Consider the following 57,671-nt stretch of genomic DNA (forward strand, 5'->3'; position numbering starts at 1 on the left):
AGCACACGCAGGATTTCGGCCTTGTTGTCGGCTGTGCGCAGCACGACGACGGAAAGACCCATTTCCGGACGGTCCTCGGCGACGACGTTCTGCATCATCACGCATTGTTCGGATGTAGCACCGGCGGGCGTATCGCAGATGATCGACCACGCCCCATGCGTTGACTTCACCGTGCCGCTTGGCTGCGCGGCATTGGCCAGGCCGGCACCGGACAAGCCTATTGCGGCGGCAACAAAGATGACCTTCGCCAAGGTTCTCGAAAGCCAAGGGTTCATGACGGCTCCATTGCGAATCACGGCACTTTAAGCCGCACTAAACCCAAGTAAAGGACGAGACCCCGGCGATCTGCCCCGACACAGGCGACAATGCGCTTTTCAGTGCCAATTTCGCCCTAATTGCGACGGCTCCGCACGCCGCGCGGCTCATTCTACCCGGATGCCGCTCTGGTGATTCGCGGCGAGCCGTCACCGCACGAAGCCAGCGCCGCACTTGCGCGCAAAAATGCCGCACGGGTTCCGGCGCTCCTTTCTTGCGGAGGCAAATAGAGTATGGTTTGAACCAGCCTTGAATTGTCCGGGATTCCCGTCCCGGCCATTGTTCGACATTCTTGCGGTCCGATCGCGAGGAACTGGGAGATGACGAGGGCGATGAAAAAATTCCTGGCAACCGCCAAAATCGTAGCTAGTGCCGCCGCCGCGTTGTTTGCCGCTGCATCCGCTCATGCAGCCCAGCCCCAACCTTGGGAAACCAGTTTTCAGCCTCCGGCGACCGACATTATGCGGCAGATCGAGTGGTTCGGGAACTACTCGTTCGCGTTCATCATTGTGATCACCGCCTTGGTGCTTTTCCTGATTGCCTACTGCATTTTGCGGTTCCGGGCGAGCGTCAACCCGACGCCGTCGCGCACCAGCCACAACACGCTGATCGAGGTCATCTGGACTGTCGGTCCCGTCGTCATCCTGCTCTGTCTCGCCATTCCCTCGTTCCAGCTGCTGACCGCGCAATACACGCCGCCGGAAGAAGCCAAGCTGACCGTCAAGGCGACCGGCAATCAGTGGAACTGGGACTACGAATACCAGGTCGACAACACGCTTTCCTTTAATTCCGCGATCCTTCAGGATGCTGACAGGGCTGCTGCCGGCAAGGAAGATCGCGCCGCGTATCCGCGCCTGCTCGCCGTCGACAATGAGATGGTGGTGCCGGTCAGCACCATGACCCGCGTGCTGGTGACGGCGACCGACGTCATTCACGCCTTTGCCATGCCGTCCTTCGGCATCAAGACCGACGCGGTGCCGGGCCGCATCAACGAGGTCTGGTTCAAGGCCGACAAGGAAGGCCTCTATTACGGCCAGTGCTCGGAACTCTGCGGTAAGGACCACGCCTTCATGCCGATCGCCATTCGCGTCGTCTCCGATGCACAATACAAGACCTGGCTGGCGGCAGCCAAAACCGACCTTCCCGGCGCCAACAAGGCGCTGATGGCCGAGGTCGATGGCACGAACAAGGTAGCGGCCGCCGGCAATTGATGCCGCGACCAGAAAAGATTCAGGGAACGGAGCCGACCATGGCGCACGCTGCAGCTCACGACGACCACGACCACAAGCCGTATCATGGCTGGGTCCGGTGGGTGTATTCGACCAACCACAAGGACATCGGTACGCTTTATCTGATCTTCGCGATCATGGCGGGCTGCATCGGTGGCGCCTTGTCGGTCGTCATGCGCATGGAATTGCAGGAGCCGGGCATCCAGATATTCACTGGCCTGGCGCAGATGGTCTACGGCATGAATGGCGACGCCGCCATCGACGGGGGCAAGAGCATGTACAATGCTTTCACCACCGCGCATGCGCTGATCATGATCTTCTTCATGGTGATGCCGGCGCTGATCGGCGGCTTTGCCAACTGGATGGTGCCGATCATGATCGGCGCGCCGGATATGGCCTTCCCGCGCATGAACAACGTCTCGTTCTGGCTGCTGCCGCCGGCTTTCATCCTGCTGATTTTCTCGGCCTTCGTCCCGAGTGCGCCCGGCGCCTACGGCGTCGGCGGCGGCTGGACGCTTTATCCGCCATTGTCGACATCGGGCCAGCCCGGACCGGCCATGGACCTGGCGATCCTGTCAATCCACATCGCCGGCGCCTCCTCGATTCTTGGCGCCATCAACTTCATCACCACCATCTTCAACATGCGCGCGCCCGGCATGACCATGCACAAGATGCCGCTTTTCGCCTGGTCTGTGCTGATTACCGCCTTCCTGCTGCTTCTGTCGCTTCCGGTGCTGGCCGGCGGCATCACCATGCTGTTGACCGACCGCAATTTCGGCACCACCTTCTTCGCCCCGGACGGTGGCGGCGATCCGATCCTGTTCCAGCACCTGTTCTGGTTCTTCGGCCATCCGGAGGTCTACATTCTGATCCTGCCGGGTTTCGGTATCATCAGCCATATCATCTCGACCTTTTCGAGGAAGCCGGTGTTCGGCTATCTCGGCATGGCCTATGCGATGGTAGCCATCGGCGCGGTGGGCTTCATCGTCTGGGCCCACCACATGTACACGACGGGCCTATCGCTCGACACCCAGCGCTATTTCGTCTTCGCCACCATGGTCATCGCGGTGCCGACGGGTGTGAAGATCTTCTCGTGGATCGCCACTATGTGGGGCGGGTCGATTTCGCTCAAGACCCCGATGCTGTGGGCGATCGGCTTCATCTTCCTGTTCACTGTTGGCGGCGTCACCGGCGTGCAGCTGGCCAATGCCGGCCTCGACCGCCCGCTGCACGACACCTATTTCGTGGTCGCGCACTTCCACTACGTGCTGTCGCTGGGCGCGGTCTTCGCGATCTTCGCCGGCTGGTACTACTGGTTCCCGAAAATGACCGGCTACATGTATTCGCCGGTGATCGCGAACACCCACTTCTGGGTCACTTTTGTCGGCGTCAACCTGGTCTTTTTCCCGCAGCACTTCCTCGGCCTTTCCGGTATGCCGCGTCGCTATATCGACTATCCGGATGCCTTCGCCGGCTGGAACATGGTGTCGTCCTACGGCTCGTACATCTCGGCTATCGGCGTCGTCATCTTCCTGTTCGGCGTCTTCGAGGCGTTCCAGAAGAAGCGGGTCGCCGGCGCCAATCCTTGGGGCGAGGGTGCGACCACGCTGGAATGGCAGCTGCCTTCGCCGCCGCCGTTCCACCAGTGGGAACAGTTGCCGAAGATCAAGTAGGCGGTTGCCTCCTTTAATACGGAGCCGCCGGCCGACCGGCGGTTTTGGCCAACGGAATGATGGACTTTAAGTACGCATGGCCCTTGCCGAAGACAGACTGATTGACGAGCCGGGCTTCCGCATGTCGGAAGCGACGGCGGGCGATTTCTTCGCCCTGCTGAAGCCGCGCGTCATGTCGCTGGTGGTGTTCACTGCGTTTGTCGGCATGGTCGCCGCTCCGGTGACCATCAATCCGCTGCTGGCGGTGATCGCGATCCTAGCTATTGCCATCGGCGCCGGCGCCTCCGGTGCGCTCAACATGTGGTATGACGCAGACATCGATGCGGTGATGACGCGCACCGCCGGCCGTCCCGTGCCGGCCGGCCGTATCCGGCCAGGCGAGGCATTGAGTTTCGGGCTGGTGCTGTCGGTTCTGTCGGTGATGACGCTCGGCGTGCTGGTCAACTGGTTGGCAGCATCGCTTCTGGCCTTCACCATCTTTTTCTATGCCGTCATCTATACGATGTGGCTGAAGCGCTGGACGCCGCAGAACATCGTCATCGGCGGGGCTGCCGGTGCCATTCCGCCGGTCATAGGCTGGGCGGCGGTAACCGGATCGGTCAGCCTCGAAAGCTTGGTGCTGTTCCTGGTCATCTTCCTGTGGACGCCGCCACATTTCTGGGCGCTCGCGCTGTTCAAGTCGGAGGACTACGCCAAGGCAGGCATTCCGATGATGCCGAATGTCGCCGGCCAGGCCTCGACCAGACGCCAGATCTTTGCCTATGCGCTGGTCCTCGCGCCGGTTGGCGTGCTGCCCTGGGTTCTCGGGTTCACCACGCCGGTCTATGGCATCGTTGCATTGCTGCTCGGCGCCGGCTTCGTCTGGTATGCGTGGAGGGTGCTGCAAATGGCCGATGACGACCGGGCGATGAAGCCGGCCAAGGCCTTGTTCGGCTATTCGCTGCTCTATCTCTTCGCCATCTTCGCCGCCTACCTTGGCGATTGTGTCGTCGCGCGCGCGCTGACCATTGGTGGAGCATGAGCATGGCCGAAAAGAAGCTTGAACTGGTCACGTTGACCGAACGTCAGCAGAAGGCCCGCCGCAATCGCTCGGCCGCAATCGGTTTCGCGCTGGCGGCGCTGGTCGTCATATTCTACGTCGCGACCATCGTGAAATTTGGTCACAGTTTCCCCGGCTCGATGTGAGCTCACAATGACCAGGCAAACAGTCACCGATCCTAAGAAGAAGAATACGAACCGTGTCGTCGCCGGCGTCTGCATCGCGTTCTTCGGCGGCATGATCGGCATGGCCTACGCCGCGGTGCCGCTCTACGCGATGTTCTGCCAGGCGACAGGCTACGGCGGCACCGTCAAACGGGCGACCCAGCAATATGCCGATCGGGTGCTCGATCGCGACATCACCATCCGCTTCGACGCCAACACCGCCGGCGTTCCCTGGCAATTCCAGCCGGTCGCCCGCTCGATCACCATCAAGATCGGCGAAACCGCCGAGGCGCATTTCAGCGCGACCAACAAATTCAACCGTCCCATCACTGGACGCGCCACCTTCAACGTGCAGCCGGAACTGGCCGGACCTTACTTCAACAAGGTCGAGTGTTTCTGCTTCACCGACACGACGCTGAAGCCGGGCGAGACACTGGACATGCCGGTCGTCTTCTATGTCGATCCCGACATCGTCAACGCGCCGGAATTGAAGGATCTGACGACGATTACCCTGTCCTACACGATGTTCCCGGTCGACAAGACCAAGCCGGTCGCATCATCGGTGCCGGCCGACGGCCGCCGCAACAAGATTTCAGATACCGAAGCAAGCCTCGGGGGTTGATATGGCAGACGCACACGCAAAACCACAACATGACTACCACCTCGTCGACCCGAGCCCGTGGCCGTTCCTGGGCTCCGTCGGGGCGCTGGTGACCGCGTTCGGCGGCGTCTGTTACATGCAATACCTCAAGGGCGGCGATTTCCCGATCTTCGGTTTCAATGTCGCCAATCCATGGCTGTTCTTCATCGGCCTGCTGATCGTCATCTACACGATGTTCGCCTGGTGGTCGGATACGATCAAGGAGGCGCATGAGGGACACCACACCCGTGTCGTGTCGCTGCATCTGCGCTACGGCATGATCATGTTCATCGCCTCCGAGGTGATGTTCTTCGTCGCCTGGTTCTGGGCCTTCTTCGACGCCAGCCTGTTTCCGGGCGAGGTCCATCAATACGCCCGTACCGCCTTCACCGGCGGCGTCTGGCCGCCCAAGGGCCTCGAAGTTCTCGACCCCTTCCATCTGCCGCTCTACAACACCGTCATCCTGCTTCTGTCGGGTACCACGGTGACCTGGGCGCACCACTCGCTCATCCACGGCGACCGCAAGGGCCTGATCAATGGGTTGGTGCTGACCGTCGGCCTCGGCATGCTGTTCACCATGGTGCAGGCCTACGAGTACATGCACGCGCCGTTCGGCTTCAGGGATTCGATCTACGGCGCCACCTTCTTCATGGCGACCGGCTTCCATGGTTTCCACGTCATCATCGGCACGATCTTCCTGTTGGTCTGCCTGATCCGCGCCATAAAGGGCGACTTCACGCCCAAGCAGCATTTCGGCTTCGAGGCCGCCGCCTGGTACTGGCACTTCGTGGACGTGGTGTGGCTGTTCCTGTTTGCCTCGATCTACGTCTGGGCATCGAACGGCGCGATGATCGAACCGCACTGAGATCGAACTGAGGAAATCGACAAGGCGGCTGCGGCGACGTGGCCGCCTTATCTTTTGCGGCAAATGCTCCTAGGATGATCCCATGAGCGACGACAAGGCGATCTGGCCACCAATCGATCCGATCTCGGCCGGCTTGCATGGCCGCTGCCCCCGCTGTGGCGAGGGCAAGCTGTTCTCCGGGTTCCTCACGGTCGGCAATCGCTGCACCAATTGCGGCCTCGATTATTCTTTCGCCGATGCTGGTGACGGGCCGGCGGTGTTCGTTATCCTGATCATCGGCTTCATCGTCGTCGGCCTGGCGTTGTGGATGGAGGTGACGCTCAATCCACCGCTTTGGCTGCATCTGCTGCTGTGGATTCCGCTGACGCTGGTGCTTTGCCTGGCGGCGCTCCGGCTGATCAAGGGCGTGCTGCTGACGCTGCAATACCGCAACAAGGCGGCCGAGGGCCGGCTGGACCGCGGCGAATGAGCGAGGCATCAGGTTCGGTGGCCGGCCGGTCGCGGCCCAAGCGCGCATTGGCGCTCGGCCTGGGTATCGTCGTGTTTTTGATCCTGCTGGCGCTCGGCACCTGGCAGGTTCAGCGCCTGCACTGGAAAGAGGGCCTTCTCCAGACGATCGACCAGCGTACGCATTCGGCGCCTGTACCATTGGCCGAGGTCGAAAAGCGGTTTGCTGCCACCGGCGACGTGGACTACACGCCGGTGATGGTGACCGGCACTTTCCTGCATCAAGACGAGCGGCATTTCCTCGCCACCTGGGAAGGCCAGTCCGGTTTCGACGTTTTCACGCCGCTGCAGCTCGACGATGGCCGTTTCGTGCTGATCAACCGCGGCTTCGTGCCCTACGATTTCAAGGATCCAGCCAAGCGGCCGCAGGGGCAGGTAACGGGCAAAGTGACGGTGACGGGGCTCGCCCGCAACCCGCTGCCGGCCAAGCCCTCGATGATGCTTCCCGACAATGACCCGCAGAAGAACATCTTCTACTGGAAGGACCGTGACGCGATGGCCTCGAGCGCCGGCCTGCCGACAGGTGCGGCGCTGGTGCCGATCTTCATCGATGCGAACGCCACGCCCAACCCCGGCGGGCTGCCGGTTGGCGGTGTCACCGTCATCGACCTGCCGAACAGCCATCTGCAATATGCGATAACCTGGTACGGCCTTGCCGCCGCCCTTGCCGGCGTCCTGATCTCCTGGCTCCGCCGCCCGGCGAAAGACCAATGATCGCCGCCACTACCCTTGACAGGGCAGGGCCGCGCACCTCATTTCGCGCCTTGAGCTCAGAAGTCATAGTCCGATCAACCGGCCCACAATCAGCGTAAGATGCAATCATGCTTCACACAAAGCCGCCGCTGACCATCCGGCTCTGCCAGCCCCGCGGTTTCTGTGCGGGCGTTGACCGTGCCATCCAGATCGTCGTGCTGGCGCTGAAGAAATACGGCGCGCCGGTCTATGTCCGCCACGAGATCGTGCACAACCGCTACGTCGTCGAAGGGCTGCAAAGCCTCGGCGCGGTGTTCATCGAGGAGCTCTCCGAGATCCCGCCCGAGCATCGCCAGAGCCCGGTCGTCTTTTCGGCGCATGGCGTGCCGAAATCGGTGCCGGCCGACGCCCAGTCCCGCAACCTGTTCTATCTCGATGCGACTTGCCCGCTGGTCTCGAAAGTCCACAAGCAGGCGATGCGCCATCAGCGGCTTGGCCGCCACGTGCTCTTGATCGGCCATGCCGGGCATCCGGAGGTGATCGGCACAATGGGCCAGTTGCCGGACGGCGCGGTAACTCTGATCGAGACCGAGGCCGACGCCGCAAGCTTCGTGCCCGCAGACCCACAAGCGCTCGGCTTCGTCACCCAGACGACGCTGTCGGTCGAGGATACCGCCGGTATCATCCGCGCCCTGCAGCAGCGTTTTCCCGAGCTGCACGCGCCGGCGGCGGAATCGATCTGTTATGCCACCACCAATCGCCAGGAAGCGGTCAAGGAAACAGCGGCCGGCGCCGATCTCTTCCTGGTTGTCGGCGCACCTAACTCGTCCAACTCGCGGCGCCTGGTCGAAGTGGCCGAGCGCGCCGGCGCCTCGATGTCGCTTCTCGTGCAGCGCGCCTCCGAAATTCCGTGGAATGAGATTGCCGGCATTTCGACGCTCGGCCTGTCGGCGGGCGCCTCGGCGCCGGAGATCATCGTCGACGAGATCGTCGATGCGTTCAGGCAGCGCTTCGACGTGACCATCGAGCTGGCCGTGACGGCGACGGAGACGGAGGACTTTCCGGTGATGCGGGTGTTGCGCGATGTCGAACTGACGGCTGCCGACATGGCCTTCGTCAACGGGGCCGCGTAGCAACGATGGCGGTTTACACCGACGTCAACGAGGGCGAGCTCGGCGCATTCCTCAGGAACTATCCGGTCGGCGACCTCTTGTCCTACAAGGGCATCGCCGAAGGCACCGAAAACTCGAATTTTCTGCTGCACACCAGCAGCGGCTCCTACATCCTGACGCTTTACGAGAAGCGCGTCGACAAGGCTGACCTGCCGTTCTTTCTCGGCCTCATGGCCCACCTCGCCAGAAAGGGCATCTCGTGTCCGCTCCCGGTCACCGCACATGATGGCGGCGTGATCGGAACACTTGCCGGCCGGCCGGCGGTCATCATCACCTTTCTCGAAGGCCTGTCGCTGCGGCGGCCGACGGCTGCACATTGCGGCGAGGTCGGCAAGGCGCTGGCGGCACTGCATCTCGCCGGCGCGGATTTTCCGATGACCCGCCCCAACGCCCTTGCCATCGATGGCTGGCGCAAGCTGTGGAATGCCGCCCGCGCCCGCGCCGACGAGGTCGAGCCGGGACTGGCGGCCGAGGTCGATGCCGATTTCGCCGATTTCGAGCGGAACTGGCCGAACGGTCTGCCGCAAGGCATCATCCATGCTGATCTTTTCCCGGACAATGTGTTTTTCCTCGGCGAGAAACTGTCCGGGCTGATCGACTTCTATTTCGCCTGCAACGACCTCTATGCCTATGACGTTGCCACGTGCCTGAACGCCTGGTGCTTCGAGAAGGATTTTTCCTTCAATCTGACCAAGGGCACGGCGCTGCTTGCCGGCTACCAAAGCGTGCGGCCGTTGAGCAGTGACGAGAAAGCTGCGCTGCCGATGCTGGCGCGCGGTTCGGCGCTGCGCTTCATGCTGACCCGGCTCTACGACTGGCTGACGGTCCCGGACGGCGGCCTGGTGATGAAACGCGACCCGACCGAGTATATCCGCCGGATGCGCTTCCACCGGGCGATCAACTCTCCTTCCGAATATGGACTGACATGACCAAGCGCGTTGAAATCTTCACCGATGGTGCCTGTTCGGGCAATCCCGGGCCTGGCGGCTGGGGCGCAATCCTGCGCTTCAACGGCGCAATCAAGGAGCTCCATGGTGGCGAGGCTCTGACCACCAACAACCGCATGGAGTTGTTGGCGGCCATCTCGGCGCTCAATGCGCTCAAGGAGCCTTGCGTCGTCGATCTTTATACCGACAGCAACTACGTCAAGGACGGCATTTTCGGCTGGATCGACGGCTGGAAGCGCAACGGCTGGAAGACGGCCGCCAGGCAGCCGGTGAAGAATGCCGAGCTGTGGCAGCAGCTCGACGCTGCGCGCAACCGCCACCAGGTCACCTGGCATTGGGTCAAGGGCCACGCCGGCCATCCCGAGAACGAGCGCGCCGACGAATTGGCGCGGCTCGGCATGGCGCCATTCAAGACGAAGTCGGCGAAACCCGTGCTCGCGTCCGTGCCGCCGGAGGAAGGCACCCACTCCAGGCAATCGGCGGCCAAGAAGGTTCGGCGCTCGACCCAGAGTTATTGATCCGGTTGAACTGGCGTGTCAGCGGATCAGAAGGGCGGTGCCGAACAGTCCGATGGCAAACACCGTATGCGACACAAGATTGAGGGCGCGGACCTGCATCGGATTGGGCCGCTTCGAAGCGGCCCAGCCGGCGCCCATGCCGGGCGCCAGCAGAAACCACCCGGCGCCGACGGTGACGATGCCGAGCATAAAAGCCGGCAGGAAGGTCGGCGCGGTGAGCCAGGCCGTTCCGGCCAGCACGACCAGTATGACGCCGTAGACGATGCCGACAGCATAATGAAAGGCCCAGCCAAGTACTGATTCATGCGGGTAGGGCGAGGCCTCGCCTATGTCGTCATGGAAGACCTTGCCTTCCCTGAGATGCCAGACCCAGCGGCCGACCAGCCCCCAGTTCGGCCGCGGCTGAGCAAACGCCTTGTTCAGGAAAATCGCCCAGACATCCATAAGCGCGGTTGCGCCGATGCCGATCGCGACGCTGCGCCAGACGATGTCAGACATAATCGAGGTCCCCAGAAGCAAGCAGTCCCGAAGGGCCGACGCATGGTCCCGAAAAACCGGGTCGGCTTTCGGAAGGATCATGCGCCGATGCAAAAGTCAGCGTCCTTTGGACGTTGAGCGCTCGAAGGCGCCCTTTGCCGTGCCTGGCCTAGGCTGTCGCCAGGACGGAAAGCTGTCCGAGAATGTGAGCCGCACCGGATTCGTCGACGCCGGGCTTTGTCTCGACATTGAATGCGGTGACCTTGCCGTCATCGACGATCATCGAAAAACGCTTCGAGCGTAGCCCCATGCCGCCGCTGGAGAGGTCGGCGTCGAGGCCGACGGATTTGGCGAAATCGCCATTGCCATCGGCAAGATAAAGGATTTTGCCTTCACCGCCGCTGAAGCGGGCCCAGGCCCCCATAACGTGAACATCGTTGACCGAGACAACGGCGATAGTGTCGACGCCGCGCGCCAGGATGGCGTCGTAATTGTCCAGGTAGCCGGGCAGATGATTGTTGCTGCAGGTCGGCGTGAAGGCGCCTGGAACGCCAAACAGCACGACCTTCTTTCCTGAGAATAGCTCGCCCGTCGTTATCGGCTTTGCACCGTCGGCGGTCATTGTCTTGAAGGTCGCATCGGGCAGTTTGTCGCCAACGGAGATCGTCATGATGGTCCTCGCTTGGAAATGGAAGGGAGTGTCCTTGCGATAGCGAATTAAGGCGCGCCCGGCAACCGTCCAGACGTTGGCATCACGGGAATGGCAACAGGCCTTCGACCGCGCCTGCGGCACTTGTCAGTGTGTAGTGCAGGCCGCCATCGGTTGGCGTTGTCGACGGCCTGTCGAGGATCGGCACAGTAAAGATCAGCTTGCCATCCTTTTCGCTGCGTGCCGGGGCACCGAACATGTAGTCGCGTTCGCCGGCAACGAAGAAGTCGGCGCCCTCGGGGCTGCCCGGAAAGCTCGCTTCGACAATCAGCGTTTCGTGGTCGCCCGGCAGTACGTTTATGCCGAAATCGGGCGTTGCCGTGGCGGGCAGGGTGGCAAGGCCTGCCTTGACCAGTGCCGCGTCCTCGGCGTTGTCCGGATCGGCGCCGGGATCGACGGTCAGCCTTGTCTGCACCGGGATGCAGATGGTTTCGCAGATGCCGAGGAAAATGTCCGCATCGATGACGGCCGGCTGGCCGGGCGCGGCAAGCGTGAACGTCACCGGCAACGAAACGGGGTGGTCGTAGCCGGCCCATTTGCCGTAGCCGTCGTCGTGGCGCTGCGGCGGCGGAAACGAAAGCGTCGCGTCGGCAATGTTGGTGCTGGCCGAGACGTCGATCTGTGGCGGCACGCCCGCATCGCCCGGATCGCGCCAATAGGTCTTCCAGCCGGGCTTCAGCGCAATGTCGAGGACGCCCTGGAGACGCCCGGCCTCATCGGCCTTGCCGCTCGTCACCAGCCGCACCCTGCCGCCTTCGCTGTTGTACCAGGCCGATGAGGAGGCTGAGGCGGGGAGGCCGGTCGCCGATCCAATGGCTACGCCAAGCAGCAGGATTTTCAAGCTTTGCATGGCAATGATTTGATCGTCTGTTGATGGCCGCACAATGATTTCATGACGCCGCCGGCATCATATTTGCGTGACCTTCGATTTACGAGCCTGATCAAATCGGGCGCCGCCCATCTTTTCGACGCCCCGGAAACGCGTTACGCTGTGGCCATGGATTTGTTGCGCCATAAAAGGACGGCCGCAGGACCCGGCTTTCTCGACGATCAGTTCCTGATTGCCATGCCCGGCATGAAGGATGACCGCTTCACGCGCTCTGTCATCTACATTTGCGCGCACAGCGACGAAGGCGCGATGGGGCTGATCATCAACCAGACGCAGCAGATGCTGTTTCCGGACCTGCTCGTGCAACTCGGCATCATGAACGAGCTGGAGGCAATTCGCCTGCCGCCACCGGCGCGCGACTTCGTCGTGCGCAATGGCGGACCGGTGGATCGTAGCCGCGGCTTCGTTCTGCATTCGGGCGACTACCGGGTGGAATCCTCGCTCGCCGTGTCCGACGATGTCTGTCTGACCGCGACCGTCGACATATTGCGCGCCATCTCCTCCGGCCGGGGACCCCGGCGGGCTCTGATGGCGCTTGGCTATGCCGGCTGGGGTGCGGGCCAGCTTGAAAACGAGATCGTCGAGAATGGCTGGCTGACTTGCCCGGCAAGTGCCGAGCTTCTGTTCGACGCCGACATCGATCGCAAATATGACCGGATCCTCGCCTCGATCGGCATTGATCTCGCGCATCTCAGCCTGGCTGCCGGTCACGCCTGAACCTCATTACGTCCTGAAACTTGTCACGCTTGGGTCAACGGATACTGTTCCTTCAGCGTCTTCAGCACCTGGTCGCCCGGCATCGGCGCGCCGAACATGAAGCTCTGCACGTACTCGCAGCCCATCTGCCGCAACTCCAGCGCATCGCTCTCGTCCGAAATGCCTTCGGCGACAACCGACAGGCCGAGTTCATGCGCCATATTGACCATGGATTTGAGCAGCACCGCACGTTTCGGCGTCGCGTCGTCGACGAAGCTCTTGTCGATCTTGATGGTGTCGAATGGAAAGCGCGTCAGATAGGCCAGCGATGAATAGCCGGTGCCGAAATCATCCAGCGACAGGCCGATGCCAAGCTGCTTCAGCTTGGTCAGCACATGGGCGGTCTGCTCGGGATTGTCCATCACCAGCGATTCGGTGAGTTCGAGCCGGAAGCAGCGCGGTTTCAGGTTGGCTCGCGCGATCACCGAGCGGACGTCGCTGACCAGGTCGCGGCGGATGAGCTGACGGCTGGACAGATTGACCGAGACCGACAGCGGCGCATCGCCGATCTGCTTTTGCCATCCCGCCAGGTCTTCGGCAGCCTGTTGCATGGCGAACAGCCCAAGCTGCACGATCAGGCCGCAGTTTTCGGCGACCGGAATGAAATCAGCCGGCGGGATCATGCCGCGACGCGGATGGTCCCAGCGCAGCAGCGCTTCGAAGCCTGCGACGCTGCCGTCCTCCAGCCGCACGATCGGCTGGTAGGCAAGCGTGAATTCGCGTCGTTCGATGGCGCGGCGCAGATCGGACTCGAACTGCAGCCGGTCGGTGCCGACGGTGCGGAAGGCGGGACGGAATGGCTCGATCCGGTCGCCGCCGAAGCGCTTGGCCTGATGCATGGCAAGCTCGGCATCCTTGACCATGTCCTCGGCTGAGGTCTGCGTGGCGGTCCAGGTGATCAGCCCGATCGAGGCGGTCAGCACGATCTCGCGCTTAGCGAAGGTGATCGGGTTGTTGATGGCGTGCTTGATGGCATCGGCAATGCCCGCGATGCGAGCCGGATCCTGCTCCGACAAAAGCATCAGCGCGAACTGGTCGCCGGCAAAGCGCGACAGCGAATCCTTCGGCTTGAGCAGCCGGTGCAGCCGCCGCGCGATGGTCAAAAGGATGGTATCGCCGGCCGAGATGCCGAGCCCGTCATTGACCTGCTTGAAGCGGTCGATGTCGATGACGAAGACGGTCGGGCGCACCTTCTCTTCGGTGCGGGCGATCGAAATGATCGCCTCCAGCCGGTTCATGAACAACTCGCGGTTGGGCAGGCCGGTGAGATTGTCATGTACGGCGTCATGCAGCAGCCGTTCCTCGGACTTCTTCTGCTCCGTCACGTCGACCATGGTGCCGACGCAGCGGATGACCTCGCCGTCCGAGCCGATCACCGGCCGGGCGCGCAGCGAAAACCAGTGATAGTGCCCGTCGGCGCCGCGCAGGCGGAAGTTTTGCGACACCCGGCCGCGCCGGTGCTCGAGCACCACGTCGAGCGTCGTGCGAAACGTGTCGCGGTCGTCGGCATGCAGCACCGGCAGCCAGTTGCGGGCGGGCCCGCCGAGACTGTTGGGGGCAAGGCCGAGCTGAATGCTGACGTCGGGACGAGTGACGACGCGGTCGCGCAGCACGTCCCAGTCCCACACGGTATCGCCCGATCCGGCAACCGCCAGCGCCTGGCGCTCGAGATCGGAGAACAGGCCCTGATGCAGGGCGCCGCCGGCAAAAGCGTGCTGCATCACCGTGAAGCCGATCAGCAGGATGATGAGGATCAGCCCGCCGCCCAGCGCCGGCTGGGCGATATCGTTGTCCAGCATGCCGGTGATCGCCATCCACGATCCGCATAGCCACAGCAGAACCATCACCCAACTGGGCACCAGCATGATGGCGCGGTCGTAACCGCGGATACCGAGGAAGATGATCAGGCCGAGCCCGGTCAGCGCGGTGGCGGCGAAGGACAGCCTGGCAATGCCAGCGGCAACCGCCGGATCGATGATGGCGACACCGGCGATCAGCACCAGCCCGAGAATCCAGACCAGCGCGCCGTAGCTGAAATGGCCGTGCCACCGGTTGAGATTGAGATAGGCAAACAGGAACACCACGAAGGTCGCCGCGAGCGCCACCTCCGTTCCGGCGCGCCACATCTGCTCATTGCCCGGTGAGATCTCTATGATCTTGTTGAGAAAGCCGAAATCGACGCAGATATAGGCAAGCACCGCCCAGGCTAGGGCCGCCGTTGCCGGGAACATCGAGGTCCCCTTGACGACGAAAAGGATGGTCAGGAACAGCGCCAGCAGGCCGGCAATGCCGATGACGATGCCACGAAACAGCGTGTAGGAATTGACCGAATCCTTATAGGATTCAGGGTCCCACAGATAGACCTGCGGCAGCTTGGGCGAGGCAAGCTCGGCGATGAAGGTAATCACCGTTCCCGGGTTCAGCGTGACCCGGAAGACGTCGGCGTCGGGGCTGGTCTGGCGGTCGAGCGCAAAGCCTTCGCTGGGCGTGATCGCGGCGATACGGGTCGAGCCGAGATCCGGCCAGAACAGGCCGGAATTTACCAGCCGGAAATGCGGTGCGACAATCAGCCTGTCGAGCTGCTGGTCGGTGGTATTGGCCAGCGCGAACACCGCCCAGTCACCGCTCGAGCGCGCATCATTTGCCTCGACCTCGATGCGCCGCACGATGCCGTCCGGGCCTGGCGCGGTCGACACCTGAAAATTCTCGCCCTGGTTCCGGTAGATCAAGACGGCCCCCGAAAGATCGAGCGCAACGTCGTCGCGGGCGATCTTGATCGGTTCTACGGCAAAGGCCGAGGACGCCGCGCAGAGCGTGACGATTGCCGCCAGCATAAAGGCAAGCAGCGACCCCTTGCGCAGAAAATTCGTCAAAATCAGCCCTTTGTTCCAACGCCCGGCGGATCGTCCGCGATTCGGGCGTATAGGTAATGGTCCTGCCAGATGCCGTTGATCCTGAGATAGGATCGTAGCAGTCCTTCGCGCCGGAATCCGGCTTTTTCAAGCACGCGGATCGACCGGGCGTTGTCGGGAATACAGGCAGCTTCGATCCGGTGCAATCGCAGCGTTTCGAAGGCGAAACGCGTCACCACTCTTACGGCATCGGTCATCAGGCCGCGTCCGCTGAAGCGCTCGCCGATCCAGTAGCCGATATGGCCGCTTTGGGCGACCCCGTGGCGGATATTGCCGAGGGTGATACCGCCGGCCAGCTTGCCGCTGCTTTTCTCGAAGATGAAGAAGGCGATCGCCGTCCCCTGCGCGTAGTCCTCGCGGTAGCGCCCGATACGATGCCGCCACGCCGTGCGGTCGAGTTCGTCAGGGGTCCATCGCGGCTCCCACGGCTCAAGGAAGGCGCGGCTTTCACTGCGCAGCACCGACCACTCGCGATAGTCGTTGGTCAGCGGTACGCGCAGCGTGACAAGCTCGCCCTTCAGTGCCGGCAGGTCGCGGCGAAAGAAAGGGAGCGCGAACACGACGCTCGAGTAGGCTTAGACGGCGAGCTTGCGGGCAGTGGTCTGCGTGCCCGAAAGCGAATCGAGGATCGCCTCATAGGGCGCGAGCGTACCCACCGGCCCGACGGCTGTAAGCGTCGGCTTGGTCGAAAAAAGCCGCGACGACAGGTCCGTCAGCCGCTCGACCGTCAGCGCCGACAGCCGCTCCATCAACTCTTCCTTGGCTATCGGCCTGCCGAACAGAAGCAACTGCCTGGCGATCTGCGAGGCGCGGCTGGCCGGGCTCTCGGCCGACATGATCAGCCCGGCGCGGTACTGCGCACGCGCCCGGTCGAGCTCCTCCTGCAGGATGTTTTCACCGGCCTTTTGCAGCTCGTCGATGATCACAGGCACCAGCTCGGCAATATCGCTTTGTCCGGTCGCCGCATGGACCCCGAAGACGCCGGTGTCGGAAAAACCCCAATGGAAGGCGTAGACCGAATAGCACAGGCCGCGTTTCTCGCGGACTTCCTGGAAAAGCCGCGACGACATGCCGCCGCCCAGGATCATCGACAGGACCTGGGAGGCGTAGAAATCGCGGACGTGATAGGCGCGGCCCTCGAAACCCAGCACGATCTGCGCGTCCATCAGGTCGCGGTCCTCGCGAAAATCGCCGCCGACATACTGCGCATATTGCGGGATGGTGCCGTCGGCCTTGCCGCGGAAGCTGCCGAGACGCTTTTCGACCTCGCGCACGAAATCGTCGTGCTTGATATCGCCGGCCGCCACCATCACCATGTTCTCGGCGCCGTACTGTCGTTCGATGAAGTCGTGCAGCTGCTTCGAAGTGAAGGATTTGACGGTTTCCGGCGTGCCAAGAATCGAGCGGCCGATAGTCTGGTGGCGGAAGGCGGTCTCGGTAAAGTGATCGAAAACGACGTCGTCGGGCGTATCGTGCGCGGCGCCGATCTCCTGCAGAATCACATGCTGCTCTCGTTCCAACTCCTGCGGATCGAATTCGGATTCCTGCAGGATGTCGGAAAGGATATCGACGGCCAGCGGCACGTCGTCGCTCAGAACCCTTGCATAATAGGAGGTCGTCTCGACGCTGGTGGCGGCATTGATCTCGCCGCCGACGTCCTCGATCTCCGAGGCAATCTCGAAGGCGCTTCGCCGACTGGTGCCCTTGAAAGCCATGTGCTCGAGCAAGTGCGCCATTCCGTGCTCTTCGTCACGCTCGTTGCGTGCGCCCGACTTGACCCAGGCGCCAAGGGCAACAGATTCGAGGCTTGGAAGGGTTTCGGTGGCGACTGTCAGGCCGTTCGACAGACGGCTTACCTCAACACCCATATGGCAATTACTCCCTAACGCGCCGCCCGCGTGTGGCGGCCGAGATAATCTTCCACCATTTTCAGGTCGGATGGAAGTACCGTGTATTTTTCCTCGGCACTCATCAACCCGCCTAGCCATGCAGGCAGGGCAGGCGACACGCCGCTGGCGGCTTCGACGGCGGCGGGAAACTTTGCCGGGTGCGCAGTGCCCAGCACCACCATCGGCACCTCACCCGCAGCCTTGCCGGCGGCCACATGCACGGCCGCGGCGGTATGCGGGTCGAGCAGATAGCCGCTCGCCGCAAGTGTGGTGCGGATGGTGGCGGCGACCTCGTCCATGGTGGCGCGGCCGGCGTCGAATTCGGAGCGGATCTTGGCGATTTCGCCGGCCTCGATGGTGAAGGCGCCGGACTGCTTGAGTCCGTTCATGTAGCGCCGCACGGCCGAGGCATCGCGGCCGGACGCTTCGAACAGCAAGCGTTCGAAGTTCGAAGACACCTGGATGTCCATCGAGGGGGACGTGGTCGAAAAGACCCCCTTCATGCGGTATTCGCCGGTTGCCAGCGTGCGCGCCAGAATATCGTTGTCGTTGGTGGCGATGATCAGCCGTTCGATCGGCAGCCCCATCTTCTTGGCGGCATAGCCGGCGAAGATGTCGCCGAAATTGCCGGTCGGCACGGTGAAGGAAACCGGCCTGTCGGGCGCGCCGAGCGACAGCGCGGAGGAGAAATAATAGACGATCTGGGCCATGATGCGGGCCCAGTTGATCGAGTTGACGCCGGACAGCGATACCCGGTCACGAAAACCGTGGTCGTTGAACATGTCCTTTACCAGGCTCTGGCAGTCGTCGAAATTGCCTTCGATCGCCAACGCATGGACGTTTGCGGCGGTCGAGGTCGTCATCTGCCGCTGCTGTACCGGCGAGACGCGGCCGTGCGGGAAAAGCACGAAGATGTCGGTGCGGTTGCGCCCGGCAAAGGCATCGATGGCGGCCCCTCCGGTGTCGCCGGAGGTGGCGCCGACAATGGTGGCGCGCTGGTCACGCTCGGCCAGCACATGGTCCATCAGCCGTGCAAGAAGCTGCATCGCCACGTCCTTGAAAGCGAGCGTCGGGCCGTGGAAGAGCTCGAGCACGAAGCTGTTCGGCCCGGTCTGCACCAGCGGGCAGACGGCCTCATGGCGGAAGGTTGCATAGGCTTCGCGCACCAGCCGTTCGAACACCGGCGCCGCGATCTCGCCGCCGAGGAACGGCGACAGCACGCGGATGGCAAGATCGGGATAGGCAAGGCCGCGCATGGCGCGGATCTCGGCTGCGGAAAAATGCGGCCAGGCGCTCGGCAGGTAGAGCCCGCCGTCGCGCGCCAGTCCGGCCAGCACCGCGTCGGAAAATCCAAGCGCGGGCGCTTCCCCGCGGGTACTCACATATTGCATCGTCAAGTTTCCATTGCTGCCGGGAATTTTCGCCCGCCGCGAGGTGGTGGATTTCTGCGCTGGATCAGTCGCATTTTTGCCGCGCGGTTGATATACGTCACCGGCTTTGCGAGAGGGAAGTGCAGTCCATGGCGTTTCATTCATTCAACGGTCGTTTTGTCGCGGGTGTGGCGCTCACCGGCTTTATGCTTGCCGCCGCAGGTTGCCAATCGAGCGACAATGGAATTCTCGGCTTCGGCAAAAAGGATGCGACACCGCCACCGCCACCCGATCCCAAGGTGCTTTCCAGCCAGCTGCAGGCCTATTGCCCGAAAGTGACGTTGCGTGACGGCACCGCCTTCTTCAATACCTACGCCAAGAGCGGTCCGAAGCCGAAGAAAAAAACCGATGTTGCCGCCGAGGAAGCCGCCCAGCCGGCAGCGGACGCGGCAGGCGTCGATCAGCCGGACGATTCCGCCAAGATCATCTATCAGGCTTCGATCACCGATGTGACCCGCGACTGCAGCCGCGCCAACGGCTCCTTGTCGATGAAGATAGCCGTCGCCGGCAAGGTCGTGCCTGGCCCGATGTTCACCCCCGGGACCATCACCATGCCGATCCGCATCGCGGTGATGCACGGCACCGAAGTTCTCTATTCGCAGCTTCACTCCTATCAGGTCCAGGTTACCGATCCTTCGAGTGCCACGCAGTTCGTCTTCACCGATTCCAACGTCGTCGTTCCGGAGCCGACGGCGAAGGACTACCAGGCATATGCCGGGTATGACGAGGGCGCTCCGAAAGTAGCGACAGACAAGCCGAGGAAGAAGAAAGCCGCCGCGACCAACTAAGCCGCTGCATTCGTGCCACGGCGGTTGGAGGCGGCCTCTCAGGCGTCCGCCGACCATTCCGACAGCGCGGCGATCACGCTTTTCAGCTCCGCCCAGCGGCGGATGACCGTTTCCGCGCCGGCCTCGGTCAGCGCATCGGCGTGGCCGGGATAGCTGTGCGCCGCGCCGGTGAAGCCGATGACGCGCATTCCCGCCGTCTTGGCGCCGGTGACGCCATGCACCGAATCCTCGATGACAAAGGTGTTCGCAGGATCGGCCTTGAGCTTTTCCGCGGCGAACCGAAACACGTCCGGCGCCGGCTTGGTTTTCCCGGTCGGAGTTTCCAGCGAGGAAAAGATACGGCCGGCAAAGAACGGCAAAAGCTGCACCTTCTCCAGCATGAATTCGATCCGCTCCGAGCGCGAATTCGAACAGACGCAGCGCGGCACTGCTACCGCGGCGACAGCCTCGTGCGCCCCGTCGATGGCACGCACGTCGCTGCGCAGCCTACGATCGACCAGCTGTTCCTCCTTGTCGATCAGCGAGGCCTGGAACGGGATCCGGGACTTTTCCTCGACCCGCATCATGATGTCCTTGAAAGTCAACCCGGCATAGACCTCGGAAATCTCCTCGGCCGATATCTCGTAGCCGGCCGAGGTCAACAGCTCGGCATCGATCCGCGCGGCGATGATTTCGGAATCGACGAGCACGCCGTCGCAATCGAAGATGACAAGGTCTGGCTGGGGCATGGTGATCCGGAAAGCGGGATGAAGGGAATGCCGAGGGCTTTTTGGTCCAAACGGCTCAGGCGGCGCGGCATACACCAACAGGCCGGGCTTCGCAAATTCGGCGGGCTGCTTCACTGAATATTTACGCTGATCGGTAACCATAACGGACAGTAAACAGTAACGCGTGCCTTGGGTGTCACAATGTCTGCCGTGCGTCTTCTCGACGAGCTTTCCGATGTTCCCCAGCAATCCGAGTGGCTGGATACGATCCTGAAGGGCGACTGCGTCGCCGCGCTCGAACGGCTGCCGGAAAAGTCGATCGACGTGATCTTCGCCGATCCGCCCTATAATTTGCAGCTCGATGGCGATCTGCACCGGCCCGATCAATCCAAGGTCGATGCCGTCGACGACCATTGGGACCAGTTCGACAGTTTTGAGGCCTACGACGCCTTCACCCGCGCCTGGCTGCTGGCGGCGCGCCGTGTGTTGAAGCCCAACGGCACGATCTGGGTTATCGGCTCCTACCACAATATTTTCAGGGTCGGCGCCAAGATGCAGGACCTGGGCTTCTGGATCCTCAACGACGTCGTCTGGCGCAAGACCAATCCAATGCCGAATTTCCGTGGCCGCCGTTTCCAGAACGCGCATGAGACGATGATCTGGGCATCGCGCGACCAGAAGGGCAAGGGTTACACATTCAACTACGAGGCGCTGAAGGCGTCGAACGACGACGTCCAGATGCGCTCGGACTGGCTGTTTCCGATCTGCACCGGCGGCGAGCGCCTGAAGAACGACAATGGTGACAAATTGCATCCGACGCAGAAGCCGGAAGCGTTGCTTGCCCGCGTCATGACGGCATCGACCAGGCCGGGCGACATCGTGCTCGACCCGTTCTTCGGTTCAGGCACCACCGGGGCTGTGGCCAAGCGGCTTGGCCGCCACTTCGTCGGCATCGAGCGCGAACAAACCTATATCGATGCCGCCATGGAACGTATCGATGCGGTCCGGCCGCTGGAAGGCGCCAATTTGACGGTACTGACCGGCAAGCGCGCCGAGCCGCGCGTCGCCTTCGTCACCCTTCTCGACAATGGCCTGGTGGCGCCAGGCGCCACGCTCTACGACGCCAAGAAGCGCTGGGCGGCAAAAGTGCGCGCCGACGGCACGCTGGCCATCGGCGACAGTGCCGGGTCGATCCACAAGATCGGCGCCGAGGTGCAGGGGCTGGACGCCTGCAACGGATGGACCTTCTGGCATTATGAGCGCAGCGGCGGCCTGACCCCGATCGACGAGCTTCGCCGCATTGCTCGGCTAGGCATGGAGCGGGCGGGCGCCTGACGGCTTCCGAGTTGCGGCAGATCGGTTAATGCGAAGGCTCAACCAACTCCTGGAACCGATTCAAATCACACTTTGATCCCAAGACTCTCAAGGTCCGCCCTGAGCGTCTTTGCATCGGTGAACAGCACCGACTGCCAGCCCGCCGCCTTGGCGCCGTCGACGTTCTTCTGGCTGTCGTCGATGAACAGCGTCGCTGACGGCTCGAGGCTGAACGCGGCGACGTGGTGGTCATAGATGGCGCGATCCGGCTTGATCTGGCGGATGTCGCCGGAAACGGTGACGCCGCGCGGCCGATTGAGGAAATCGAAGCGCTCGCGGGCCTCGGCGAGCGTATCTGCAGCGAAATTGGTGAGCATCGTCACGTCATGGCCGCTGTCGATCAGGCCGATCATGATGGCGACGCTGTCCTCATAGGCGTGAGGCACCATCTCGTGCCAGTGCCGGCGGAAATTGCGGATATTTTCGGCGTGCTCGGGATATTGCGCGATCGCCAGCGCTTCGGCCTCTTCCCAACTGCGGCCGCGATCCTGCTCGATGTTCCAATCATGCGTGCAGACATTGTCGAAGAACCATTTCCGTTCGTCGGGATCGGGGATCAAGCGACTGAAGGGCAGGTCCGGATCATAGTGGATCAGCACTTTGCCGATGTCGAAAACGATGTGGCGGATTTCAGTCATTCTTCTCTCTTTCAACGCGGCCGCTGCTTTTTCGTCGCGCCCGGTATCGCCGCTTCGATTACCTTTTTCATGACGCTCGGCAGCGCTTCCCCGGAAATTTCATGGGCCAGCGACCAGAAATGCCCGACCGGGGCGGCAACGTCGGTCTCCGCCTTGAACACGTCGAGTTCAAGCGCAAAATGGGTAAAGATATGGCCGATGCGTCCGGCCTGCTGCCAGTTGCCGGGGAGCGGGGCCGCCGCTTCCGTGGTAGCGCCGTCTATGCGCGCCGTCCAGCCGGTCGTCGGCACCTCAGTCATGCCGCCGAGCAGGCCTTTGTCCGCGCGCTTGCGCAGAAGGATGGCGCCGTCGCACCTGACGGCAACGAAGGCGGCACCGCGGCGTAAGGGTCTTTCGGCCTTGGGCAGGCGGACCGGAAAGCGTTCGGGGTCGCCCGAGATCGTGGCGCTGCAATTCTCGCGAACGGGGCAGAGCATGCAGCGGGGCCGTCGCGGCGTGCAGATCGTCGCGCCCAGGTCCATCATCGCCTGCGCGAAGTCGCCGGGCCTTGTCGGGGGAACCATGCGTTCGACCTGGCCGCGTATCTCGCCCTTGGCCTCGCCCAGCGGCGTGGCGATCGAAAACAGCCGTGAGACGACCCGTTCGACATTGCCGTCGACGACCGCGGCTGGTCGGTCGAAGGCGATCGCTGCGATCGCCGCCGCCGTATAGGCGCCGATGCCGGGCAGTTCCTTCAAGGCGGACTCGCTGTCCGGAAAGCGGCCGCCTTGCCGCGCGACGAGATCGGCACAGGCTTTGAGGTTACGGGCGCGGGAATAATAGCCGAGCCCGGCCCAGGCCTTCATGACGTCTTCGGTCGGTGCCGCCGCCAGCGCCTGGACCGTTGGCCATTTCTGCACGAACGCCCGAAAATAGGATTTTACCGCCTCGACCGTGGTTTGCTGCAGCATCACCTCGGAAAGCCAGACCAGATAGGGATCGGGCCGCGCCCCGCCCGCCAGCGCGCGCGGTGAAACGCGCCAGGGCAAGTCGCGGTGATGCGCGTCGTACCAGGCAAGCAGCCGGGAGGCGATCTCGACATTGTCTCCGGATACGGCCTTGCGGGTCTGGTCGTGCAGTGCCATTGATCGAGGGTCGGCCCTAATCCATTAGTGCTGAAGCTGGAGAACGCAAATGGCAGGGAAAAGGCCCTTCGGCAATCCCGTTCCGGTGAGCGATCTCGCAACCGAGATCCTCGACCCAGTGCTGCGCAAACGGGCCGGTATGTCGATCGGACTGGTCCAGTCATGGGAAGAAATTGCTGGGCCGCGGCTTGCCGGCCGCTCGCGCCCGGAAAAGATCCAGTGGCCGCGCCGCATGCACGAGGACGATCCTTTCGAACCGGCGGTGCTGGTGGTTGCCTGCGAGGGCGTGGCGGCGCTGCATCTGCAGCACGAGACCGGCGAGATCATCAACCGGGTCAATGCCTTCCTCGGTTTCAATGCGATCGGCCGGATCAGGATCGTGCAGAAGCCGGTAATGGCGGGCAAGGACAAGCCGAAACCCAGTTTGCGGCCATTGACTGCGGCCGAGAAAGCGAAGCTGTCGGGCACCGTTGGTTTGATCGAGGACGGCGGGCTGCGCGCCTCGCTAGAGCGGCTTGGCGCCACCATTCTCGGTCAAAAGAAACCGTGATCTCGCGCTATCGTGATGGTATGCCCGGATTTGGCGATTGGAATAGGGGCGGTAATGCCTTAATTCGCGCCAACTCTCGCTTTTTGTAGACTTTGCATTGCAAAATCCAACTATTGCCAGGTGATTCGTATGATCCGTTCCTTGTCCCGCAGAAACCTTTTGACTTCGCTGGTCGCAATACCAGCGGTGGCGCTGCTTGCCGCCTGCAGCGACTCGGGCGAGAAAGCCGAGGCGCAGGATGTGAAGCCTGCGGCTCCGGAACCTGCGAAGCCGGCCGCTCCGGCCGCTCCGGCCGCCGCGGCGGCGCCGGAGGCTCAGGGCACGGTCGATATGGCAGCACTGCTGAAGCCCGGCGCATTGCCCGACATGCAACTCGGCAAGGACGATGCAAAGGTCACCATAGTCGAATATGCATCGATGACCTGCCCGCATTGCGCGCATTTCGCCGAGACCACTTTTCCGGAGCTGAAGACGAAATATATCGACACCGGCAAGGCCCGTTACATACTGCGCGAGTTTCCGTTCGATCCCAGCGCGGAGGCCGGTTTCATGCTGGCGCGATGCTCCAAGGACAACTATTTCCCGATGGTCGATGTGCTGTTCAGGCAGCAGGCGAACTGGGTTGGTGTGAACAATACCAAGGACGCGCTGCTGCAAATCGCCAAGCTTGCCGGTTTTACACAGGAGTCCTTCGAGGCCTGCTTGACGGACCAGAAACTTCTGGACGATGTGAGATCCGTCCAGAAGCGCGGCGCCGACGAATTCAAGGTCGATTCCACACCGACCTTTTTCATCAACGGAAAGACCTACAAAGGGGCGATGTCGATTGCGGAAATGTCGGCCATCATCGACCCTCTGCTCTGACGTTTCGGCAGCGCCGAAGCGGCGTCGCTTCGGCGTACGCACTTCTTTGTCTTGCCGCGGGGTCTCCTTGCAAAACCGCGGAACAGCGTTGCGAAACTTGGCTATGGGCCGGCGCGAATGAAGTTCTCGCGCCTTCGCCTGCTCGGCTTCAAATCCTTCGTCGAACCCGGCGAGTTCGTCATCGAACGCGGCCTGACCGGCATCGTCGGGCCGAACGGCTGCGGCAAGTCGAACCTGGTCGAGGCGCTGCGCTGGGTTATGGGCGAAAGCTCCTACAAGAACATGCGTGCGTCCGGCATGGACGACGTCATCTTTTCCGGCTCGGGAACGCGTCCGGCCCGCAACACCGCCGAAGTCACGCTGTTCCTCGACAATAGCGACCGCACCGCGCCGTCCGCCTTCAACGACGCCGATGAGTTGCAGGTCTCGCGCCGCATCGAGCGCGAGGCCGGCTCGCTCTACCGCATCAACGGCAAGGAGGCTCGCGCCAAGGACGTGCAGCTGCTGTTCGCCGACCAGTCGACCGGCGCCCGCTCGCCCTCGATGGTCGGCCAGGGCCGCATCGGCGAGCTGATCCAGGCAAAGCCGCAAGCGCGCCGCGCGCTGCTGGAAGAGGCGGCCGGAATTTCCGGCCTGCATACGCGCCGCCACGAAGCCGAGCTGCGGCTGAAGGCGGCGGAACAGAACCTCGAAAGGCTGGACGACGTCGTCGGCGAGCTGGAAAGCCAGATTGAAAGCCTGAAACGCCAGGCTCGCCAGGCCTCGCGCTTCAAGAACCTGTCGGCCGACATCCGCAAGGCCGAAGCGACGCTGCTGCATCTGCGCTGGACGCTGGCCAAGACGCAGGAAGGGGAAGCGCGTTCGGCGCTGGCGATTGCCACCGCGCTGGTCGGCGACCGTGCCGCCGCCCAGATGGCTGCCGCCAGGGAACAAGGTATCAACGCCCACCGGCTGCCGGACTTGCGCGATGCGGAAGCCGCTGCCGCCGCCGCCTTCCAGCGTCTGTCGATCGCCAAGGCGCAGATCGAGGAAGAGGCGGGCCGCATCCGCGCCCGCCAGGCAGAGCTCGACCGCCGACTGCAACAGCTCGATGGCGACCTTGCCCGTGAGGAGCGCATGGTCCGCGATAATGCGGATATCCTCGAACGCCTCGCCGCCGAAGAAGCCGCGCTCAATGCCGAAAACGCCGGCGCCGCCGAGCGCGAGGCCAGCACCCGCGCGGCTTTCGAGCAGGCGGCATCGACGCTTGCCTCGAGCGAGGTCAGGCTCGCCGCGCTGACCGCCGAACGGGCGGAGGCTGCCGCCTCGCGCAACCAGATCGAACGGACGCTGCGCGACACCGCTGAGCGCCGCGACCGCTTTGCCCGCCAGCTTGCCGATGTCGACCGCGAACTGTCGGAGATCGTCTCCAGGGTCGCCGGCCTGCCCGATCCCGCCGAGAAGCGGCTACTGGTCGATCAGGCGCTGGCGCTGCTCGAAAAGGCCGAGGCAGCCGCCATTGCCGCCGAACAGGCGGTCGCCGAGGCGCGTGCAGACGAAAGTGCTGCCCGCCCACCGGTTCAGGACACAAAGGCCGAGCTGGCGCGGATCGAAACCGAGGCCCGCACGCTGGCCAAGATCCTCAACGCCGCCAGCGGCGATCTATTTCCCTCGGTGCTGGAGCAGATCAGCGTCGAGCGTGGCTACGAGACGGCGCTGGGTGCCGCGCTTGGCGAAGATCTCGACGTGCCGCTCGACCGCAGTGCGCCGGTGCATTGGGGCCAGAGCGAAATCCAGCCTGCCGACGCCGCATTGCCCGAAGGCATAAGGAGCCTCGCCAGCGTTGTGCGTGCGCCGGCACAGCTGGCCCGCAGGCTGGCCCAGATCGGCATTGTCGAAGCCGCCGACGGAAGACGGCTGCAGACGCTGCTTGCTCCCGGTCAACGGCTGGTCAGCCGCGAAGGCGCGCTCTGGCGTTGGGACGGCTTCACCGCCAGCGCCGATGCCCCGACCGCCGCCGCGCAGCGGCTGGCGCAGAAAAACCGGCTGGCCGAGCTCGATGCCGAAGTAGTCCATGCCACGCGCGCCCTGCGCGAAGCTGAACAAGCCCTTGCCCGGGCCGAACAGGCGCGTGCCCAGGCGAGCGAGGCCGAACGCAACGCCCGACAGGCCGGACGCGATGCCCAGCACGGGCTCGATGCTGCCCGCAATACGCTGGCCGAGGCCGAAAGAGCCGGCGGCGAGCTGTCGAGCCGGCGTGCAGCACTTGACGAGGCGCGCGCACGCATTGTCGACAGCCATGAGGAAACGGCGGCGGCATTCGTCGAGGCGGAAATGCTGCTGCAGGACGCGCCCGATCTCGGCGATCTGCAATTGCAGCTCGAGCAGTCGGCGGCCAACGTCGCCCGCGACCGCGCCGCCCTTGCCGATGCGCGTGCCGTTCACGAGGGCCTGAGGCGGGAAGCCGAGGCACGTGCGCGTCGGCTCGATGCCATCGGCGCGGAACGGTGCAACTGGGTGGAGCGAGCCGAAAACGCCTCGACACAGATCGCCGCGCTCGGCGAACGCAAGGCGGAGGCCGAGGCCGAGCGCGAGCAACTGGCCGACGCCCCCGACGAGATCGACGCCAAGCGGCGCGCCCTGCTGTCGCAACTCGCCGAGGCCGAAAGCCTGCGCAAGGCGGCGGGCGACCGCTTGCAGGAAGCGGAGAACCGCCAGTCCGAGCTGGACAAGGCTGCGACTGCTGCCATCCAGTCGCTGGCCGAGGCGCGCGAATCCCGCGTTCGCGCCGAAGAGCGGCTGACCGCCGCCGACGAGCGTCGGCTGGAAGTCGAGGCGCGCATCCAGGAAACGCTGAACACGCCGCCGCATCTGGTTATCCGCCACACCGGCCTCGAACCCGACAGCCCGATGCCCGAAATGGCCGAGATCGAGCGTCAGCTCGACCGGCTGAAGGTCGAACGCGAACGGCTCGGTGCCGTCAATCTGCGCGCCGAGGAGGAGCAGAAGGAACTGTCGGACCGGCTGGAGACCATCGTCTCCGAGCGCGACGACATCATCGAGGCGATCCGGAAGCTGCGACAGGCGATCCATAGCCTGAACCGCGAAGGCCGCGAGCGGCTGCTCGCCGCCTTCGAGGTGGTCAACGGCCATTTTCAACGGCTGTTTTCGCATCTGTTCGGCGGCGGCACCGCCGAGCTGCAACTGATCGAGTCCGACGATCCGCTCGAAGCGGGGCTCGAGATCCTGGCGCGTCCGCCCGGCAAGAAGCCGCAGACGATGACGCTGCTGTCCGGCGGCGAGCAGGCGTTGACGGCGATGTCGCTGATCTTCGCCGTGTTCCTGACCAACCCGGCGCCGATCTGCGTGCTCGACGAAGTCGACGCGCCGCTCGATGACCACAATGTCGAGCGTTTCTGCAATCTGATGGACGAAATGGCCGCAACCACCGAAACGCGCTTCGTCATCATCACACACAACCCGATCACCATGGCGCGCATGGACCGGCTGTTTGGGGTGACCATGGCCGAGCAAGGCGTCAGCCAACTGGTGTCGGTTGACCTGCAGGCGGCCGAAGCCATGCGCGAGGCAAGCTGACGCATCAGCTTAATGGTGGTCTCCACCTCGGCTTTCGACTATAGCACGACAAAATGGGCCGGATCTGCCGCTCCAGATACCGGCCCGGCTATGCGCGTGGAGAAGCTTGTTGCCTATACTTGTCACCGGAGCCGCGGGGTTCATTGGCAGCCACGTTTGCCACCATCTGCTCGACCGGGGAGAAGCGGTCGTCGGCGTCGACAATATGAACGACTATTACGACCTGGCGCTCAAAAAGGGGCGGCTTGCCGGCCTTCTGCCCCATAAGGATTTTTCGTTCCACCAGATCGATATTGCCGAACAGGGCGCGCTTGCAGCCGCTTTGGCCGGGCAAGGCATCGTTAGGATCGTGCACCTTGCCGCGCAGGCGGGCGTGCGCCACTCACTCGACAATCCGCGGCTCTATATCCGCTCCAATGTCATGGGCCACCTCGAAGTGCTCGAATTCTGTCGCGCCGAACCGGCATTCGAGCATCTGGTCTATGCCTCGTCGAGCTCGGTGTATGGCGGCAACCGCAGCGTGCCGTTCAGCGAAGCCGATCAGGTCGACAAGCCCGTTTCGCTTTACGCCGCCACCAAGAAAACCGATGAGTTGATGAGCCACACCTACGCCCATCTGTTCGGCATACCGCAGACCGGCCTGCGGTTTTTCACGGTCTACGGTCCCTGGGGCCGTCCCGACATGGCCTATTGGATGTTCACCCAGGCGATGCTCAAGGGCAAGCCGATCCGGGTCTTCAACAATGGCGAAATGTGGCGCGATTTCACCTACATAGACGATGTTGTGAAGGCGGTTGTCGCCGTGCTCGACAAGCCGCCGGCGGCTGACGTTCCGCCGAACAGGCTCTACAATGTCGGCAACAACCGGCCGGTGCGTCTGGGCGACTTCATCGACATTCTGGAAAGGCTGCTCAAGGTCAAGGCAATCCGCCACAACGAGCCGATGCAGGCGAGCGACGTCGAGAAGACCTACGCCGACATGACCGCGCTGGAGCGGGATTTCGGCTTCAGGCCTAGCGTTTCGATAGAGGACGGGCTGAAGAAGTTTGTCGACTGGTACCGGCCGTACTCGAAGCAGTGATTTGCACCGCTCGCCGTGATGCCTTCAAGCTGACATCTGAAGTGGGGCGCAAGTCGGTCCGCAAAAAGCATCATTTTGTCCTAACATCCTGTTAACCACATGCTCGCTGAAACGTATCCGATTAACCTTTGAGGCGCTTATGACCGCTATGTTTCGTGGCTTGCTGTTCAGTATGAGCTGGGTGGATGTGCGGATTCGGGGGCTATTTCGGTTCAGTCCGGGATGCGGAAGCTTTGCTTGCGCGCATGACGTCTGCGATCGCCCATCGCGGGCCGGATGAACAAGGGAAATTCGTAGCGCCCGAGGCTGGACTTGGGCATGCGCGGCTGTCGGTGATTGGGATTGGTGATGGCCAGCAGCCGATGTCCGACGAAACCGGCGATTTGACGGTTGCGTTCAACGGCGAGATCTTCAACTACGTGGAATTGCGCGAAGGGCTGCTGGCCAAGGGCCGACGCTTCCGCACGTCGAGCGACACAGAGGTTCTCCTGCAGCTGTATGACGAGATGGGCGAAGACTGTCTGTCGCTCCTGAACGGTGATTTCGCCTTCGCGATTTGGGATAACCGGCGGCGGCGGATGGTGCTTGCAAGAGACCGCATGGGTGTTCGGCCGCTGTTCTACACCAGCAAGGACGGGGTGCTCTACTTTGCGTCGGAGATAAAGGCCCTGCTGACGGTACCCGGCGTCTCGGCCGAAATCGATCCAATTGCACTCGACCAGATCTTTACGCTGTGGGCGCCGATCGCTCCACGCACGGCTTTCCGCAACATCCACGAGCTGGAGCCGGCAAGCGTGATGATCGCGACACAGGGGCAAGTCACGGTCAAACCATATTGGCACCTAGACTACCCGTATCCGGATAGGCCATCGAAGATCACCAATGAGGACGACGCGGCCGAGGAACTGCAGGCCCTGTTGACCGACGCGGTGAGGCTTCGGATGCGCGCCGACGTGCCGGTCGGTTCTTACCTTTCGGGCGGGCTCGATTCATCCCTCGTTTCGGCACTCGCGGCCGGCATGACTCCTCTTAAGCTGCAGACATTTTCCGTGACGTTCGACAGCGGCGAGCATGACGAAAGCGCCTTCCAGACCGAAATGGCGTCAGCACTTGGCACACGCCATCGAACCATTGCGTGTCGTGCCGGCGATATCGCCGGTGCGTTTCCCGAAGTCATCCGCTTTACCGAGCGGCCGATCATCCGCACGGCCCCAGCCCCCCTCTATCAACTGTCCGGCCTCGTTCGCCAGGCCGGTTTGAAAGTAGTGCTGACAGGCGAAGGCGCCGACGAGGTCTTTGCCGGCTATGATGTCTTCAAGGAAGCGCGGGTTCGCCGTTTCTGCGCGCGACAGCCGGCATCGCGCATAAGGCCACAACTGTTCCGCAAGCTTTATCCCTATCTGCCGGGCCTGCAACAGCAGTCCGTGGAGTACCTGGCTGCGTTCTTCGGAACCGGCAGCGCTGCCCTGGACGATCCGCTGTTCTCGCATCGGCCGCGTTTCAAGACCACATCAGCGGCGAAGATGTTCTTTTCCGGTGACCTGCGCGCGACATTGAAGGGGTATGACGCAGCCGAGGACCTGGCCAGCCGGTTGCCTGAGGCGTTTTCCCGGTGGCATCCGCTGCATCAGGCGCAATATCTAGAAACCCGCTTCCTCCTGCCGGGCTACATCCTCTCCAGCCAGGGCGATCGCATGGCCATGGCGCACGGTATCGAAGGGCGGTTCCCCTTCCTTGACCATCGCTTGGTGGAGTTTGCGGCAAGACTTCCGCCGGAGATGAAGCTGAAGGGACTGGTGGAAAAACACATATTGCGCAAAGCTGCCAAGCACCTGCTTCCGACGGCCATCCGCGAGCGCACCAAACAGCCTTACCGGGCGCCGGAAGCCCGCTCCTTCGTGGGAGCCGGAGAATTGGACTACGTACGCGACTCGCTGAGCGAGGCGAGTATCGCCTCCGGAGGACTATTCAACGCCAAGGCGGTGGCGAACCTGCACGAGAAATGCCGCTTGCAGCCAGCGTCCGGATTCCGCGACAATGCGGCTTTCGTCGGCATTTTGTCGGCGCAACTGTGGCAGAAGATTTTCACCGGCGAAAAGGTCGGTGAAGCACGAGCGGCCTGAGAAATCGAGGGAATGAAAAATCATGGTAGCAATCAAGGACAAGGTCAAAACCTTTATCGTCGACAACTTCCTGTTCGGCGACACGTCCTACGAGCTTGCAGACACCGCATCACTGATCGAGAACGGCATCATCGACTCGACGGCCGTGTTGGAGCTAGTGGCATTCATAGAGGATGATTTTGGCATAGCGATGGTCGATGCCGACATCGTACCGGCCAATCTGGATTCGATTGACCGTATCTCAGCCTTCGTCAAGGCAAAAGCAGAAGCGCTGGCAGCATAGGCGCCATCGGTGAGGAGCGTCCGTGCGGATCGAACATTTTCTGACGGCGAAGGCCGCTGCCCATCCAGCCAAAACGGCATTGATCACCGAGCACAAAAGGCTGTGCTACAAAGAGCTGGACGATCTCTCGAGCCGCTTGGCCGCCGCCCTTTTTTTGAATGGCGTCAGGCGCGACGACCGGGTGCTGATCTTCATGGACAATTGCTGGGAGGCTGCGGTTTCGATTTTCGCAGTTCTTAAAGCAGGCGCGACTTTCAGTCCGATCAACGCATCCACCAAGGCCGAAAAGCTAGCCTACATCATCGCCGATTGCGATGCCGCCGCGATCCTCACGCAAGCAAGACTGATGCCCGTGGTCGCCGAGGCGTCCGGATCCTCCGGCGAGACGTCCTCCGGCAAGACCGGCATCTTCGTGGCTTCCACCGTTGCTGCCGATAGCCAATGCCCGGCAGGGGCCACATCCCTGGCGGAGTGCTTGACGGTCCAAGTCAGGGAGATTGACCATCGCGGCGTTGACGTCGATCTTGCGATGTTGATCTACACCTCGGGCTCGACCGGCCGGCCCAAGGGTGTGATGATGACGCACCGCAATTGCGACGCGGCGGCCGACTCCATCACCAACTACCTGCGCAACTCGCCCGACGACATCATCTTGAATGTTCTGCCCCTCGCTTTCGACTACGGCCTCTATCAATTGCTGATGGCCGTCAGGCTCGGCGCCACGCTCGTGCTCGAGAAGTCCTTCGCTTTTCCCCAGGCGGTCTTTGAACGCATCCGCCAGGAAGGCGTCACCGGGCTTCCGCTCGTGCCCACGATGGCAGCGATGATCCTGCAGTTGAGGGACCTGGCGCCGGGCTTCCTGCCCAGCCTTCGCTATATTTCCAACACGGCGGCTGCCTTGCCGCCGCCTCACATAGAACGCCTTCGGTTCCTTTTCCCCGGTGTCAGGCTCTATTCGATGTATGGCCTGACGGAATGCAAGCGCTGCACCTATCTGCCGCCCGAGGAGCTCGACCGCCGGCCGGGCTCGGTCGGAATAGCCATTCCGAACACCGAAGCCTTTGTCGTCGACGACGAGGGGCAACGGGTGCCGCCGGGCGTAGCGGGTGAGCTGGTCATTCGCGGGCCGCACGTCATGCAGGGTTATTGGCGAAACGAAGCTGCGACGGCACGAGCCCTGCGCCGGGGTCCGAACCCTTGGGAGAAGGTTCTCTACACCGGCGATCTTTTCAGGGCCGATGAGGAAGGCTTTCTTTATTTCGTCGGCCGCAAGGACGACATCATAAAGTCGCGGGGAGAGAAGGTGGCGCCCAAGGAAGTGGAAGCCGTGCTTCACGCTCATCCGGGCATCGCGGAAGCGGTGGTTGTCGGTGTGCCGGATCCCGTGCTCGGGCATGCGATCGGCGCAGTTATAGTACGGTCCGACCCGGCGCTTACCGAAAAGGATATCATACGTCACTGTGCACGCCACCTTGAGGACTTCATGGTCCCCAAGGTCGTCGAGTTCCGCCGCGAGCTGCCGAAGACCGATACCGGCAAGGTCAGCCGTCGGCTTGCGGCAGAAACCATGGAGGCCGCGCAATGAATGTTCGCCCGACCGAGGATGCGCGGACCTTTCTGGCGCAGGCTCTGGCAATCGACCTGATCACCGAAACGGACCGTATCGTAACGGCCTTGCGCCAGCAGTTGCGCGGGCTTCGCAAGCGGGGCCTTGTGCTCGGTCTTTCGGGCGGGATCGATTCGAGCGTGTCGGTCGCGTTGGCGGTACGAGCCGTTGGCCCCAAGAATGTGCTTTGCCTGTTCATGCCGGAAAGCGATTCCGATCCTGAAAGTCTGCGGCTCGGCCGCCTCGTCGCCGAAACTTTCGGTGTCGAGGCTGTGACGGAGGATATCGGGCCGATCCTGCGCGCAATGGGCTGCTACAGGCGTCGCGACGCCTTCATCCGCGAATTGGTCCCGGAATACGGCGAAGGCTGGGCTTCGAAGATCGTGATCGCGAACGCCCTTGAGGGCGGGGGCTACAATATCTCGTCCCTGGTGGTGCAAGACCCGGAGGGCAAGCAGACGAAACGGAGAATGCCGCTGCCTGTCTATCTCGGCGTCGTCGCCGCTACCAATATGAAGCAGCGCACCCGCAAGCAGATTGAATACTATCATGCGGATCGCCTGAACTTCGCCGTTCTTGGAACCCCGAACCGGCTGGAATACGATCAGGGTTTCTTCGTGAAGAACGGTGACGGCGCCGCGGACGTCAAGCCGATTGCCCACCTCTATAAAACACAGGTCTATGCGCTTGCGGCCCATCTCGGTATTCCGGAAGAAATCCGCAACCGGCCTCCGACCACCGATACCTACTCGCTGGCGCAGACCCAGGAGGAGTTCTACTTCTCGCTTCCCTATGACCGTATGGATCTTTGCCTTTACGGTCTCAACAACGGCGTGGCGGCTGAGGTGGTGGGGCAGGCGGCGGGGTTGGCCGCCTCACAAGTGGAACACGTCTGGGCCGATATCATCGCCAAACGCAAGGCGACGCGTTATCTGCACATGCGTCCGCAACTCGTCGAGGAAGTCGAAGAACTCGGTACCTGACCTGCTTCGAGACCGGCCACGTCCCAGGCCGCCGTCATGGCCGAGATGGGCGGGAAGTTGCCGTTCGTCTCATCTGCGAGAACGAGCACGTTGCGCCATATCCGGACCCATGCCAGTGATGCCGTGAATGTTAAGTCTCGGCTCCGATGCCGACGTTCCGCCCGAGTTCGAAGACTGACCGCGACCGTTCTGCGGCCTTCGCATCGACAGCGCCAATGAGCGGCGTCCCACATCCCACTCCTTGTGTCCATTGGGAGGGGTCGTTGTGGACCAAGCCCTACTACCCAGGCTTGTGACGAAGCCGATCCAGCGCGTCTCGAAGTGCATTGGCGGCATCGCCACGCTCGTCAGGGGACATCAGCTCCGGTTCAAGTTCCAACCTGAAGTGCGGCAGCTCGGTCCGAACAGCACGACGAGCGGCCGCCAAATTGGCCTTCAGATCGATGACGCGGTAGGTGGCGACGGGATAAGCGATCCCCTTGACCTGGACTTGCCCCAGTTCTTCACAGTCGATTGCGTCCTTCACTTGCGCAAACGTCTCGTAGGAAATGAGGATTGTCCCCGGCGGCGCCTCCTGCTCCAGGCGCGAGGCGAGATTCACGGCGCCGCCGATTATCGTGTAGTCCATCCGGTCCTCGCTGCCGAAGTTACCGACGGTGCAGTAGTCGGTATGGATGCCGATGCGACAGCGCAGCGGTGTTTCGATCCCCATGTCCCGCCAGACTTCGGCAAGCTCGCTAATCCGCTTTTGCATTGCAAGTGCCATCTGCGCGCAAGCCAGCGCGTCCTCCTTGACGCCGCGAGTCTCGGGATCGCCGAAAAACATCAGGATCGCGTCGCCGACATATTTGTCGATCGTCGCGCCGTGATCCGAAGCAATTTTCGACATTTCCGTCAAATAGTGATTGAGGAGTTGGGTGAGATCCTCGGATTCCATTTTGTCAGTGGTCTCGGTAAAGCCCGCGATATCGGAGAAGCATATTGTCAGTTTCTTCCGCTGGCTGGCGATCCTGACCTCCTGGCGGCCGGTGAATATCGAGCGATACACTTGGGGCGCCAGATACTTCGCCAGCTTGCTGGAAAGCGCCTCCAGAACCACGGATTTCTCGGCGAGGTTCTCCTCCCTTTGCTTCAGCTCAGTGATGTCCGAATAGACGGCGACCGTGCCGCCGGCGCTGATCCGCCGCTCGCTGATCATGACCCATCGCCCGTCGCCTCGCCGCTGCACCCAAGGTTCGCCAGGGTTGCGGTGCCGCGAGAGGCGCTCGGCGACCCACTCCTCGACCCGCCCCTCGGCGTCCCTGATGTAGCCGCGCTCAGCGGATCGGCGAATGATTTGCTCGAATATCGTGCCGGGCGTCAGTTCGGTCTCCAGACCGGCGTAGAGCAATTCGCGGTAGCGGCTGTTGCTGAGGACGAGCCGGTCCTCCCCGTCGTACAGAGCGAATCCTTCGGAGATGCTTTCGATGGCATCGATGAGCCGCTGACGAGCTTCCGCAACGTCGCGCAGGTTCTTTTCCTCGACCTCGACGGCAGTATCCCGGAAAAGTCTCAGCGCTTCGGCCATGCGCCCGATTTCGTCGCTGCCCGCGGCTGGCAGCGGCGCACGAAGGTTGCCCCCCGCAATCGCGAGCATGCCCTGGCTCACGGCCCCCAGTCGGGCGAGGAGGCTGCGGTCGACATAGAGCCAGACAACCAGAACCGAACTCAGGAGGCTGAGGAAGGCGGAGCCGAGCACAACCGCGGTGCCGTAGCGCTGGACGAGCGCGGCTTCGCGACCGGACGCAGCGATCTCCTGGTCTGCCGTGGCGACCAGGCGATCGACGCCAGCGGTGAGATTGCGCGACAGTCGATTGTTCTCGGCCAGAAGCCTTTCGCCCTGTGCCAGGACAGCAAACTCGTCCTCCCGCGCCTTGGGGATGCTGTCCTCGCCGTCGGTCAAGCCCTTGAACTCATCGACACGCTGCCGAAAGCGGGTCCGCAGCTTTTCGTCGATCTCCGTGGAAACCTTTTCAAGAGCAGTGAGCGAACGGCGTAGCGGAAAAAGGATCAACGCCAGGTCGCCCGGCGTCGGCGCGTTCGCGACCTTCACCAGCGCGTCGTTGACTGCCGAGATCTCCAGCTGCGCCTTCTGCTGGGGGATGTAGGCCGCAATCGCCTGGACCAGGTCGGCCATCGCCGCTGCGCGTCGATCGGGCGATAGCGACGTGTCGGCCGCGACCGCCCGCCATTGCGGCAGCCTGGAATCCATCACTAGGATGCCGGTGGCGACAAGGCGCTGGCTTCCGGTTGTCGTCGCGGCGAGGCGGTTCAGGAGCTCCTCCTTGCGGGCGACCACGTCGAGCCGGGCGACAACAAGAGAGTCGAGCTCCTTCAGGTTGCGCCTCAGAACAATCGCGGCTTCCTCAATCTCGGCCAAAGGCACTGTGCCCAACGTGGCATCCCGGAGGTCCGTGCGCAGGGCCTCGAGGCGGGACATCTCGAGCGCGACGGCAGCCGAGACCTCGCTGTGCTGAGCCCTGCTTGTCGCTGCCAGCACCGATGGCGCGGCAGCAGCGACCCGTTCGGCCTGGCGCGACAGCTGGAGGGAGGCGAGCGCCGACGGCACTCGATCCGTGGTAATTCGGTCCACGACGTCGCCAACCTGGAGGAAGGCATAAAGCGCCGCAGCCGTTGCCAGCACCGCAAGGGCGCTGATCCCGAAAAAGGCGAGCAACAGCCGGCCACGTATGCCGAGGCGTTCAAGCATCTCGGCGAGTCGGAACAGTCCGGCCACACTGGTCTGCATCAGACTAGACATCTCAGCCGGCACGCCGGCGATCAGCGAACCCTATTCAACCGGCACGTACTCTCCGCCGCGCCAGACGTACCAAACCCAGCTCTGCTTCGTGAGGTCGCCCTTGTCGTCGAAATCGACCCGGCCGATCACCGTGTCGAATTCCTGTTCGTGCAGTGCCGCAATGACGGCCTTCGGCTCCAGCGAACCTGCCTTCGAGACCGCCTGGGCCCAAACCTGGACCGCGCAGTAGCTCAACAGCGTGTAGCCCGCGGGTTCGAAATTCTCCGCACGGAACTGCTCAACGACCGCGGCCGCTTCGGGGCTTCGCCTCGCGTCCGCCGGGAACGTGAAGAGGGTCCCCTCCGCCGCGGGGCCGGCGATCAGGGCAAATTCCTCGGTCGCCAAAGCATCTCCGGATATGAGCTGAACCGTGTAGCCACTGTCGTGTGCAGCGCGAGCAATCAGCGCAACCTCGGCATGATACCCACCCACATATAAGGCGGAGACGCCGGCGGTCCGCAACGTAGCGACCTCGGCCGAATAGTCGTCCTTCCCGGGAATGTATGCGTCGTAAACGGCCTCAGTCACGCCCCGCTTGTGCAGCTGCTTCCTGGTCTCGTCGGCGAGACCCTTCCCATAGGTCGAGTTGTCGTGGAGGATCGCAATCTTCTTGTTGCCCCAGCGATCGGCAAGGTAGTTGCCAGCGATGAAACCTTGCGCGTCGTCGCGGCCAATGGTGCGAAAGACATTGGCACGGCCCTGTTCGGTCAGCTGCGGATTGGTCGAGCCTGGGGATATCTCAACGACGCCCGCCTCCTCGTACACTTTTGATGCGGGGATCGAGGCCCCGGAGCAATAATGCCCGACGACGAGCACGACCCCGTCAGCCACCAGCTTCTTGGCGGCCGCCACAGCTTGCTCGGGATCGCAGAAGTCGTCGACCGAGATGAGCCTCACCTTCTGGCCGAGCACGCCGCCCGCCGTGTTGACGTCGGCCACTGCCATCTCCGCGCCGCGCTGTCCCTGCTCGCCGATCCAGGCGAGCCGTCCCGTCATCGCAGCCGAGACGCCGATCAGCACCTCCGCCCGTGCGGAGCTGAACACGGCCGCGAGAACCAAGATCAGTATGGCGATGATGCGGTGCATGTGTGCACCCCCTTAACTGTAGCTTACGCCAATCCCGTCAAAGCCGACAGCCCCTTCGGCAAGCGCGACTGTCTCGGGCTGCTATTGCAGCGCACACCCAATTTGGCGAAGCAAGCATACACTGGAATGGCGTGTCATAACTTCGTTCGCTGAGGTCGGAATCGCGCGCCAAATCCGGACGTTACCACTGACCGGAGTGAGCGTCGTGATTGGGTCACGGAGCGTCATGCGACGCTCCCAACTGGATGACGGCAAAGGGTCGAACTCGGTCGTTCAGAGTGATTGGGTTTTGACCCAAGCATTCTGCAGCCAAGTGGAAACGCGCCTAAAATAAATAGTTAGAGCGGGATGCCCGCTTCAACTTGAACGCATCCCGCTCTAGCTGAAGCGGCTCCCGATAAGCCGGCTCCACTGCTCGCCCGCAAGGCCGTTCAGGAAGACTTGCGAGTTCTTCATCGCGTCCAAAAGCTCTGGATCGCGTGAATGTACCACCGTTGAGGCAACGGTCAGGAAAGCAATGCGTCGTCCAAGCATCGCCTCCAGAAGTGCAGGTTGAATACGTCCGCGCAGGCCGCTGACGCCGCGCGCGGCGGCGTGATCGATCAGGCAGTCAATCACCGGGCCCGCCTGGCCGGGAAGGGCGAAGATCTGCAGCACGCGACCAATTTCATACTTCCGTGCGTAGTAGGCGAAAGCGCCGACATTGGTGCCGACTGGCGACGTCACACAAACGTAGACAAGCTCCCCCAGATCCGGCTTTTGTGCCGCATCTGTCAGGATGTGGTCGAGTTGATCTTCCGTCCAGTCAGGCCGCAGGGCGAATTGAGCGGTAAACGGTTCGATGAGCCTGGCAAATGCATGGCTGTCGATTTCGGATGTACGAAAGGCTCCGTGGCCTGCCCCGTCCACCGCCACACCCGACCAACGTCGTTCGCTGGACGTCATCCTTCTGCAGTAAAATCGGTCGACTGCACGCGCCAGCGGATTGAGCATTCGCGCAAGCGCCATGCGATTGGCGGAAAGGCTGAGCATGAAGGCCGCGGGGCGCATCACACGGACCCAGTCAAGGCTGTATTGCGGCAGGACCACGCCGCGCAGCCGGGTCCACAATTTCACGGAAATATCGTTGGCCGTCTCGCTGAAGGAGATGTCCTGCGGACCATCCAGGTAAGCTTTCAGCAAGCGGGCGCCGGCCAGCGGGTCGTGCTCATGGTCCTCGACCATGAGCGAGCTACAGATGGCCGCGCGTAGTTGTCGGCCGTTGAACGTCATCGGCAGGACGTGGACGCCGACAAATCCGGAGACGCGACCGGCGTCGTTGACATGGACAAGCGACCGGAGGTTGTCTGCGCAACCGGGCGCATCCAGATAAAACCGTTGCATGTATTCCACGAGAGAGGCCGGCGCTTCGGTCCTCTCCTTCAACAGCACGCGCTGAAACATGTTCGCAACTGCCGGGAGGTCGGCGCCTTGCAAGGCGCGAATGACGCTCAAGCCCGGCTCCCGCCACCAAAGTCCCATCCACCGAGCTTCCGGGCCAAGGCGACGCGAGGCACGAGAACATCGGGCGCGCGTTCCAACTCGACGCCCATGAAGCCGTGCAACCTCGGCCAGTTGGCATCGCCCCGGTGACCGAACGGAGTGCTGAATTGCTGCGGCAAGGTGGAACCCTTTGCTTGACCGACGAAAACCGGCGTCATTGCTGCTAGCAGATTCAGGTAAACCGATATTAAAGTCGTTGCTTTGAATGGTAGCGAACCGGGTTTGTCCGGGCCCCATAGCTGGACATCAGCAATTTTGGTTCCTGGCGGACTCTAAACGACCAGCGGCATGAGTTGCGTGCTGCGCGCCGAACCGTTTCGGCTGGCCAAAGTTTCGCGTGGCGGCTCTTGACTGGGAGCGCGGGCGTAATACGGTGAGGACAAATACCGGCTCCGACCGCCGGGCGGCAAGAATGCCTCGTATGCCTCGCCCTGCGGCGGTGGCTGCGGGGCATTGTCATTTTTGAGGCATTGCTTGAAACGGCATATCGACATCGGCATTCTCTATTCGCGGTCCGGCAACTACCGGCTGGTGTCCGAATCCTGCCGTGCGGGTGCGATGAACGCCATCGCCGACGTCAACGGCGATCTCGCTATCCCATTCGAATTCATCCCGATCGAGCGCGACCCGCAGGGCAACATCGATCGCTATGCAAGCGGCTGCGCGGACATTCTCGCCAACAGCGGCGCGCGTCACATCATTGGCTGCGTCACCTCGTGGAGCCGCAAGGAGGTCATTCCAATCCTGGAAAGGGCAGGCGGCACGCTGTGGTACGCCTGCCCGTACGAGGGCTTCGAAGCCAACGAGCATGTCGTCTACACACACGCCTGCCCCAATCAGCATCTCGTACCGCTGCTCGCCTATGTCGTGCCTCGTTTCGGCGCCGATGGCTTCCTGCTCGGTTCCAACTACATCTGGGGCTGGGAGACCAACCGCGTGGCGCGCGACCTGATTGCGGACGCTGGCGGCAAGGTGCTGGGCGAACGCTATCTGCCGCTCGGCGAGGTCGATGTTGCGCGGCTGATCGCGGAGATACAGGCGACGAGACCTGATTTCATTCTGAACAATCTCATCGGCCCTTCTTCTTATGCCTTCATCGCTGCCTATGCGGAGCTTGGCCGGCGCGACCCGCATTTCAGGCCGGAGCGTTGCCCGATCCTGTCCTGCAATCTCACGGAATGCGAATTGCCGGCGCTCAACGGGGCAGGCGATGGCCACCTTTCCGTTGGGCCCTATTTTCACGACATCTCGGGGGCGGATCGCGGTGCGGTTCCAGTGCCTTCCGTCATGCCGGCCTCATCCTTCGAGGCGGCGGCTTATGCCTCGGTGCGCATGCTCGCCGAGATCCTCACCCTTAACCCCGGTGCACAATGGACGGACCTTCCCAAGGTCTTTTCCGAAACATCATTTCGAACGCCGCTGGGCGACATCGCCATCGACCAGCAAACCCAGCATGCTACCTTGCCGGTGCTAATCGGACGTATCGATGGAACATCGTTCAAAACGGTCACACTGACGAAGGGCGTGGCACCCGATCCCTACCTTTCCCGCTATGACCGGACGGAGACGTTCGGGCGGCCACGCCTGCGGGTGGTGTCGTGAGCAAGATGGCGCGTATCCCGAACCTTGGAGGCGCCAGGGCTTTTGTCCTGCATCGTCCACATCCGACCGTGCAGGCGATCACAAGGCAATTGTCGGCCATCGGCCTTGAGGCGATTGGCTTCTGGCCGGAACTGCCGGCCGAAGCCTTGGCGGCGGACTTCGTCTTCTTCGACGTCGATCTCGGCTTTGACGAGCAATTTCCGTGGAAGCCGGGCGAGGCGCCGATGCCGCTGATAGCACTGATCGGCTCCGAGGCGCCGGGGCGCGTCGAATGGGCATTGTCGCACAAGGCCGATGCGCAGTTGCTGAAACCGGTCGGCAATGCCGGCGTCTATAGCGCACTTTTAATCGCAAGGCAGAGTTTCGAGGCGCGCAAGCTTCTGGCCAGCGAGATTGCCTCGCTTCGTCAGCGGGTCGCGGAGCGCCAGACCATCGTACGCGCGGTAGAGGTCTTGTCGAAGGGCGCCGAGGACGGCCGTGCCTATGCGCAGCTCCGCTCGCTGGCGATGAGCTGGCAAATCAGTGTCGAGGAAGCCGCGCGCAGGATCGTGGCGATGACACAAGAAGAAGGCGACGATGACCAATCCGATCGCGCCTGAGCTTTCGGCCGCCGGGCGTATGCCAGCCAAGCCTCGCGCCGGCGTCTGGCGACGTCTGCTAAAACGGCCTCTCGCTTTGCTCGGCCTCGGGATTATTGCCGTTGTCTTGGCCGGCGCCATTCTTGCACCGTGGCTGACAGGCTACGATCCAAACGAGCAGATGTTCGACGGGCTCACGCTTGAAGGCGCGCCACTGCCGCCGGGAGCCCAGTTCTGGCTGGGCACCGACCTGCTTGGCCGCGACCTGCTGACCCGTCTCCTATTCGGCGCGCGCACGTCGCTGATCATCGGCATCGTCGCCAATGGCGTGGCGCTTCTGATCGGCACGCTGGTCGGCATCACCGCCGGCTATTTCCGCGGCTGGATCGGCAGCGCGCTTATGCGCTTCACCGATTTGATGATGGCTTTCCCGGCGCTGCTGCTCGCCATCTGCCTGGCGGCGGTGCTCCAGCCGAGCCTGTGGATCGTCGCCATGGTGATCGCATTGGTGAACTGGGTGCAGACCGCCCGCGTCATCTACACCGAGACAAGTTCGCTCTCCGAACGCGAGTTCATCGATGCCGAGCGCACCATCGGCGCTAGCGCTCCACGCATCCTGTTCCGCCATATCCTGCCACATCTTTTGCCGACGATCATCGTCTGGGGCACGCTCGGTATTTCGACCACGGTGCTGCTCGAAGCGACGCTCAGCTATCTCGGCATCGGCGTGCAACCGCCGACCGCGTCATGGGGCAACATCATCTTCGAGAACCAGACCTATTTCCAGGCCGCGCCCTGGCTGGTCTTCTTTCCCGGTGCGGCGATCCTGGCACTGGCGCTGGCCTTCAACCTGATCGGTGACGCACTGCGCGACATCCTCGATCCGACGCAAAGGGGGCGGGCATGATCGCCTATCTCGGCCGCCGCGTTGTCCAGTCGGTGCTCATCTTGCTCGGCGTCTCTCTGATCACCTTTGCGCTGCTCTACCTGCTGCCCGCCGATCCCGTCCGCCAGATCGCCGGCCGCAGCGCCACACCCGAGACGGTCGAAAACATCCGCCGGCAGCTCGGCCTCGACCAGCCCTTCGTCGTCCAGTATTGGCACTATCTGACCAGCCTTCTCAGCGGCGATCTGGGGCGCTCCTACATTCAGCGCTCGGAGGTCACGGAGCTTATCGTCTCGCGGCTGCCGGCAAGCCTGCTGCTGATGGTCGGCGCCATTGCCTGCGAAGTCGTGATCGGGCTGACGATGGGCCTCATCGCCGCCGTCAAGCGTGGCACCGCCACCGACCAGTCGCTGATGGTCGCCTCCTTCGTTGGCGTCTCGGCGCCGCAATTCGTCGTCGGCCTGATGCTGCTTTATGTGTTCGCGGTGCGGCTCGGCTGGTTCCCGATCGGCGGTTACGGCACCTGGCGTCATCTGGTGCTGCCGTCGCTGACCATGGGAATTCTCGGCGCCGGCTGGTACGCCCGCATGATGCGCTCGTCGATGATCGACGTGCTGCGCCAGGACTACGTGCGTACCGCGCGTGCCAAGGGTCTTGCACGCAGCGCCATTATCCTCCGGCACGCGCTGCCCAACGCCATCCTGCCGGTCATCGCCATGATCGGCATCGATATCGGCATCTTCATGGGCGGCATCGTGGTTGTCGAAAGCGTGTTCGGCTGGCCAGGCATCGGCCAGCTAGCCTGGCAGGCCATTCAGCGCATCGACATTCCGATCATCATGGGGGTCACCCTGGTTTCGGCCTTTGCCATCGTGCTCGGCAATCTCCTGGCCGACACTGTCGCACCGTTCATCGATCCACGCATCAAGCTCAGATGAAAACCAAGAAAACCAGAGAAAGGGAACATGACATGAGAAAATATCTAATATCGACCGTGGCGGCATCGGCGCTTGCGCTGGTGCTTGGCATGACAAGCGTACGTGCCGAAGACGCCGTCGATCCGAATGCCAAGCAGGGCGGCGCGATCACCATCACCTACAAGGACGACGTCGCCACGCTCGATCCGGCCATCGGCTATGACTGGCAGAACTGGTCGATGATCAAGAGCCTGTTCGACGGGCTGATGGACTACGAGCCGGGCACCACCAACCTGCGGCCCGACCTTGCCGAGAGCTACGAGATTGCGCCCGACGGCAAGACCTTCACCTTCAAGCTGCGCCACGGAGTGAAGTTCCACAATGGCCGCGAGATGACCGCCGACGACGTGAAATATTCGCTCGACCGGGTCACCAATCCAAAGACACAGAGCCCGGGTGCCGGTTTCTTCGGCTCGATCAAAGGCTATGACAACGTCGCTGCCGGCAAGGCGGAGAGCCTGGCGGGCATAACCGTCGTCGATCCCTACACGATCAAGTTCGAGCTGACCCGGCCCGACGCCACCTTCCTGCATGTCATGGCGATCAACTTCTCGCATGTGGTGCCGAAGGAAGAAGTCGAAAAATACGGCGCAGACTTCGGCAAACATCCGGTCGGAACCGGCGCCTTCAAGCTCGCCGAATGGACGCTCGGCCAGCGCGTCGTATTCGAGCGCAACCCGGATTACTGGCACGAGGGTCTGCCGCATCTCGACAAGATCACCTTTGAGATCGGCCAGGAGCCGATCGTGGCGCTGCTGCGGCTCCAGAAAGGCGAGATCGACGTTCCCGGCGACGGCATTCCGCCGGCGAAATTCCAGGAGGTGATGGCCGATCCCGAGCAGAAGGCCCGTGTCGTCGAGGGCGGCCAGTTGCACACCGGCTATATCACCATGAATACCACCATGGCGCCCTTCGACAACGTGAAGGTGCGGCAGGCGGTCAACATGGCGATCAACAAGGACCGCATCGTCCAGCTGATCAACAACCGTGCGGTGCCGGCCAATCAGCCGTTGCCGCCGTCGATGCCTGGCTATGACAAGGAATTCAAGGGCTATCCCTATGACGTGGCCAAGGCCAAGGCCTTGCTTGCCGAGGCCGGGCATCCCGACGGATTTGACACGCAGCTGTTTGCCATGAACACCGATCCCAACCCGCGCATCGCGCAGGCCATTCAGCAGGATCTGGCGGCGGTCGGCATCAAGGCCAGCATCCAGTCGCTCGCGCAGGCCAACGTCATCGCCGCCGGCGGCGACAAGGCGGGTGCGCCGATGATCTGGTCCGGCGGCATGGCCTGGATCGCCGACTTCCCCGATCCGTCGAACTTCTACGGCCCGATCCTCGGCTGTGCTGGTGCCGTCCCGGGCGGCTGGAACTGGTCGTGGTATTGCAACAAGGCGCTCGACGCCAAGGCGGCCGAAGCCGACTCCATCGTCGACCCGGCCAGGGCTGGCGAACGCGCCAAGATGTGGAGCGAGATCTACGGCAAGATCATGGAAGACGCGCCCTGGGCACCGGTCTTCAACGAGCAGCGTTTCACCATGAAATCAACCCGCATGGGTGGCGCCGACAACCTCTATGTCGACCCGGTCCACATCCCGATCAACTACGACAATGTGTATGTGACCGATGTGCAATAACTGCGACTACACCATCCACGGGCGCCACCATCATTTCGGCTGGGACAATTCCTTTGTCCCGGCCGAACGGGTGGCGCCAGGGGCGACGATCGAGTTCCAGTGCTTGGACTCGTCCGGCGGGCAGCTGACGATGGAGAGCACCATCGACGACGTTGCTTTGCTCGACTTTGCCAAGGTGAACCCGGTCACTGGGCCAATCTATGTCGACGGGGCAGAACCGGGCGATGCCCTGAAAATCACCATCGAGGCGTTCAAGCCATCAGGCTTCGGTTGGACGGCGAACATCCCGGGATTCGGTCTGCTGGCGAATGACTTCTCCCAACCGGCACTGAATATCTGGAAGTACGACGCCGCCTCGCTCGAACCGGCGCTGTTCGGCAAGAGCGGCCGGGTGCCGCTCAAGCCCTTCGCCGGCACCATCGGCAATGCCCCGGCTGAGCCGGGTCTGCATTCGGTGGTTCCGCCGCGGCGCGTGGGCGGCAACCTGGATATCCGCGATCTCGCCGCCGGCACGGTGCTCTACCTGCCCGTAGAGGTCGCGGGCGCGTTGTTCTCGGTCGGCGACACGCACGCCGCGCAAGGCGATGGCGAGGTCTGCGGCACGGCGATCGAGAGCCCCATGAACGCCGTGCTGACGCTCGATCTGGTCAAGGATGCCCGGCTGCGGACGCCGCGTTTCACAACGCCCGGTCCGGTGTCGCGGCATCTCGACGCCAAGGGCTACGAGGTGACAACCGGTATCGGGCCGGATCTGATGGACGGCGCCAGGAGTGCCGTTTCCCAGATGATCGACCTGCTCTCCGGCCGCTACGGCATGGATCCGGTAGATGCCTATATGCTCGTCTCGGTTTGCGGTGACCTGCGCATCAGCGAGATCGTCGACATGCCCAACTGGGTGGTTTCGTTCTACTTCCCCCGCTGCGTCTTTGAATGAAGGTGGAGGACATCAAACGATCCAGGCAGGCCGCCGCGGAGAGTGGCTCTCTCAGGCCGGTACTCAGCGTCTCAGGCCTGAGCGTCGCCGTGCGCGGCGAGGAGGGCGAGCGCGACGTCGTTTCCGACCTGACATTCGGCCTGACGCGCGGCGAAACGCTTTGCATCGCCGGCGAGTCCGGTTCCGGCAAGTCGATGACGGCGCTGGCCATCATGGGCTTGCTGCCGCAGCCGGCGGCACGCATCGGATCAGGCTCCATCCGGCTCGGCGATCAGGACCTCGCGGCTCTCAGCGAGAGCGGCATGCGCCGCATCCGCGGCGACCGTATTGCCATGATCTTTCAGGAACCGATGACATCGCTCAATCCGGTGCTGTCCATCGGCCGTCAGCTCACGGAGGCGATCGATGCACACACCTCGATGTCGCGCTCCAACTCGCGGCTGAGGGCGCTCGAGGCGCTGAAGGCAGTCCGAATTCCGGATGCCGAACGGCGGCTCGAGCACTATCCGCACGAACTCTCAGGCGGCATGCGCCAGCGCGTGATGATTGCCATGGCTCTGGCCCTGAACCCGGACGTGCTGATCGCCGATGAGCCGACGACCGCCCTCGATGTCACGGTTCAGGGTGAGGTGCTGGAACTGCTGCGCGACCTGCAGCGCGAGCACGGCACCAGTGTTATCCTGATCACGCACGACATGGGCGTCGTCGCCGAGATGGCGGACCGCGTCATCATCATGCGTGACGGACGGATGGTCGAGCAGGGCAGCGCGGCTGACATCTTCAATCGCCCGCAGGCCGACTATACACGCGAGCTTCTGGCCGCCGTGCCGCGCATTGGCGGCGGACGGACCGTCGAAGAACGACAAGACGCCGCCAACATGCCGGCCGAGCTTGTATCTGTCAGCGATCTTCACGTCCGCTTCGACCTGCACGGCGGCTTCTTCGGCCGCGTTGACCGCAGGGTGCACGCGGTCGAAGGCGTCAGTTTCTCGATCGCGCCGCACGAAACCCTGTCGCTGGTCGGCGAATCGGGCTGCGGCAAGTCGACGACGGCCAAGGCGATCGCCGGGCTGGTGCCCTACACCGGCAGCATTTTAATCGGCGGCCAGGACTTGTCGGCGCTCAGCCGCAAGGAGCGCAAGGCTGTCCGCCGCAATGTGCAGATGATCTTTCAGGATCCCTTCGCGTCCCTCGATCCGCGCATGCGGGTCGGCGATCTCGTCGCCGAGCCTCTGCTGATCCACGGCCTCGGCGACAGAGAGCAACGGCATGCCCAGATCGCCGCCCTGTTCGAACGCGTCGGCCTCTCGGCTGACCAGATGGAGCGCTATCCCCACGAATTCTCCGGCGGGCAGCGCCAGCGAATCTGCATTGCGCGGGCGCTGGCGCTGCGACCAAAGCTGATCATTGCCGACGAGAGCGTCTCTGCTCTCGACGTGTCGGTGCAGGCGCGCGTGTTAAGATTGCTGAAGGAGCTGCAGCGCGAATTCGGCGTCGCATATCTCTTCATCTCGCACGACATGGCGGTGGTCGAGAACATCTCCGATCGCGTGGCGATAATGTATCTGGGGCAGATCGTCGAGATGGGCACCCGCGACCAGATCTTCTCCAACCCGCGCCATCCTTACACAAAGCGGCTGATCGAAGCCGTTCCGGTTCCCGATCCAGGCCGGCGCCGCGCCCGGTTCGCCCGTTTGGACAGCGAAATTCCAAGCGCTGTGCGGCGCATCGGTGACGAGCCCCGGAAACTCAAGCTCGAAGATGTTGGCGACGGCCACCTCGTCGCCACTTGATCGAGCTTAGGCTGCCTCGTGCAGCCAATCCCGCAGAGGCTCGGGGACAGCTGCATATGTGATGTTCGAGCGGAGGAAAATGATCGGCGATGGCGCTGCCGCGGCAGCGCCGTTCGGCGATGCCGAGTTGGCAACATCACCCGTTTACACCTGACATGTTAGCGTGCTAACGCTACATCCACATTGATTTCAACGGAGATCGTATTGGCTTCCCGCTTTGGTCTTTCGGTTGCCCTGACCACACCCTTCAACCCGTCGGGGCAGATAGCGCTCGCGCCGATGATCGCGCATGCCCGAGCCTGCCTTGGCGCCGGCTGCAGCAGCGCGACGCTGTTCGGCACCACCGGCGAAGGAGCCTCGGTCGGCACCGACGAGCGACGGATCGTCACCGAGGCCATGCTGGCGGCCGGTATTCCGCCACATCAGCTCGTCGCCGCAGTGCTGGTCGATGCAGCCGAAGATGCCGCCGATCAGGCCCGGCACGCTTTGCAGCGCGGCGTTCGCAACATTCTGCTCGCTCCGCCGAGCTACTTCAAGAATGTCGGCGAGGACGGGCTGTTCGGATGGTTTTCCGCCGTCTTCGCCGCACTCGGTCCGCTGGCGCGCGACGTGCTGCTCTATAACATCCCCTCAGTCACCATGGTGCCGCTCCCGCTTGGGCTGATCGGCCGGCTGCGCGCCGCCTTTCCCGCTGTGGTGGCCGGGGTGAAGGATTCCGGCGGGGACTGGAGCTACAGTGAGGCGCTGCTTGAGGCGCACGGCGATCTGGTGATCCTCATCGGCGACGAACGGCATCTCGCGAGAAGCGTGCGCCGCGGCGGACAGGGCGCGATTTCCGGCATGGCTAATTTTGTTACCGGCGAAATCCGGGCAATGGTCGAAAACGGGGGCGACGACCCACGCGTCGAAGACTTCGTGCTCGAATTGCTCAAATACCCGGTCACGCCGGCGGTGAAGGTCATGGTCGCGCGCAAGACCGGCGACGAGCGCTGGCTGGCGGTCCGCCCGCCCCTAGAGGCGATCGATCCACAGGGACAGCGGCAGCTTGCCGCTGCCTTCGACAGGCTGTTTGCGACAGAGGCAGCCTGACCGACAAGGCCGGGCTGACCGACAAGGAAGCGAGCTGAAGTGGAAGAGGGCAGCGAACCGATCACTCTCCGGGAGAAGGCCTATGCCAGCTTCACGCGGCATTTGCTGGCCCGCGATCTGCGGCCGGGGCAGTTCGTGTCACAGCGCGAACTGGTCGCTTTCACCGGGCTGCCGCTGGGTGCCATTCGCGAGATCGTCCCGCGTCTCGAGGCCGAGGGACTGCTGACCACCATCCCGCAGCGCGGCATGCAGATCGCGCATATCGATATCAATCTGATCCGCGAGGCGTTTCAGTTTCGGTTGTTCATGGAACGCGAGGCAGTGGCGCTATTCACGACCAGCGCTTCTGATGCCGAACTTGCCCGCATGCGGCGCGAACATGAAGAGATGCTGGCCCAAGCTCTCGGGCAGGCACCGACGCCGGAAATGGAAGCCAAGGCCCAGAACATCGACTGGGCGATGCACGACACCTTCATCAATGCGCTCGGCAACGAGATTATCGCCAAGGCCTATCTGGTCAACTCGGTGAAAATCCGGCTGATCCACCAGGAGCGTTTCCGCATCGACGGTCGTGTGGTGCCGGTGATGCGCGAACATTTGGCGGTCATCGAAGCCATGGAGAGCCGCAATCCGCAAAGAGCGGTTGAAGCGATCAGTCTGCATATCGACAATGCGCGCCGGCTGGCGCTCCAGATCTGAGGAAATATAGCCGCGCCGCGGTTTGCGGCGCATCCACAACGACAGCAACCGGGAGGAAGAAATGTCGTCCAATCTGTTCAACCCAACCAGGAGGCAACTCCTTGCCGGAACCGCGGCGCTAACCGCTGCGGGCCTTGTGGGGCTTCGCCCCGGCTTTGCCGCAGGCGTTGACTGGAAACGCTTTGCCGGGACGACGCTTGACGTCAATCTGGTGAAAAGCCCGCGCAGCGACACCATCCTGAAATATCTCGCCGAGTTCGAGGAACTGACCGGCATCAAGGTCAATGCCGAGGCAACGCCCGAGCAGCAGCAGCGCCAGAAGACGGTGATCGAGTTGAGCTCGGGCAAGCCGAGCTTCGACGTCGTGCATCTGAGCTACCACGTGCAGAAGCGCCAGTTCGAGAAGGGTGGCTGGCTGGCCGACATCGCCGGCTATCTCGCCGATCCGTCGCTCACCGACCCGGCGCTGGTCGAAAGCGACTTCGCCGAAGCCGGCATGCTGTTTGCCAAGGACGGCCAGGGCGTGCTGCGCTCGCTACCGTTCTCGGTGGACTACTGGATCCTGTATTGGAACAAGGAGCTGTTCGAGGCCAAGGCCCTCAAATACCCAGAGACCTTCGAGCAACTGGTGGCAGCCGCCGAAGCGCTGACCGACCACTCGACCAATACATACGGCTTCGTCGCCCGCGGGCTCAAGAACGCAAACACGCCGGTGTGGACGTCGCTGATGCTCGGCTACGACATGACGCCGCTAGATGACAAGGGCAAGCTGCGCACCGAGGCTCCCGAGGCGATCGAGGCTGCCGCGCTCTATCAAAGATTGATGACCAAGTCCGCCCCTCCGGGCGTTACCGGGTTCAACTGGGCCGAAGCACAGTCGGCCTTCCTGCAGGGCAAGATCGGCATGTGGCTCGACGGCGTGGGTTTTGCCCCGCCGATGGAAAATCCGGAAAAATCGAGGGTGGTCGGCAAGGTCGGTTACGGCGTGATGCCCAAGGGTCCCAAGGCGCATGCCTCGGGCACCTTCGGCGACGGGATTGGCGTTACCGCCGCCAGCGAGAAGAAGGAGGCTGCCTATCTGTTCTGCCAGTGGGCGGTATCGCCAACCATGGGTGCACGGCTGTTGCAGGCCGGCGCCGGCGTTCCGTTCCGCAAATCCGTGCTGGAGGATCCCAAGGTGCGCGAAGGCGTCACCATGCCGGCAAGCTGGCTTGATGCCGTGGTCGGCTCGGGCAATATCAGTCGGCTGGCACTGCCGGTCATCATCCCCGTCACGGAATTCCGCGACATTTATGGTGTGGCGTTGACCAACATGATTGCCGGCGCCGATCCAGCCGCGGAGCTGAAGAAGGCCACCGAACAGTTCCAGCCGGTTCTCGACAGGAGCGAGCAGGGCTGATGTCGGCCACCACCCCAGAACAGACCGGGGTGACGATGCCGGTTATCGACGGGAGCCAGACGATCCGGCTGGCTCCCAACTACTGGCCATTCGTCGTCCCCGCACTCGTCGTCGTCGGCGCCGTCATCGTTTTCCCCTGGGCTTTCACCCTGTGGATGAGCGTCAATCGCTGGACGCTCGGCCAGTCGCGGAGTTTTGCCGGGATGGAAAACTATCTCCGCCTGGCCAGCGACCCACGTTTCTGGGAATCCCTTGTTCATACGTTGACCTACACCTTCCTCTCGGTTGCAGCGCCGATGCTGCTGGGCACCCTGGCCGCCCTGATCTTCGATGCCAGGTTTCCGCTGCGCGGCTTGCTGCGCGGCGTCTTCGTCATGCCGATGATGGCGACACCCGTTGCCGTCGCACTGGTTTGGACAATGATGTTCCATCCTCAGCTTGGCGTGCTCAACTACCTGCTGTCGCTGGTCGGCATCCCGGCCCAGGAATGGATATTCAACGCCAACACGGTCATCCCGTCGCTGGTTGCGGTCGAGACCTGGCAGTGGACGCCGCTCGTCATGCTGATCGTGCTTGGCGGGCTGGCCTCGGTGCCGCGCGAGCCCTTCGAAAGCGCCGAGATCGACGGCGCCAATGCCTGGCAGCAATTCCGCTATCTCACTCTGCCGATGATCGCGCCGTTCCTGATGATCGCGGTCATCATCCGCACCATCGATGCGCTGAAGAGCTTCGACATCATCTACGCGATGACCCAGGGCGGGCCGGGTACGGCGTCGGAGACCATCAACATCTATCTCTACAACACCGCCTTCTCCTACTACGATATCGGCTACGGCTCGGCCATGGCCGTGGTGTTCTTCATTGTCATCGTGGCCCTGTCGTTTGTCCTGCTGATGCTGCGCCAACGCTCGCAGTGGATCGATACGGAGGGCAAATAGATGAGTTCACGGCTGCTCAACCAGATCGGTCTGTTTTTCGCTGCCCTGGTTTTCGTCTCCCCGGCGATCCTGTTCTTCCTCTGGATGATCTCGCTGTCGCTGAAATTCGAGATCGACAACGGTGCCTATCCGCCGATCCTGATCCCCGAACGCTTCGCCTGGTCGAACTATGTAAAGGTGTTCGAGGAGAACAATTTCCTGCTCTATCTCTGGAATTCGGTGCTGGTGACCGGCACGGCGACCTTGCTGGCGCTGCTGATCGGCGTACCGGCCGGCTATGGCATCGCACGGCTCAAGGCTGAACGATCGGCGGTCGTCATCATGATCGCCCGAATGACACCTGGGCTATCCTATCTCATCCCGCTGTTTCTGCTGTTCCAATGGATCGGGATACTCGGCACGCTGTGGCCGCAGATCATCATCCATCTGGTGGTGACGGTGCCGATCGTGGTGTGGGTGATGATCGGCTATTTCGAGACCACGCCGATGGAACTGGAGGAGGCGGCCAACATCGACGGCGCCAGCTCCTGGCAGGTTTTCCGGCTGGTTGCCCTGCCCATCGCCAAGCCAGGCATCGTCGTCGCCTTCATCCTGTCCGTGATCTTCTCGTGGAACAATTTCGTCTTCGGCGTCGTGCTCGCCAGCCGTGAGACGCGCACACTGCCGGTCGCCGTCTACAACATGTTGTCCTACGAGCAGGTCAGCTGGGGGCCGCTCGCCGCGGCGGCGCTGGTGGTGACGTTGCCAGTGCTGATCCTGACCATGTTCGCGCAAAGGCAGATCGTGGCGGGGCTGACCGCCGGCGCCGTCAAGGGCGGTTGAGCGCGCGCCCGGACATCACTCTTTTTCCAGGAAAGATCCAATGGCATCGGTAACGATCAACAACGTGCAGAAGACCTTCGGGGCCACCAAGATCATTCACGACGTCAGCGTCGACATCGCCGACGGCGAATTCGTCATCCTGGTCGGCCCGTCGGGATGCGGAAAATCGACGCTGCTGCGCATGATCGCAGGCCTTGAGACGATCTCCGGCGGGAAGATCGCCATCGGCGAACGCATGGTCAACAATCTGCGCGCGCGGGACCGGAACATCGCCATGGTGTTCCAGAATTATGCGCTCTATCCGCATATGACCGTTGCCGACAACATGGGCTTTGCCCTCAAGATCAAGAAAGCCGACCCGGCCGACACCGCTGGCCGGGTCCGGAAGGCAGCCGGCATCCTCGGCCTGGAAAAGCTGCTTGACCGCTATCCGCGCCAGCTTTCGGGCGGCCAGCGTCAGCGCGTCGCCATGGGCCGCGCGATCGTACGTGACCCGCAGGTCTTTCTGTTCGACGAGCCGCTCTCCAACCTCGACGCCAAGTTGCGCGTCCAGATGCGCGGCGAGATCAAGGCCCTGCACCAGCGGCTGGGTACCACGACGATCTATGTCACGCACGACCAGATCGAGGCCATGACGATGGCCGACAAGATCGTCGTGCTGCATGACGGCCTGGTCGAGCAGATCGGCGCGCCGCTGGACCTCTACGACCATCCGGCCAACCTCTTCGTTGCCGGTTTCATCGGCTCGCCCGCCATGAACTTCATTGCCGGCCGCATCGAGGAGGGCGTGTTCCGCAGCGCCGGCGGGTTGGTCCTGCCGTTGCCGGAAGGCGCCCAGCCCGCGGATGCCGCAGGACGCGAACTCGTCTACGGCATTCGACCGGAACATATCCGGGCGACGGGGCAAGGCGTGCCGGGTACGATCACGCTTCTCGAGGCGACAGGCTCGGAAATCTTCGCCAGGGTCGACTGCTCCGGTGAAGAAATTTCCTGCCTTTTCCGAGAAAGGCTTGCGCTCAGGCAGGGCGAAGGGGTGGGGATCGAGATCGACCGCGCATGTGCGCATCTGTTCGACGCAGCAACCGGTCGGCGCATCTGACCCAATGGTCTGGTGAATGCGTGGTCGGCCTTAGGTCGGCAACGCGAATTCATCGGCGACCTCGATGGCGCGGCCTTCGCTGGCCGATCTCTGGGCGCCGAGACCCATGACGACGGCCCACCAGCCGTCTTGCAAGGTCACTTCCACTTTGCCTTGTTCGCGCACCGCAGCGGTGAAGCGGGCGTGCTCGAAATAGTCGAACCGCTATGGTCGCCTGCCTCGAGCAGCCGGGGGTCGACGGGAATCTCCAGCAGGCGTGGTCCAGGCGGATTGCGCGGACTGACGATCAACTGGGGCACTGGCGCAGGGCCAAGCTGGGTCGGCCAGAAACGGCCTGGTCCGGGAACCAGACATTCGATCTTTCCGTCGCCGCCGACAGCGCAGAGTTGCTCCTGGTAGCGGCTGCCCTCGGCAAACATGCAGAGTTTCCAGCATGGCGCGCGCGCCGCGAGGGCGCTCTCTGCGATCATTGCTGCCACAGGATGATCCGGAAACGCTTCAAAGTGAATTTTCTCGTGGGCGGTCTTCGGCACTACGGAGATCCGCGCCGGCATGTTCGCGCGCCTGAATCCGGCTGACTGACAATACGACCTGTGCTGAGGTTCAGTACGAACTACCGATCAGGGCAGATGGGATGTTCGTCCGCGTGATAGCGGCGAGGCGTGAAATCCGCGATCGTTCTGCAGTTCTGCTTTGCTGCAGAGCCGCAGCTCGACGGAGACGTTCTCGTGAAACTGTACTGCGCACCGTGGGTTTGCAGCCTTGCCGAACATCTCGCTCTTCGGGAGGCGGATACCTCCTTCGATAGCGAGCGCATCGACCGGGTGTCGAGGCAATCATGAGCCGAGCCCGCAAGATCGCAATCGCTATCGTCGCCCTTATGGTGATTCCAATGGCAGCTATTTGGAGCTGGCAATGGTTCACGCGGGGCCGGTTCGAGGAAACGACCGATAACGCCTATCTCCGCGGAGACATTACCAGCATCGCGCCGAAGCTCGCCGGTTACGTCGTCGAAGTCGACATAGACGACAATGCCAGTGTGTCAAAGGGTGCTGTCCTGTTTCGCATCGACGACAGCGACTACAAGGCCAAGGCCGAGCAGGCGAAAGCCAACGTCGCCGCCCGGCAGGCGGAAATCGCCAACATCAAGGCGACCCGTGAACTGCAGGACGCATTGATCGCGCAGGCTGAGGCGCAGAAGCAATCTGCCGCAGCCGACCTGCAATTCGCCCGCGCCAACCTGAACCGCTACGTCACGCTGCAGAAGAACGGGACCGCAAGCGATCAGAAGCTGCAGGATGCGCAGGCCGGCCATGACAAGGCAAAGGCATCGCTGGACGGTGCAGAGGCCAATCTGCTGGCTCAAAAATTGAAGCTCGGTGTCCTGGATGCACAGTTGTCCGGTGCGCAGGCAGCCCTGTCCCAGGCACAGGCAGCGCTCGACCTGGCAATGCTCGACCTGGCCAACACCGTCGTGAGGGCCCCGGTCGGCGGCATCGTCGGTAATCGCCAGATCCGTGTCGGCCGCTATGTCACCCCAGGGACAGCAGCCTTGGACATCGTTCCGGTTAACGATGTCTGGATCGTTGCCAACTTCAAGGAAACACAGCTGAAGCAGGTTGAGATCGGCCAACGGGTTCGCGTCATGGTTGATGAATATCCAGATCTGCAAATCGACGGCCTTGTCGACAGCTTCGCTCCCGGTAGCGGCGCGGCATTCAGCCTGCTGCCGCCGGACAACGCCACCGGAAACTTCATCCGCGTCGTCCAACGTGTGCCGGTCAAGATCAGGATGACGCGCAATCCGTTGCCCGGCCGCCTGGTTCCGGGACTCTCGGCTCGTGTTGCCATCACCGTCGGCACCAGGGATGCTCCGGCTGTAGCGCAGGAAATGCAGACAGGCGGGATTGCGGACGGGCGCTCAGCACAATGATGCACCTCGCCGAAACGGCGGCTGTGCAGCGCCATCCCGGTACATTGCGCGCTTGCTTGATAGCAACCGGCGTCGTGCTGGCCGCCTTCATGGACGCGGTCGCATCCACTGCACTGTCCATCGGCCGGATCGACATGCTCGGCGACACCTACGCAACGTTGGACGAACTGGCGATGATCGACGTTGTTTTCATCGCGGCCAAGCTGACGGCGTTCCTTGTCGCTCCGCTACTTGTGACGGCAGCCAGGCCGACCGCCTGCCTGCGCGCGGCGGTTGTCGCCCTTCTGCTGGCATCCGCGGCCTTGACGTTGTCAGTGGACCTCACCTGGATTTGCATCTGCCGCATTGTCCAAGGGCTGGCTGGCGGCACAGTTCTCGTCGCCGGCCAGACACTGCTGTTCTTTCGGTTCCCGCACCGGCATCAGCCGGTCGTTCAGGCGGTTTTTGCCGTAGGCGCCGTCATGGCTCCGACGACCGTCACGCCAGCCCTGCAGGGCTGGCTTGTCGACCATCTGACCTGGGAGTGGATATTCCTGAGCATCATTCCGCTCGGCATCGTCTCCCTTGTCCTGTTGGCGGCGGACGGCGATCGGACCTTTTGGCGGAAAACCAGGTTTCCTGCCGTCAGGATATTGTTGCTCGGCATCAGCGCCGCGCTTTTGACCTACGTCCTGCTGCAAGGCAGCAGGTTCAACTGGTTCGACGACACCGACATCACCTTCCTTGCCGCAACCGGTATGACGGCTGCCGGCCTCCTGGCCGTCTGGGAGACCCGCTTTCGTTCAGAAGGCTCACTGCTGGCCATCTCGCCCCTTGGCAATCCGGACTTTCGCTTTGGCCTTCTCGTCAGCTTCGTCGCCGGCTCTGCCCTTTCAGGCAGCGCCTATCTTATTCCGGCTTTTGCCCTCAACGTGCTCGATTTTACCGCGACGGGCGCAGGAGTGCTTCTGCTGCCCAGCGGAGCCATGCTCGCGCTTGGACTTCTGTTGTCCGGCTTCGTCATCCAAAGGACCGGGATGCGCCCGATCACGCTTGCGCCATTTGGCATTCTGCTCTTCGCAGGTGCCATGTGGCTGCTGTCCGCTTCGACGAGCGGTAGCGGATCACCGGACCTGACCCTTGCTCTGCTGCTGCGAGGATTCGGCCTCGGCCTTCTGTTCGTGGCACTGACGCTGGTTACGCTGCAGGGCCTTGCCGCCAATGCGTTGCCGTTTGGCATCGGGCTGTTCAACTTCGGCAAGCAGGTGGGCGGTCTGACCGGCACAGCCCTCTTGCAAACGTATATTGATCACCAGAA

General features: G+C 62.7%; 52 protein-coding genes (2 of these 52 only partly in view). 37 read left to right on the top strand and 15 right to left on the bottom strand.

Translation table 11 applies throughout. The features are described 5' to 3' along the window. Positions 1-275 carry the 5' portion of an invasion associated locus B family protein gene (locus tag NKJ15_RS07725; protein WP_352449887.1) on the bottom strand. 250 nt of this gene lie to the left of the window's left edge, so 275 of the gene's 525 nt are visible here — the first part of the coding sequence; the start codon lies at positions 273-275; the stop codon falls past the left edge of the window. Positions 276-647: 372 nt separating this feature from the next. Between NKJ15_RS07725 and coxB the strand changes: the two genes are divergently transcribed. From coxB to rnhA, 11 genes are all read left to right on the top strand, one after another. Beyond that, complete coding sequence (gene coxB, locus NKJ15_RS07730) at positions 648-1,526, top strand: cytochrome c oxidase subunit II (protein ID WP_352470656.1); 879 nt, start codon at positions 648-650, stop codon at positions 1,524-1,526. 38 nt (positions 1,527-1,564) lie between these two features. After that, entirely contained in the window at positions 1,565-3,217 is a 1,653-nt protein-coding gene (ctaD, locus tag NKJ15_RS07735; protein ID WP_352470655.1) for a cytochrome c oxidase subunit I, read from the top strand. A gap of 76 nt (positions 3,218-3,293) precedes the next feature. Beyond that, positions 3,294-4,238, top strand: coding sequence for a heme o synthase (locus NKJ15_RS07740; RefSeq protein WP_352470654.1), 945 nt, complete (start codon positions 3,294-3,296; stop codon positions 4,236-4,238). Continuing rightward, positions 4,235-4,402, top strand: coding sequence for a cytochrome c oxidase system small membrane protein (locus tag NKJ15_RS07745; RefSeq protein WP_023674135.1), 168 nt, complete (start codon positions 4,235-4,237; stop codon positions 4,400-4,402). The genes NKJ15_RS07740 and NKJ15_RS07745 overlap by 4 nt, the downstream gene beginning before the upstream one ends. A gap of 7 nt (positions 4,403-4,409) precedes the next feature. Continuing rightward, entirely contained in the window at positions 4,410-5,042 is a 633-nt protein-coding gene (locus tag NKJ15_RS07750) for a cytochrome c oxidase assembly protein (protein WP_352449884.1), read from the top strand. Position 5,043: 1 nt separating this feature from the next. Then, the gene (locus NKJ15_RS07755; protein WP_352449883.1) at positions 5,044-5,925 is read left to right on the top strand and encodes a cytochrome c oxidase subunit 3; all 882 of its coding nucleotides are present in this window, start codon (positions 5,044-5,046) and stop codon (positions 5,923-5,925) included. Positions 5,926-6,007: 82 nt separating this feature from the next. Continuing rightward, positions 6,008-6,394 carry a DUF983 domain-containing protein gene (locus NKJ15_RS07760; RefSeq protein WP_352470653.1) on the top strand — a complete coding sequence of 129 codons (387 nt, stop codon included), beginning with the start codon at positions 6,008-6,010 and terminating at the stop codon, positions 6,392-6,394. Further along, positions 6,391-7,146, top strand: coding sequence for an SURF1 family protein (locus NKJ15_RS07765; protein ID WP_352540099.1), 756 nt, complete (start codon positions 6,391-6,393; stop codon positions 7,144-7,146). The genes NKJ15_RS07760 and NKJ15_RS07765 overlap by 4 nt, the downstream gene beginning before the upstream one ends. A gap of 107 nt (positions 7,147-7,253) precedes the next feature. Further along, positions 7,254-8,258 (top strand): 4-hydroxy-3-methylbut-2-enyl diphosphate reductase, encoded by a 1,005-nt coding sequence (ispH, locus tag NKJ15_RS07770; protein ID WP_254818458.1) that lies wholly within the window; start codon positions 7,254-7,256, stop codon positions 8,256-8,258. A 5-nt stretch (positions 8,259-8,263) separates the two neighbouring features. Beyond that, a complete protein-coding gene (locus NKJ15_RS07775) occupies positions 8,264-9,226 on the top strand; it encodes a homoserine kinase (protein WP_352456890.1) in 963 nt (320 codons plus the stop codon). After that, complete coding sequence (gene rnhA, locus NKJ15_RS07780; protein ID WP_352470651.1) at positions 9,223-9,762, top strand: ribonuclease HI; 540 nt, start codon at positions 9,223-9,225, stop codon at positions 9,760-9,762. The genes NKJ15_RS07775 and rnhA overlap by 4 nt, the downstream gene beginning before the upstream one ends. Positions 9,763-9,780: 18 nt before the next feature. On the opposite strand, the gene NKJ15_RS07785 is transcribed toward rnhA, so the two are convergent. The 3 genes from NKJ15_RS07785 to NKJ15_RS07795 all read right to left on the bottom strand — a co-directional run bounded on the left by NKJ15_RS07785 (position 9,781) and on the right by NKJ15_RS07795 (position 11,798). Further along, positions 9,781-10,260 (bottom strand): DUF2938 domain-containing protein, encoded by a 480-nt coding sequence (locus tag NKJ15_RS07785; protein WP_352470650.1) that lies wholly within the window; start codon positions 10,258-10,260, stop codon positions 9,781-9,783. A gap of 148 nt (positions 10,261-10,408) precedes the next feature. Next, positions 10,409-10,909, bottom strand: coding sequence for a peroxiredoxin (locus NKJ15_RS07790; RefSeq protein WP_352540098.1), 501 nt, complete (start codon positions 10,907-10,909; stop codon positions 10,409-10,411). Positions 10,910-10,991: 82 nt separating this feature from the next. Beyond that, positions 10,992-11,798 carry a protein-disulfide reductase DsbD domain-containing protein gene (locus tag NKJ15_RS07795; protein WP_352456894.1) on the bottom strand — a complete coding sequence of 269 codons (807 nt, stop codon included), beginning with the start codon at positions 11,796-11,798 and terminating at the stop codon, positions 10,992-10,994. A gap of 147 nt (positions 11,799-11,945) precedes the next feature. Between NKJ15_RS07795 and NKJ15_RS07800 the strand changes: the two genes are divergently transcribed. Next, the gene (locus tag NKJ15_RS07800; protein ID WP_031211061.1) at positions 11,946-12,554 is read left to right on the top strand and encodes a YqgE/AlgH family protein; all 609 of its coding nucleotides are present in this window, start codon (positions 11,946-11,948) and stop codon (positions 12,552-12,554) included. Between the two features lie 23 nt (positions 12,555-12,577). Here NKJ15_RS07800 and NKJ15_RS07805 read toward each other — a convergent pair whose 3' ends face one another. From NKJ15_RS07805 to thrC, 4 genes are read right to left on the bottom strand one after another with little or no spacing between them, the layout of a single operon-like run. Then, positions 12,578-15,466: an EAL domain-containing protein gene (locus NKJ15_RS07805; protein ID WP_352470648.1), complete on the bottom strand. Its 2,889-nt coding sequence runs from the start codon at positions 15,464-15,466 to the stop codon at positions 12,578-12,580. A 2-nt stretch (positions 15,467-15,468) separates the two neighbouring features. Continuing rightward, on the bottom strand, positions 15,469-16,065 hold the full coding sequence (locus NKJ15_RS07810; RefSeq protein WP_352470647.1) for a GNAT family N-acetyltransferase: 597 nt from the start codon (positions 16,063-16,065) through the stop codon (positions 15,469-15,471). A gap of 15 nt (positions 16,066-16,080) precedes the next feature. Next, positions 16,081-17,373, bottom strand: coding sequence for a M16 family metallopeptidase (locus NKJ15_RS07815; RefSeq protein ID WP_352470646.1), 1,293 nt, complete (start codon positions 17,371-17,373; stop codon positions 16,081-16,083). A 14-nt stretch (positions 17,374-17,387) separates the two neighbouring features. Then, positions 17,388-18,785: a threonine synthase gene (gene thrC, locus NKJ15_RS07820; protein ID WP_352540097.1), complete on the bottom strand. Its 1,398-nt coding sequence runs from the start codon at positions 18,783-18,785 to the stop codon at positions 17,388-17,390. A 128-nt stretch (positions 18,786-18,913) separates the two neighbouring features. On the opposite strand from thrC, the gene NKJ15_RS07825 reads away from it, so the two are divergent. Beyond that, positions 18,914-19,612: a hypothetical protein gene (locus tag NKJ15_RS07825; RefSeq protein WP_352540096.1), complete on the top strand. Its 699-nt coding sequence runs from the start codon at positions 18,914-18,916 to the stop codon at positions 19,610-19,612. Positions 19,613-19,650: 38 nt separating this feature from the next. On the opposite strand, the gene NKJ15_RS07830 is transcribed toward NKJ15_RS07825, so the two are convergent. Further along, complete coding sequence (locus tag NKJ15_RS07830; RefSeq protein WP_254818468.1) at positions 19,651-20,340, bottom strand: HAD family hydrolase; 690 nt, start codon at positions 20,338-20,340, stop codon at positions 19,651-19,653. 180 nt (positions 20,341-20,520) lie between these two features. On the opposite strand from NKJ15_RS07830, the gene NKJ15_RS07835 reads away from it, so the two are divergent. Continuing rightward, positions 20,521-21,654 (top strand): site-specific DNA-methyltransferase, encoded by a 1,134-nt coding sequence (locus tag NKJ15_RS07835; protein WP_352470643.1) that lies wholly within the window; start codon positions 20,521-20,523, stop codon positions 21,652-21,654. A gap of 65 nt (positions 21,655-21,719) precedes the next feature. Here NKJ15_RS07835 and NKJ15_RS07840 read toward each other — a convergent pair whose 3' ends face one another. Together NKJ15_RS07840 and mutY are read right to left on the bottom strand one after the other, a co-directional pair. Then, entirely contained in the window at positions 21,720-22,331 is a 612-nt protein-coding gene (locus tag NKJ15_RS07840; protein WP_352470642.1) for an HAD family hydrolase, read from the bottom strand. A gap of 11 nt (positions 22,332-22,342) precedes the next feature. Further along, on the bottom strand, positions 22,343-23,455 hold the full coding sequence (gene mutY / locus NKJ15_RS07845; protein ID WP_352470641.1) for an A/G-specific adenine glycosylase: 1,113 nt from the start codon (positions 23,453-23,455) through the stop codon (positions 22,343-22,345). A gap of 49 nt (positions 23,456-23,504) precedes the next feature. Between mutY and NKJ15_RS07850 the strand changes: the two genes are divergently transcribed. From NKJ15_RS07850 to nadE, 8 genes are all read left to right on the top strand, one after another. Next, positions 23,505-24,005 (top strand): DUF721 domain-containing protein, encoded by a 501-nt coding sequence (locus NKJ15_RS07850; protein WP_352470640.1) that lies wholly within the window; start codon positions 23,505-23,507, stop codon positions 24,003-24,005. A gap of 129 nt (positions 24,006-24,134) precedes the next feature. Next, positions 24,135-24,869 carry a DsbA family protein gene (locus NKJ15_RS07855; RefSeq protein ID WP_352470639.1) on the top strand — a complete coding sequence of 245 codons (735 nt, stop codon included), beginning with the start codon at positions 24,135-24,137 and terminating at the stop codon, positions 24,867-24,869. A 117-nt stretch (positions 24,870-24,986) separates the two neighbouring features. Next, positions 24,987-28,445, top strand: coding sequence for a chromosome segregation protein SMC (smc, locus tag NKJ15_RS07860; protein WP_352470638.1), 3,459 nt, complete (start codon positions 24,987-24,989; stop codon positions 28,443-28,445). Between the two features lie 109 nt (positions 28,446-28,554). Further along, on the top strand, positions 28,555-29,526 hold the full coding sequence (locus tag NKJ15_RS07865; protein ID WP_352470637.1) for an NAD-dependent epimerase/dehydratase family protein: 972 nt from the start codon (positions 28,555-28,557) through the stop codon (positions 29,524-29,526). Between the two features lie 185 nt (positions 29,527-29,711). Next, positions 29,712-31,649, top strand: a complete 1,938-nt coding sequence (asnB, locus tag NKJ15_RS07870; protein ID WP_352470636.1) for an asparagine synthase (glutamine-hydrolyzing) — start codon at positions 29,712-29,714, stop codon at positions 31,647-31,649. Between the two features lie 19 nt (positions 31,650-31,668). Then, a complete protein-coding gene (locus NKJ15_RS07875; protein WP_352470706.1) occupies positions 31,669-31,932 on the top strand; it encodes an acyl carrier protein in 264 nt (87 codons plus the stop codon). Positions 31,933-31,954: 22 nt separating this feature from the next. Then, positions 31,955-33,517 carry a class I adenylate-forming enzyme family protein gene (locus NKJ15_RS07880; protein ID WP_352470635.1) on the top strand — a complete coding sequence of 521 codons (1,563 nt, stop codon included), beginning with the start codon at positions 31,955-31,957 and terminating at the stop codon, positions 33,515-33,517. Then, positions 33,514-34,521, top strand: a complete 1,008-nt coding sequence (gene nadE / locus NKJ15_RS07885) for an NAD(+) synthase (protein ID WP_352470634.1) — start codon at positions 33,514-33,516, stop codon at positions 34,519-34,521. Before NKJ15_RS07880 ends, nadE begins: the two co-directional genes overlap by 4 nt. Before the next feature lie 280 nt (positions 34,522-34,801). On the opposite strand, the gene NKJ15_RS07890 is transcribed toward nadE, so the two are convergent. The 3 genes from NKJ15_RS07890 to NKJ15_RS07900 form a co-directional block, all read right to left on the bottom strand. Then, on the bottom strand, positions 34,802-37,270 hold the full coding sequence (locus NKJ15_RS07890) for an adenylate/guanylate cyclase domain-containing protein (RefSeq protein ID WP_352470705.1): 2,469 nt from the start codon (positions 37,268-37,270) through the stop codon (positions 34,802-34,804). Between the two features lie 81 nt (positions 37,271-37,351). Beyond that, positions 37,352-38,446 (bottom strand): branched-chain amino acid ABC transporter substrate-binding protein, encoded by a 1,095-nt coding sequence (locus NKJ15_RS07895; protein WP_352470633.1) that lies wholly within the window; start codon positions 38,444-38,446, stop codon positions 37,352-37,354. 378 nt (positions 38,447-38,824) lie between these two features. Further along, positions 38,825-39,940 (bottom strand): hypothetical protein, encoded by a 1,116-nt coding sequence (locus NKJ15_RS07900; protein WP_352470632.1) that lies wholly within the window; start codon positions 39,938-39,940, stop codon positions 38,825-38,827. Between the two features lie 522 nt (positions 39,941-40,462). On the opposite strand from NKJ15_RS07900, the gene NKJ15_RS07905 reads away from it, so the two are divergent. The 13 genes from NKJ15_RS07905 (at position 40,463) to NKJ15_RS07965 (ending at position 54,441) form a co-directional block, all read left to right on the top strand. Then, positions 40,463-41,590, top strand: a complete 1,128-nt coding sequence (locus NKJ15_RS07905; protein WP_352470631.1) for a transporter substrate-binding protein — start codon at positions 40,463-40,465, stop codon at positions 41,588-41,590. Then, positions 41,587-42,189 (top strand): ANTAR domain-containing response regulator, encoded by a 603-nt coding sequence (locus NKJ15_RS07910; protein WP_352455770.1) that lies wholly within the window; start codon positions 41,587-41,589, stop codon positions 42,187-42,189. Before NKJ15_RS07905 ends, NKJ15_RS07910 begins: the two co-directional genes overlap by 4 nt. A gap of 19 nt (positions 42,190-42,208) precedes the next feature. Next, positions 42,209-43,075, top strand: a complete 867-nt coding sequence (locus NKJ15_RS07915; protein ID WP_352470704.1) for an ABC transporter permease — start codon at positions 42,209-42,211, stop codon at positions 43,073-43,075. Next, positions 43,072-43,992, top strand: coding sequence for an ABC transporter permease (locus NKJ15_RS07920; protein WP_352470630.1), 921 nt, complete (start codon positions 43,072-43,074; stop codon positions 43,990-43,992). Before NKJ15_RS07915 ends, NKJ15_RS07920 begins: the two co-directional genes overlap by 4 nt. 32 nt (positions 43,993-44,024) lie before the next feature. Next, positions 44,025-45,668, top strand: a complete 1,644-nt coding sequence (locus NKJ15_RS07925; protein WP_352470629.1) for an ABC transporter substrate-binding protein — start codon at positions 44,025-44,027, stop codon at positions 45,666-45,668. After that, on the top strand, positions 45,658-46,602 hold the full coding sequence (locus NKJ15_RS07930; protein WP_352470628.1) for an acetamidase/formamidase family protein: 945 nt from the start codon (positions 45,658-45,660) through the stop codon (positions 46,600-46,602). The genes NKJ15_RS07925 and NKJ15_RS07930 overlap by 11 nt, the downstream gene beginning before the upstream one ends. Next, on the top strand, positions 46,599-48,395 hold the full coding sequence (locus NKJ15_RS07935) for an ABC transporter ATP-binding protein (protein WP_352814727.1): 1,797 nt from the start codon (positions 46,599-46,601) through the stop codon (positions 48,393-48,395). Before NKJ15_RS07930 ends, NKJ15_RS07935 begins: the two co-directional genes overlap by 4 nt. 204 nt (positions 48,396-48,599) lie before the next feature. After that, positions 48,600-49,484, top strand: a complete 885-nt coding sequence (locus NKJ15_RS07940) for a dihydrodipicolinate synthase family protein (protein WP_352814729.1) — start codon at positions 48,600-48,602, stop codon at positions 49,482-49,484. Between the two features lie 39 nt (positions 49,485-49,523). Further along, on the top strand, positions 49,524-50,183 hold the full coding sequence (locus NKJ15_RS07945) for a GntR family transcriptional regulator (RefSeq protein WP_352540095.1): 660 nt from the start codon (positions 49,524-49,526) through the stop codon (positions 50,181-50,183). 61 nt (positions 50,184-50,244) lie between these two features. Next, a complete protein-coding gene (locus NKJ15_RS07950) occupies positions 50,245-51,582 on the top strand; it encodes an extracellular solute-binding protein (RefSeq protein ID WP_352470624.1) in 1,338 nt (445 codons plus the stop codon). A 35-nt stretch (positions 51,583-51,617) separates the two neighbouring features. Beyond that, a complete protein-coding gene (locus NKJ15_RS07955; RefSeq protein ID WP_245274609.1) occupies positions 51,618-52,520 on the top strand; it encodes a carbohydrate ABC transporter permease in 903 nt (300 codons plus the stop codon). Continuing rightward, on the top strand, positions 52,521-53,342 hold the full coding sequence (locus NKJ15_RS07960) for a carbohydrate ABC transporter permease (protein ID WP_023674179.1): 822 nt from the start codon (positions 52,521-52,523) through the stop codon (positions 53,340-53,342). A gap of 40 nt (positions 53,343-53,382) precedes the next feature. Next, positions 53,383-54,441, top strand: a complete 1,059-nt coding sequence (locus tag NKJ15_RS07965) for an ABC transporter ATP-binding protein (RefSeq protein ID WP_352814731.1) — start codon at positions 53,383-53,385, stop codon at positions 54,439-54,441. A 137-nt stretch (positions 54,442-54,578) separates the two neighbouring features. Here the strand turns inward: NKJ15_RS07965 and NKJ15_RS07970 are convergent, their stop codons facing one another. Continuing rightward, positions 54,579-54,995 carry a hypothetical protein gene (locus tag NKJ15_RS07970; protein ID WP_352470622.1) on the bottom strand — a complete coding sequence of 139 codons (417 nt, stop codon included), beginning with the start codon at positions 54,993-54,995 and terminating at the stop codon, positions 54,579-54,581. Positions 54,996-55,279: 284 nt separating this feature from the next. On the opposite strand from NKJ15_RS07970, the gene NKJ15_RS07975 reads away from it, so the two are divergent. Both NKJ15_RS07975 and NKJ15_RS07980 read left to right on the top strand, forming a co-directional pair. Further along, entirely contained in the window at positions 55,280-56,374 is a 1,095-nt protein-coding gene (locus NKJ15_RS07975; protein ID WP_352470621.1) for an HlyD family secretion protein, read from the top strand. Continuing rightward, positions 56,371-57,671: the 5' portion of an MFS transporter gene (locus tag NKJ15_RS07980; protein WP_352814734.1), read on the top strand. Its footprint extends 280 nt past the window's final position; the window shows 1,301 of its 1,581 coding nt (coding positions 1-1,301); it begins with the start codon at positions 56,371-56,373; its stop codon lies off the right edge, out of view. Before NKJ15_RS07975 ends, NKJ15_RS07980 begins: the two co-directional genes overlap by 4 nt.

Source organism: Mesorhizobium sp. M0207, assembly GCF_040321995.1.
In the GTDB taxonomy this organism is placed as follows: domain Bacteria; phylum Pseudomonadota; class Alphaproteobacteria; order Rhizobiales; family Rhizobiaceae; genus Mesorhizobium.

Coding starts and splice junctions, on each gene's coding strand:
- coxB (WP_352470656.1), top strand. CDS start 648: ATGAAAAAATTCCTGGCAACCGCCAAAATCGTAGCTAGTGCCGCCGCC.
- ctaD (WP_352470655.1), top strand. CDS start 1,565: ATGGCGCACGCTGCAGCTCACGACGACCACGACCACAAGCCGTATCAT.
- NKJ15_RS07740 (WP_352470654.1), top strand. CDS start 3,294: ATGGCCCTTGCCGAAGACAGACTGATTGACGAGCCGGGCTTCCGCATG.
- NKJ15_RS07745 (WP_023674135.1), top strand. CDS start 4,235: ATGAGCATGGCCGAAAAGAAGCTTGAACTGGTCACGTTGACCGAACGT.
- NKJ15_RS07750 (WP_352449884.1), top strand. CDS start 4,410: ATGACCAGGCAAACAGTCACCGATCCTAAGAAGAAGAATACGAACCGT.
- NKJ15_RS07755 (WP_352449883.1), top strand. CDS start 5,044: ATGGCAGACGCACACGCAAAACCACAACATGACTACCACCTCGTCGAC.
- NKJ15_RS07760 (WP_352470653.1), top strand. CDS start 6,008: ATGAGCGACGACAAGGCGATCTGGCCACCAATCGATCCGATCTCGGCC.
- NKJ15_RS07765 (WP_352540099.1), top strand. CDS start 6,391: ATGAGCGAGGCATCAGGTTCGGTGGCCGGCCGGTCGCGGCCCAAGCGC.
- ispH (WP_254818458.1), top strand. CDS start 7,254: ATGCTTCACACAAAGCCGCCGCTGACCATCCGGCTCTGCCAGCCCCGC.
- NKJ15_RS07775 (WP_352456890.1), top strand. CDS start 8,264: ATGGCGGTTTACACCGACGTCAACGAGGGCGAGCTCGGCGCATTCCTC.
- rnhA (WP_352470651.1), top strand. CDS start 9,223: ATGACCAAGCGCGTTGAAATCTTCACCGATGGTGCCTGTTCGGGCAAT.
- NKJ15_RS07785 (WP_352470650.1), bottom strand. CDS start 10,260: ATGTCTGACATCGTCTGGCGCAGCGTCGCGATCGGCATCGGCGCAACC.
- NKJ15_RS07790 (WP_352540098.1), bottom strand. CDS start 10,909: ATGACGATCTCCGTTGGCGACAAACTGCCCGATGCGACCTTCAAGACA.
- NKJ15_RS07795 (WP_352456894.1), bottom strand. CDS start 11,798: ATGCAAAGCTTGAAAATCCTGCTGCTTGGCGTAGCCATTGGATCGGCG.
- NKJ15_RS07800 (WP_031211061.1), top strand. CDS start 11,946: ATGGATTTGTTGCGCCATAAAAGGACGGCCGCAGGACCCGGCTTTCTC.
- NKJ15_RS07815 (WP_352470646.1), bottom strand. CDS start 17,373: ATGGGTGTTGAGGTAAGCCGTCTGTCGAACGGCCTGACAGTCGCCACC.
- thrC (WP_352540097.1), bottom strand. CDS start 18,785: ATGCAATATGTGAGTACCCGCGGGGAAGCGCCCGCGCTTGGATTTTCC.
- NKJ15_RS07825 (WP_352540096.1), top strand. CDS start 18,914: ATGGCGTTTCATTCATTCAACGGTCGTTTTGTCGCGGGTGTGGCGCTC.
- NKJ15_RS07830 (WP_254818468.1), bottom strand. CDS start 20,340: ATGCCCCAGCCAGACCTTGTCATCTTCGATTGCGACGGCGTGCTCGTC.
- NKJ15_RS07835 (WP_352470643.1), top strand. CDS start 20,521: ATGTCTGCCGTGCGTCTTCTCGACGAGCTTTCCGATGTTCCCCAGCAA.
- NKJ15_RS07840 (WP_352470642.1), bottom strand. CDS start 22,331: ATGACTGAAATCCGCCACATCGTTTTCGACATCGGCAAAGTGCTGATC.
- mutY (WP_352470641.1), bottom strand. CDS start 23,455: ATGGCACTGCACGACCAGACCCGCAAGGCCGTATCCGGAGACAATGTC.
- NKJ15_RS07850 (WP_352470640.1), top strand. CDS start 23,505: ATGGCAGGGAAAAGGCCCTTCGGCAATCCCGTTCCGGTGAGCGATCTC.
- NKJ15_RS07855 (WP_352470639.1), top strand. CDS start 24,135: ATGATCCGTTCCTTGTCCCGCAGAAACCTTTTGACTTCGCTGGTCGCA.
- smc (WP_352470638.1), top strand. CDS start 24,987: ATGAAGTTCTCGCGCCTTCGCCTGCTCGGCTTCAAATCCTTCGTCGAA.
- asnB (WP_352470636.1), top strand. CDS start 29,712: ATGTGCGGATTCGGGGGCTATTTCGGTTCAGTCCGGGATGCGGAAGCT.
- nadE (WP_352470634.1), top strand. CDS start 33,514: ATGAATGTTCGCCCGACCGAGGATGCGCGGACCTTTCTGGCGCAGGCT.
- NKJ15_RS07890 (WP_352470705.1), bottom strand. CDS start 37,270: ATGCTTGAACGCCTCGGCATACGTGGCCGGCTGTTGCTCGCCTTTTTC.
- NKJ15_RS07895 (WP_352470633.1), bottom strand. CDS start 38,446: ATGCACCGCATCATCGCCATACTGATCTTGGTTCTCGCGGCCGTGTTC.
- NKJ15_RS07915 (WP_352470704.1), top strand. CDS start 42,209: ATGCCAGCCAAGCCTCGCGCCGGCGTCTGGCGACGTCTGCTAAAACGG.
- NKJ15_RS07920 (WP_352470630.1), top strand. CDS start 43,072: ATGATCGCCTATCTCGGCCGCCGCGTTGTCCAGTCGGTGCTCATCTTG.
- NKJ15_RS07925 (WP_352470629.1), top strand. CDS start 44,025: ATGAGAAAATATCTAATATCGACCGTGGCGGCATCGGCGCTTGCGCTG.
- NKJ15_RS07930 (WP_352470628.1), top strand. CDS start 45,658: ATGTGCAATAACTGCGACTACACCATCCACGGGCGCCACCATCATTTC.
- NKJ15_RS07935 (WP_352814727.1), top strand. CDS start 46,599: ATGAAGGTGGAGGACATCAAACGATCCAGGCAGGCCGCCGCGGAGAGT.
- NKJ15_RS07950 (WP_352470624.1), top strand. CDS start 50,245: ATGTCGTCCAATCTGTTCAACCCAACCAGGAGGCAACTCCTTGCCGGA.
- NKJ15_RS07955 (WP_245274609.1), top strand. CDS start 51,618: ATGCCGGTTATCGACGGGAGCCAGACGATCCGGCTGGCTCCCAACTAC.
- NKJ15_RS07960 (WP_023674179.1), top strand. CDS start 52,521: ATGAGTTCACGGCTGCTCAACCAGATCGGTCTGTTTTTCGCTGCCCTG.
- NKJ15_RS07965 (WP_352814731.1), top strand. CDS start 53,383: ATGGCATCGGTAACGATCAACAACGTGCAGAAGACCTTCGGGGCCACC.
- NKJ15_RS07970 (WP_352470622.1), bottom strand. CDS start 54,995: ATGCCGGCGCGGATCTCCGTAGTGCCGAAGACCGCCCACGAGAAAATT.
- NKJ15_RS07975 (WP_352470621.1), top strand. CDS start 55,280: ATGAGCCGAGCCCGCAAGATCGCAATCGCTATCGTCGCCCTTATGGTG.